This is a genomic window from Flavobacterium sp. P3_A6 (assembly GCF_056403035.1).
Genome location: NZ_JBFUGG010000007.1, coordinates 172559 through 218938, shown reverse-complemented (window position 1 = coordinate 218938; position 46380 = coordinate 172559). Strand labels below are relative to the sequence as shown.

Genomic DNA, 46380 nt, shown 5'->3' with positions numbered 1-46380 from the left:
TTTTGCAGAGTTATATCGGTTTTAGCCGGATTTTGGAGGTTTCTTTATGAATCCTGCACACTTTACCGCTCTTGAAAAACTACACCTTATATACAAAGGAGGAATCTCTCTTATGAAATACCGAGACCCTAGCCCTGATAGAAGTGGAAATCCTTTCCCTGCGGGCCGGGGTTCGGAACGCAAAATTGAAACGAAGAGCAGGTGGAAGCCACTGATTATCATTAAAACAAAAAAGAGAAACAATCATCTTAATAATCATCTTAATAATCATCTCGAATCTTTACAAACTATGCCTGCAGTTTTTATTACTCCTTAAAAAAAGCGAACTTTGCATCCTAAATATTACATTAATGACACTTCATATTGAAACCCCAGCTTTACTGTTTTCTGCTACTTCCTTAATATTATTAGCTTATACCAATCGGTTTTTGACACTTGCCACCATTATTCGCGGTCTAAAAAAAGCTTATAAAGAAAAAGAGAATCGGATGATTTTACTGGAAATAAAAAACCTTAACCTACGGCTGACTCTTATTCGTTTTATGCAAATGGCAGGCGTACTGAGTTTATTCCTATCTGTTTTCACAATGCTTGTGTTATTTTTAGATTATCAATTGACTGGAATTTACTTATTTGGTTTTAGTTTGCTTGCCTTGTTAATCTCTTTGGCTCTGTGTTTTTGGGAGATTAATATTTCGGTTGATGCACTGCGTTTGCATTTGAGCGATTTGACTCATAAAGAACTTGAAAAAGAGCAACATTCTACTGTTGAATCAAAATAATTTTTTATAATCTCATCTCAATAATGTTTAAAAACAATACACTTAAAGGAGTTTTCTTGGTAGCAATTGGGGCAACTAGCTACGGGATGCTGGCTACATTTGTAAAAATGGCTTACACAGAAGGATATACCACTGCCGAAGTTACCATCTCCCAATTTATTTTAGGCATTGCTGGAATCCTTATTATTAATGGATTTCAAAAAGCTAAAAGTGAAAATGAGGTTATAAAAGCTACACCAAAAAACATATTTCAATTAATGCTTGCTGGAACATCTACGGGCTTGACAAGCGTATTTTATTATCTAGCCGTAAAACACATTCCAGTTTCTATTGCTATCATATTATTAATGCAAACGGTTTGGATTGGTTTATTATTAGAAATGATTTTAGAAAAAAAAATCCCTTCAGTACAAAAAATTATAGCTGCGCTTGTGGTACTAGCAGGAACCCTTTTGGCAACAAATGTCTTTCAAAATGAAATTCGGCTGGACTGGCAGGGGATTCTTTTAGGAATGCTGGCAGCATGTTCTTTCACAACTACTATGTTTACTGCTAATCGGGTGGCACTAGGAATATCATCGGCGCAACGCAGTTTGTACATGCTTTTGGGCGGTGCCATAATTGTTTTTATCTTTGCGGTTGCCACTCTAAACACAGCTTTTCATTTTGAAATATTCTTAAAATGGGGAATTATACTATCACTGTTTGGCACTATTATTCCGCCAATGTTAATGAATGCTGGTTTCCCTCTTACCGGCATAGGACTGGGGAGCATCATTTCGGCATTAGAACTTCCTGTTTCTGTTTTAATGGCTTACTTTCTTCTTCATGAAAATGTCGTCTTAATACAATGGATTGGAATACTCCTTATTATACTAGCCATAGTAATAATGAATGTAAACTTTAAAAAACAGCAATACCACTGATTATCAGCATTAAAAAATTAGTCTTATAATAATTATACGTTATTTTTTTATAAATTCGTAAACCATACAATTCTTACTAAATCACAACGGCATTGTATAGGATTACTATTTGATTCATTTTAACTAATAATCTATTAACTAAATTTTTTTATCATGAAAAAACTTTTTGCAGAATTTTTCGGAACGTATTGGTTGGTTTTTGGAGGTTGTGGCAGTGCATTATTTGCCGCAGGCATACCTGATTTAGGAATTGGATTCGTGGGAGTTTCATTAGCTTTTGGACTAACAGTTTTAACTATGGCCTATGCTGTTGGGCATATCTCTGGAGGGCATTTTAATCCCGCAGTATCTTTTGGATTATGGGCAGGCGGGAAATTTTCGATCAAAGATTTACTGCCTTATATTATAGCTCAATGCATAGGAGCTATAGCTGCAGCAGGAACATTGTTTACAATCGCTTCTGGAAAAGCTGGATTTATGATTGACAACACAAAAGCTGGCGCTTTTGCTTCTAATGGATATGGTGCTTTTTCTCCAGATGGGTACTCTTTACAGTCGGCATTTATTGCTGAATTTGTTTTAACCTTGTTTTTCCTTTTGATAATACTTGGCGCCACAGATAAATTTGCCAATGGAAAATTTGCCGGAATTGCTATTGGACTAGGCTTAACATTAATTCACTTGATTAGTATTCCTATTACAAATACATCAGTAAACCCTGCAAGATCTCTATCACAAGCCATTTTTGTAGGCGGCGAACCATTATCACAGCTTTGGTTGTTTTGGGTGGCTCCCATTTTGGGTGCAGTTGCAGCTGGTTTTATTTACAAAACTTTATTGCAAGACCATTCTGAAGCTTAAATTTTGCAACATAAAATAAATTATAAAGAGAAAACGAAATCGAGTATTTTGTTTTTCTCTTTATTTTTGCAATATGAATTCACTTTTTAAATCCGAGCCCATAATTTTTGATTTACCCGATGCCGAAATCATCTACTTCCCTGTTTTTCTTTCAAAAGAGGAAGCCAATTCTCTTTTCTTGGAATTACTTGAAAACACTCCTTGGCAACAGGATGAAATTACAGTTTATGGAAAAAAACATTTACAGCCGCGGTTAACTGTTTTATATGGAAATGAAGGAAAGCCCTACTCCTATTCCAACATCACCATGCAGCCCCATAACTGGACATTGACTCTCCAAAAAATCAAATCCTTGGTCGAAAGTGTTTCCGGAACTAATTTCACAACCGTTTTATTAAATTACTATAGAGACGGTAATGACAGCAACGGCTGGCATGCTGATAATGAAAAAGAATTAGGCATAAATCCAGTAATTGCATCACTAAGCTTAGGCGCTGAACGGAACTTTCAGCTAAAACATAATACAGATACCTCGCAAAAAAAGAATATCATTTTAGAAAACGGCAGTTTACTATTAATGAAAGGCACAACACAGCATTTCTGGAAACATCAAGTTCCTAAGACAGCAAAAAATATTGGTTCTCGAATAAACCTTACTTTTAGAGTAATTCAATAAAGGAATTCTCAATATTCCTTATTAAAAATATCACTAATTTAAAAGAGTTAAAAAATTGATTTTTTTTTAACTTAAAATAAAAAGTAATTATAATTTTTATTAATATTGGTATAAGATTTAAAATCAATTTTATTAATCATTAAAACAAACTGAATTAATTTTCACGTGATGAAAAAGAGTAGCCGCAAAGAATTAAACTGGGAACAAACAGAAAGACTGATTACATTGGCCCAAGAAGAAAGAAATCCATTTGAAATTATTCAAAAAGAATTTGGATTAGCTGAGAAGGAGGTTCTTGAAATTATGAAAAAGAAAATGCCAACTGAAAAATACGAAATGTGGAAAAAGAAAGCAATTGCAAGCAAACCTAAACCGAAGCCTTTAAAAATCGATGATTTTGATGAAGACTTAGATGGAAAATATTACATAAAAAATAAATTAGACTAACCAACATTCAAACTCCTGTATATCAGGAGTTTTTTATTTAAAAAATCCATCTCAAAGAATAAACTAAAAATACTTTTCGTTTTTTTGTAACTTAAACGACTTTATTATCTTCTTTTTGTAACTTTTTTGGAGTTCGAAATACTAACCCATAAACAAACATAAATAAAATGAAAAAAATAATCTTTGCTCTTGCTTTCTCTTCTTTAATTTGGACGAGTAAAGCAAACACACCAAAAAACACAGATCCAAAAAAAGAAGAAATCGAGGTCAACATCAATCTTACCGATGTAAAAGACGATCAGGTTTTGGTTACTGTAAAAGCTCCAAAAATTAAAACAGAAGATATCACTTATAGTCTTCCAAAGACTGTCCCAGGAACTTACTCAGTTGATGATTACGGAAAATATGTTGCCGATTTTAAAGCCTATGACAAAAAAGGCAATTTATTGACTGTTTCAAAAACAGATGACAACACTTGGTTAATAAAAAATGCAAAATCATTAATAAAAATTACTTACTTGGTAAACGATACATTCGATACTGAAAAAGGAAGAGGTTTTGGACAAGACGATGTTTTCTCACCAGCAGGCACTAACATTGATGCAGATAAAAATTTCATGTTAAACTTACATGGTTTTGTGGGTTATTTTCAAGACAAAAAAGAAATGCCGTACAAAGTTACCATACCTCATCCTGCAGCACTTTTTGGTGCAACATCAATGATTGATAAAGACGGAACATCTACATCAGATGTTTTCGAGATGCCTCTTTATTCAGAGTTATTAGAAAACCCAATTATGTATTCTAAACCAGACTACACCACTTTTACAATAGACGGAATGGATATTGAAATTGCAGTTTATTCACCATCTGGAAAATTTACGGCAGAAAGCATTACTCCTGAAATGAAAACAATGATGACTGCACAAAAAACATTTTTAGGCAAAGTCAATTCTACAAAAAAATATACAGTTATCCTGTATCTTTCTACTATGTCACCTACTGATGCCAAAGGTTTTGGAGCATTAGAACATCCTACGGCAACCACTGTTGTAATGCCCGAAATGATGCCAAAAGACGAATTGGTAAAACAAATGAAAGACGTAGTTTCTCATGAATTCTTTCATATCGTAACTCCTTTGACCATTCACTCAAAAGAAATTCAGTATTTTGATTATAATGCTCCAAAAATGTCTCAGCATTTATGGATGTATGAAGGAGTAACTGAATATTTTGCCAATTTATTCCAAATCAATCAAGGATTAATTGATGAAAACGAGTTTTATTCCCGCATAGGCGAAAAAATACAAAGTGCCAATGCAATGAATGACACTATGCCTTTCACTACAATGAGCGCAAACGTTTTGACTGAACCGTATAAAGATCAATATCTAAATGTATATCAAAAAGGAGCATTAATTGGCATGTGTCTGGATATTCAAATTAGAGAAAGCAGTAATGGAAAAAAAGGAATATTGAATTTAATGCATCAACTATCTAATGAATATGGAATATCAAAACCATTTAATGATGCTGATTTATTTACAAAAATAACTTCATTAACTTCTCCAGAAGTAGGTGAATTTTTAACCAAATACGTTTCTGGTACAACTCCAATCCCATACTATGATTATTTAGCAAAAGTAGGCATAACAAAAGTTACCAAAAAAACGCCAGAAGGTATATTTTTAAAAGGACAAGTCCCATACATTGGCGTAAACAAAGAAAATAAAGAAATTTTTGTTGCTCCAAACAAAGAATTACATGTTTTCTATACTGCATTAGGCCTAAAAGGTGGAGATATCATCCTTTCCATCAATGACAAACCTTATTCTCTTGACAATATTTATGAAATGATTAGCGATAGTCAAAAATGGAAAGAAAATGATCCAATTTCAATCAAAATCAAACGTGATGGAAAAGAACAAATAATAAAAGGAAACGTAAAATTTCCTTATGTAGATTCAGAAGGTCCTGAAGCTACAGATGCATCAAAAGCCACTTTAAGAACAGCTTGGCTGAAAGGATAATCTTAATAACCTCTATAAAATCCCAATCTAGTTTTTTAGATTGGGATTTTTTTTTGAAATTCACTCCCATTAAACCATTCATTTCAACAATTTTCTTTATTTTGCGCAAAAATAAACAAAACTAAAATTGCCATTCTTCAATACTGCAGAATCGTGTTTTATGTTCCCAAAAAACCAATTTACTTACACATGAAAAATTCTATTATTGCTTTTGTTTCCCTTCTTCTTTTGGTTGCGTGTAACAAAAATGAATCTAAAACAAATCTGCATATCACAGGAAACATCAAAGGACTAAAAGAAGGAACTTTATACATTCAAAAATATAATGATTCTGCTCTAATTGCTATCGACACTATCAAGATTGACGGACAATCAACATTTGAAAGCAATCTTGATTTAAAGTCACCAGAAATGCTGTATTTATATCTTGACAGAGGCGTAACCAATTCTCTTGACAACAACATCATGTTTTTTGCAGAAGCTGGCACAATAAATATCGACACCAACTTAGATTCATTCATCTCAAGCGCAAAAATTACTGGTTCTAAAAATCAAGAATTGTATGAGGAATACAAAAAAATAAACTCTCGCTTCAATGATGAAAATCTAACTCTGATAGAGAAAAAATTCAAAGCCTTAAAGAACAATAACACTGAAGCATTAGACAGCATTACCGCAGCCCAAGACAACAACATCAAGCGCAAATATCTTTATGCTACCAATTTTGCAGTAAACAATAAAGATCACGAAGTATCACCATATATTGCTTTGGCTGAAATTTACGACATCAATATTAAGTACTTGGATACCATTCAAAAATCAATGACACCAAAAGTTGCCAACTCTCTTTATGGCAAAAAATTGACTAAATATGTGAATGACATCAAGAAAAGCGAAACAAAATAATTTAACATTTTTTACATATCCAAACCGCCTTATCAAGGCGGTTTTTTTATACATATAAGTATTTGGGCGAGACCGTAACCCCATAAAAAGGCTAACTCACCATTCTGGTTATTCGCCCTTTTATGAAGTTACGGTCGGGCTATCCAGGCTACTTCGGTAGCTTCTTCCTATCCCTCTCGCGAGCCAATAGGAATTAACAGCAATATCGATTTCTTCTTGTTCAGATTATTCAATCTTTTTGCCTATCCCCAACTTTTGCACCTGATCCCATTTTTTGGCACCCAAATCACAAACCACCCCAAAAACAAAAAAACCACCTAACAAAAGTTAGATGGTTTTCATAAAGAGCCGGCGGAGGGACTCGAACCCACGACCTGCTGATTACAAATCAGCTGCTCTAGCCAACTGAGCTACGCTGGCAGACTCAATATGTTTTGTAATGCGTCAACAACTCAAATAAAAAACCATCTAAATGAATAGATGGTTTTTTGAGCCGGCGGAGGGACTCGAACCCACGACCTGCTGATTACAAATCAGCTGCTCTAGCCAACTGAGCTACGCTGGCGACTCATTACGGGTGCAAAGATAAGCTTGAATTTTGTTTTTCCAAAAAAAAATCAAACTTTTTTTGCCCTTTTTTTACTGCAAATCGTTGATTTTACCAATCAATTGATTAGCAGTTTGTTCCAATTCTACATTTATTTGTTTGAAATGTGCTTTTTTGTTTTCAACATTTTTAGCGTTCACTTTAGTGATCAAAACATCAAAAGCAGCAATAGCTTCGTCAATCAATGCATTCGTTTCATCAGTAGGTTTTCCTGTTGTAGAAATTTCAAACAAGTAAACTGCTTCAATAATATCACCTAAAACGTAGTTGATGTCTTTCTTTAAATTCTTAACGTTTGCCATTTTATTTTTTATTTAATTTGCGTTTGCAAAAGTACACATAATCTTTCTATTCCCAACTATGAAATGTAAATTTCTAAAATTGAAGCTTTTCCCTTAAGATTATATGATTTCATCGCCGCTGGAACAAGCACTGTATCTCCTTTTATATATTGATAAATTACACCATCATATTCTAATTCAAAAGATCCTTCAATACACATATACACTACAAAAGACAATCCAGAATTTTCAACCGCTTTCACATTTTCCAATGGAATAAAGTTGGTCGTAAAGTAAGGACAATCAACCACTGTGTTTGACTGATTAACTTCTTTAGTATATTCTTTAAAAGTATTTACTTTTTTATAATTAATAGCATCCAATGCTAAATCTACATGAAGTTCTCTTGTATTTCCTTTAGCATCTTTTCGGTCAAAATCATACAAACGGTATGTAATATCCGAAGTCTGCTGTATTTCGGCAACAACTAATCCTGCGCCAATAGCATGAACCGTTCCAGTTTCTAAGAAAAAAACATCTCCCGGTTTTGCTTTAACATCATCAAGTATATCGGTGAGCGTTTTATTATTCAAATGCTCTATATATTCCTCCGGACTTGAATCTTCTTTGAAGCCAACAATAATTCTAGCACCGGCATCAGCTTGAGTAACATACCACATTTCGGTTTTACCAAAAGAATTGTGGCGCTTCCTAGCCAATTCATCATTAGGATGCACTTGAATCGATAAATCTTCACGAGCGTCCAAGTATTTAAAAAGCAATGGAAATTGTTTCCCAAATCTTTCATGAACTGCTGTTCCCAGAATTTCATCTGGATACTCATTAATTAACTCTGTTAAAAGTTTTCCTTTGTACTCACCGTTAGCTACTACGCTTACATCTCCTTCTACGGTAGACAATTCCCAGCTTTCTCCTGTAATGCTCGAAGTAATTGGTTTATTAAGAATAGTTTTTAACTTTTCTCCTCCCCAAATTCTTTCTTTCAGAATAGCATTAAACTGCAATGGATAATTTTTTGAACTCATGTTTTTTATTTACAAATTTCTATACTTTTACTATCAAAAGGTAATATTATTTTTTCCTTTTATGATTCTATTTCTTTAATTGCTTCAAGTGCTTTTGAAATATGATTTTTTGCTTTCATATTGTCAAATACCATTATTATTGTTCCGGTTTTGTCGGCAACATAAGTTACTCTGCCAGGCAGTAATCCAAACAAATTAGAAGGCACTCCAAAAAGAGTTCTAATTTTCCTGTCTGAATCGGATAAAAGAATAAAAGGCAATTTAAATTGACTGGTAAACTTTTGATGTGACTCAATACTATCACTGCTGATTCCTATCACTTCGGCGCCTAAATCTTTAAAATCTTCGTACTGATCTCTAAAACTGCAGGCTTGGGTTGTGCATCCTGGAGTATTGTCTTTTGGATAGAAATAAATAACCAATGACTTTTTGCCAATTAGATCTAGACTGTTAAAATCAATCCCATTAGTATCTTTGGCTGTGAAATTTGGAATTTTGTCGCCTTCTTTCAGTCCCATTATTCTCCTTTATAAGTTACAAAATTCCGGGGCGTTTCATAAAGAACCACTTCCAGATCTAATTCTGGTTTTACTTTTTTACGTATTTTATTCCAAATCACCACTACAATATTTTCTGCCGTAGGATTCAAGTCTTGAAATTCAAGCACGTCCAGATTCAAGTTTTTATGATCGAATTGATTCTCGACTTCTTCTTTTATAATATCAGTCAAGAATTTCACATCCATAACATACCCTGTTTCTTTATCAATCTCTCCGGTAACACTTACTATTAATTCGTAGTTGTGTCCGTGAAAATTAGGATTGTTGCATTTGCCAAAAACAGCATCGTTTTGTTCAAAGGTCCAATCTTTTCGATACAAACGATGAGCTGCGTTAAAATGGGCTTTTCTCGATATGGTTACTCTCATAGGTCGGTGTAGAATTAAATTTGGTAAACGCAAGATTAGTTCCTTTGCTCTAATGCATGTTCTTCTAAAAAATGATAAAATTCATCAAAAATGATCTTGAACCAAACGGTATAATTTTCAGAATTCAAGAGCATATCATTTTGTATATCTTCAATTTTCATCCATTTCCAATCCTCTACTTCTTCGGCATTAATCTCAGGCTCCCCATCATAATAACCAATCATTACATGGTCTAGTTCGTGTTCTGTCAAACCGTTATCAAAAGGCGCTTTATAAATGAAATGAAAAAGTTCTTTCAATTCGGTACTAAACCCCATTTCTTCATACAGTCTGCGGTTACCGGCCTGGATATTTGTTTCGCCCTCCCTTTGATGGCTACAGCAAGTATTGGTCCACAACAAAGGAGAATGATACTTTTGATGTGCTCTTTGCTGCAGCATAATCTCATTTTGATTATTTAAAACAAAAACTGAAAAAGCACGATGCAAAATAGCTTTTTCATGTGCTTCCAATTTTGGCATTAAGCCAATTTGCTCATCCAATTCATTTACTAATATTACTTTTTCTTCTTCCATATTCTGTATTGATGGGACAAAAGTACAAAAAAGATACCTTTATAAAGGCTTAAAGATTCTTTTGCTTTTTTGTTAAAATTATTTTCTTGGTTCACTTCAGAATGATAAACATAGAAATCCTAACCTCTATGTTTTGTATATTTGATAAGTTGAATTTAGCTTATGATTTATAGAAAAGCTATTCGTTTTATTACTTCTAAAACCAAAAAAATATTTTTAACGTATATCTTAATAGTTAAAAATTATATAAATAGAATGTAAATTGTAAAATAGGAGACATTTCGATTTACATTCGTCAATTACTTTTGAAGTATAAAAAACAAACACTATAAAATCGTCATGATTCCAAAATCATAAATTGAAATTGAAGAATGACGATATCATTTATTATTAAAAAACAAATATTAGCTTCTAATGAAAACAAGAACATCTTTTTTTTACACTTTACTACTACTGTCGCTATTTATTTTTCAAGCTTGTGGGCAGAGTAAAGAAACAAAGAGTAACACTATGACTTCAGTTGAAACTTACCAAAGTAAACCTGAAAATCCATACTACTCTCATACCGACACTACAAAACTGAATTTAACAGATGCTGAATGGAAAAAAATCCTGCCTGAAGACGTTTATTTAGTTTCTCGCAAAGCAGATACTGAAAGACCTTTTACAGGCAAGTATTGGAATACCGATGTAAAAGGAACTTATTATTGTGCAGCTTGCGGAAACCTTCTTTTCCGTTCCGGAGCCAAGTTTGCCAGCAGTTGTGGCTGGCCAAGTTTCTTTGAACAGGAAAACAAAAAAAGCATCGTATTCAAAGACGATAATTCTATAGGAATGGAACGAATAGAAGCGCTTTGTGGCAGATGCGGCGGTCATTTAGGCCATTTATTTGACGACGGCCCAGCTCCAACTGGCAAAAGATACTGCATGAATTCTATCGCACTTGATTTTGTTCCTGATACTAAATAAAATTTAAAAACGATTCTCATGAAAACGAAAACAATTATTTTAGCGTGCATGTTATTTATTGGAACGCTATTTTCTCAAAACAACACTAAAACTAAAAAAATGACACAATCTAATTTTGAAACCATAACTCTTGGCGGAGGCTGCTACTGGTGCGTAGAAGCTGTTTATGAAAACCTGAAAGGCGTAAAATCAGTCGTTTCTGGATTTTCGGGAGGAAAAACACTCAATCCCAGTTATGAAGAAGTTTGCTCTGGCACCACTGGTCATGCTGAAGTTGTTCAAATCACTTTTGATAAAAATGTGACTAGTCTTGATGAAATTTTCAAAGTGTTTTTCACGGTACATGACCCAACAACACTCAATCGGCAAGGTGCTGATAAAGGAACACAGTACCGTTCTGTGATTTTTTATAACAATGAAGAACAAAAAAAAGAAGCGCAATCTATTATTGCTGAATTAAAAAATGCAAAAGTCTATGAAAATCCTATTGTTACAACCATAGAACCTTTTACAAAATTTTACAAAGCTGAAGATTACCATCAAAATTATTATGCCAATAACAAAAATCAGCCTTATTGCCAAATGGTCATACAGCCCAAGCTGGAAAAATTTGAAAAAGTATTCAAAGACAAATTGAAAACGAAAAAATAATTTTCAACCTTACTAAAGCCGAAATCCATTTTCGGCTTTATAATTTATCAAACATTAAATTCTTTTTCAAATGAATACACAAAAGCCTTGGAATACTTCAAAAGGTTTGCCTGAAGATTTAATTTTAATCCAAGAAATACTCTTTGATAATTACAATTTCGAAATCACACAACCCGTTCCTGAAGATGAAAGCGCTGAATATGGAGCCTGTCGTTTCGTTCTAAATAATTCGAATATACTGTTTCGAACTGCCAAAATCACACCCACCAAAACAGGTCAATTTGTTACGCTGTGGAAAAGAATAAATCAAGATCCCATTCAGCCTTTTGACTCCACAGACCCAATTGATTTATTCCTTATTAGCGTTCGAAAAGACAATCACTTTGGACTGTTTATTTTTCCTAAATCCGTTCTTATAGCCAAAGAAATCATTTCGGATAAAAAAGAAGGAAAACGTGCTATTCGTGTTTATCCGCCTTGGGATATAACTACCAGCAAACAAGCTCAAAAAACACAAAACTGGCAATTGGATTATTTCTTAGAAATAGCAGCCAACCAATCAACAGATTTAAACCGTGCAAAATCACTCTTCGTTATAAAAGACTAAAAAACTTGTGATTGACAAAATTCAGTATACTTTTTCTTATCTTTATAAGCTACATCATGCTAAATTTTAGTATTTTACTCTTTAACTCCTGAAAAATATGGACAAACACACACACAAATTACAAACCTTTTTCTTACCGTTTCTATTCATTCTTGGCCTAAATTTAACTCAGGCTCAAGAAAAAAAAGTAGCTCCCACTTCGCAGGAATTATACAATGAAATTGCTGCAATGGATACCATTCTTTTTGATGCATTCAATGCCAAAGATATGGCAAAATTTAAACCTCTATTTGATGAAAATTTAGAATGGTACCAAGATAATGGAGGCTTGCTTTCCTATGAAACCGTTTTTACTAATTTCGAAAAAATGTTTAAAAACGAAAACAAACTCACTCGCCAATTGGTCAAAGGAAGTCTTGAAATACATCCCATAAAAGATTTTGGAGCGATAGAAACAGGAGTTCATCAATTTCGGCATATCGAAAACGGGAAAGAAGAAATAGGAACTTTTAAATTTATGGCTATTTGGAAAAAAGTGAATAACCAATGGAAAATTTCAAGAATGATAAGCTACGATCACTGATTGCTAAAAAATCATCTGGGCGTGCCCCCGTTAAGAAAAAAGGCTAACTAATCTACAACGGTGAGTTGGCCTTTTTTCTTAACGGGGTCGGGCTATCCGCGCTACTTCGGTAGCTAGCTTCTATCCCTCACGCACTGTATAAGAAGCTTTATTTTTTCAATACCTCAGCAATTTTCAAAGCACATTTTTCACCATCAATCGCTGCAGAAATAATTCCTCCTGCATAACCAGCTCCCTCTCCACAAGGATATAAACCTTTTATCTGCAAATGTTCATAAGAAACTGCATCTCTAGGAATACGGACTGGTGATGAAGTCCTAGATTCTGGAGCATGTAAAATGGCTTCGTTTGTCAAATAGCCACGCATAGATTTACCAAATTCCTTGAATCCTTCTCTTAAAATTTGAGAAAGAAATCCCGGAAAAACCTGTCCCATTTCTACCGAAGTGGTTCCAGGCACATAAGAAGTTTTCGGAATACTGGAAGAAACTTTATTTTGAGTAAAATCGACCATTCGTTGTGCAGGAACTTTTTGGGTCTGACCTGCTAAATGCCAAGCTTTTTGTTCAATGCTTTTTTGAAATTCCATTCCAGCCAAAGCGCCAAACTTGGAAAAAGACTTAAAATCTTCCAATTTCAATTCAATTACAATTCCAGAATTTGCTGTTACTTGATCTCGTTTCGACGGCGACCAACCATTGGTCACAACTTCTCCTGGACTCGTGGCACAAGGTGCAATCACTCCTCCCGGACACATACAAAACGAATACATACCGCGACCATTCACCTGTTTCACAATCGAATAAGGCGCTGGTGGCAAATGCTCTCCACGATAATCACAACTGTATTGAATACTGTCAATCAATGACTGCGGATGCTCGGCTCTTACACCCAAGGCAAAAGGCTTAGCCTCGATAAGCACTTTCTTTTTGTCCAATAATTCAAATATATCCCGAGCCGAGTGTCCTGTTGCCAGAATTAATTTATTGGCTAAAATCGTATCACCCCTTTGAGTTACAATCCCTTCAACCTCATTATTTTTTATCAAAATATCGGTCAAACGGGTTTCAAACAAAACCCGTCCGCCACATTCGATGATTTTCTCTCGAATATCTTGAATAATTTGGGGTAATTTATTGGTTCCAATGTGCGGATGCGCATCTACTAGTATATCGCTTGTCGCACCAAAAGCTACAAGAAGTTCCAATATTCGGGTAACATCACCGCGTTTTTTTGAACGTGTGTATAATTTTCCGTCCGAATAAGTTCCGGCTCCTCCTTCGCCAAAACAATAATTGGAATCTTCATCAACAATATGGTCTCTATTGATGGCTTTCAAATCGCGACGACGGCCACGGACATCTTTTCCGCGTTCGACAACTATTGGTTTTAAACCCAATTCTATCAATTGCAAAGCGGCAAAAAGTCCCGCAGGTCCTGCTCCAACGACAATTACTTCTTGGGCAGCAGAAATATTTTTATAATCTGGAAGTTCTATTTTTTGCTCCTGAAAAAGTTCTTCTTTTAAATAAATCAAAACTTTCAAATTGATTTTGATTGCTTTTTGACGGGCATCAATAGAGCGTTTCAAAACAACAACATGCTGCATCTCATTTGCCGAAACTTTTATTTGTTTTGACAAATAATCTTTCAGCAACAAATCGTTGGAGGCAATTTCTGGAGAAACTTGTAATAGGAGTTCTTTTGGCATGTTTTCTAAATACTTCGATTTTTAGACTATTAAAAATAAAACAATCTGATTGCAAAAGTAGTATTTTGAATCCAATTCTAATTGATCGAACAATAATCCAATGCAAAATCATATTTATTTACAACAAGTCTGTGTAACTTTACACTCTTAAATCAAATCAAATTCGTAACAATATAATGTCCAGAAAAATAAAACTAATATGGGATTTTCGCGGTTCAGCCTCAGCAAAAACAGCCGAACACCATGAAATTCATTTGAAAGAATACATCGCTATTGAGAAATTACTGTTAAACATTACCGGTTTTCAAATCTTGGATGAAATGTATGCAATCGCATATATGGTGGTAATGGAAGAAAATATGATTCAAGTCCGTGATGCTTTAAAACCGCATCGAGGGGAAATTTATACTGAGAATTAAATTCAAAAAAAATCCAAATTCCAATATTCTCGTTTGAGTTTTGGAATTTGGAATATATTATTTGAAATTTATTTTTAATTCGCTACTTCACTAATGAATTTAATGCGCATCAACCGCAATTCATCTATATCATAATCTCCGTCAAATTCTTTGAGGGCTTTTTCTATATTATCCGATTCTGAATCCATAAAATACTCTTGAATTTCTTCTTGCTGGTCATCGTCCAGCATTTCGTCAATCCAATATTTAATATTCAATTTGGTTCCAGAATAAACAATTTGTTCCATTTCTTTTATTAAATCGTCCATTTTTAACCCTTTTGCGGAAGCGATATCAGTTAAAGCCAGTTTTCTATCGATATTTTGAATGATATACAGCTTATTGACAGAGTTAACTCCAGTAGATTTGACAACCAAATCATCAGGGCGTATAATATCATTTTCCTCTACATAACGGTTTATTAATTCAATAAATTCCTTGCCATATTTCTTAGCTTTTCCTTCCCCAACTCCATGAATATTAATTAATTCTGCTTGAGAAATTGGATATTTCAAAGCCATATCTTCCAAAGAAGGATCTTGAAAAACCACAAATGGAGGAACTCCAAGTTTTTTGGCCACTTTTTTTCGTAATTCCCGCAGCATTGACATTAATAATTCATCGGCAGTTCCTGACGATTTTGCTGCAGTTACGATAGCTTCATCTTCAGATTCATTGTATTCATGATCTTCGGACATCAAAAAAGATTCTGGGTTTTTCATAAAAGCCAAACCCTCTTTTGTGATTTCTATAATACCATATGTTTCAATATCTTTTGACAGTAAGCCTGCAACCAGAACTTGTCTTAATAGTGCCATCCAGTATTTTTCGTCATGATTGGATCCTGATCCAAAAAATGACTGCGAATCTGTTTTATGTGCGTTGATAACTGCATTTACACGACCAATTAATGTAAAAACAATTTCTTTTGATTTATAAATATGCTTGGTTTTTTTAACGACTTCCAACAGTTTCAGCACTTCGTCTTTGGCTTCCACTTTTGTTTTTGGATTGCGGACATTATCATCCATATCTGCCCCTTCGCCTGTTTCGCTGTCAAATTCTTCACCAAAATAATGAAGCAAAAACTTTCGTCTGGACATCGAAGTTTCGGCATAAGCCACAACTTCCTGCAATAAGGCAAAACCTATTTCCTGTTCAGCAACTGGTTTTCCCGAAAGAAATTTTTCTAATTTCTCTACATCTTTATAAGAGTAGTAAGCAAGACAGTGTCCTTCGCCTCCATCTCTACCGGCACGACCCGTTTCTTGGTAATAGCTTTCTAATGATTTTGGAATATCATGATGAATTACAAAACGCACATCGGGTTTATCGATTCCCATACCGAAAGCAATTGTAGCAACAACAACCTCTACATCTTCCATTAAAAACATATCTTGATGTTTTGCTCTTGTTTTTGCATCCAGACCTGCATGATACGGAACGGCGCTTATTCCGTTTACTTGCAAAACTTCGGCTATTGATTCTACTTTTTTACGGCTCAAACAGTAAATAATGCCAGATTTTCCTTTATGCTGTTTTATAAACCGAATGATATCGGATTCAATATTTTTTGTTTTGGTACGAACTTCATAAAACAAATTGGCTCTATTAAATGAAGCTTTAAAAGTTGTAGCATTAGCCATCTCCAAGTTCTTCAGGATATCCTCTTGCACTTTTGGAGTTGCTGTAGCAGTAAGACCTATAATAGGAACTTCTGCTAATTGCTTAATGATATTTTTTAGATTGCGGTATTCTGGCCTAAAGTCATGACCCCATTCTGAAATGCAATGCGCTTCATCAATCGCTACAAATGAGATAGGCACCGTTTGAAGAAAAGCAACATACTCCTCTTTAGTTAAGGATTCTGGCGCTACATACAATAGTTTGGTTATACCCGCTGAAATATCAGATTTAACTTGTGCAATTTCAGTCTTGGTAAGTGAAGAATTTAGAACATGGGCAATCCCATTTTCGGAAGAAAGGCTTCTAATAGCATCTACCTGATTCTTCATTAATGCTATCAAAGGAGATACAACAATTGCAGTTCCTTCTTGAACTAAAGCGGGTAATTGGTAACAGAGTGATTTTCCTCCTCCTGTAGGCATAATTACAAATGTATTTTGCTTATTAAGCAAACTTTTTATAACATTTTCCTGCAGGCCTTTGAACTTACTAAAGCCAAAATACTTCTTTAATTCTTTGTCTATGTCAATTTCGTTTGAATTCATTCTTTAATATGTGGTATTTTATATAAATTTGCGGCACATAAAGATACAACTTTCTTTTACACTTACAAATTTTAAATTATCTGTTTTGATTACAAAAGAAAACATATTAGCTAACGCTAAGAAAACAATTGAATCAGAAAGCCAATCTATTGCTAAATTAATTGATTTCATTGACGACACATTTGCGGAAGCTGTACAGTGTATCTACAATTCCAAAGGAAGATTAGTAGTAACAGGAATTGGCAAAAGTGCTATTATCGCTCAAAAAATGGTAGCATCATTTAATTCGACAGGCACTCCTTCATTATTTCTACATGCTTCTGAAGCCATACACGGCGATTTAGGAATGCTGCAAAAAGAGGATGTTGTAATTTGCATATCCAAAAGCGGCAATAGTCCAGAAATCAAAGCATTAGTTCCTCTATTGACTCGTTTTGGCAACAAATTAATTGGTATGACAGGAAATATGACTTCCTTTTTAGCCAAGGGTTCTCATTACGTTTTAAACACAACCGTTGATAAAGAAGCTTGTCCATTAAACCTAGCTCCTACTAATAGTACTACAGCACAATTAGTTATGGGAGACGCCATAGTTGTTTGCCTTATGGAAATGAGAAATTTCAAGGCAGAAGATTTTGCTGTATATCATCCTGGCGGTGCCTTGGGCAAAAAATTACTGCTTCGCGTGAAAGATATGCTGGAACATACCTTAAAACCTGAAGTAAGCCCAGATACTCCTGTTAAAAAAGCAATTTTCGAAATTTCAGAAAAACGTTTAGGAGTAACTGCCGTTGTAGAAAACAATAAGGTAGTCGGAATAATTACTGACGGAGATATCCGAAGAATGCTAAACGACAGAGATACTTTTGCAGAACTGACCGCGAAGGATATTATGACCAAAAATCCAAAAACAGTACAATCAACTAATATGGTTGTAGATGCCTTTAATATTATGGAGGATTTCTCCATCACTCAATTAATCGTTGTCGACAATGGAGAATATAAAGGCGTATTGCATTTACACGATATTTTAAAAGAAGGAATTGTATAATGGCAAAGAAAAATTTGGGCGAAATGTCCTTTTTAGACCATCTGGAAGAATTAAGATGGCTTTTAGTTAGAAGTACAACGGCTGTAATTATTATGGCTTTTGTAACTTATTTCATAAGTGATTACTTGTTTGACACCATTATATTTGGCCCTACAAGACCAACTTTTTTCACCTATCGCTATTTTTGCGAATTATCGCATCAATTGGGTTTTGCAGATAGCATCTGCATAACCGAAATGCCTTTTATCATTCAGAATACTGAAATGGAAGGACAGGTTAATATTTTTGTCTGGATGTGTATTTTAGCTGGTTTCATTTTAAGTTTTCCCTATATTTTATGGGAAGTTTGGAAATTCATTAGTCCAGCTTTGTATGAAAAAGAAAAGAAAAATGCCAGAGTCTTTATATTTACGTCGTCATTACTTTTCTTTTTAGGCGTTTTATTTGGCTATTATGTTGTTATTCCAATGTCAGTAAATTTCGTGGCCACTTTTACGGTAAGTGATGTTGTCAAAAACCAATTTACTCTGGACTCCTATATTGGCATGGTAAAAACCAGTATTTTGGCCAGTGGCTTATTCTTTGAACTTCCTATAATTATTTATTTCTTGACAAAATTAGATTTAGTAACTCCAGAATTTTTAAGAAAATATTGGAAATATGCAGTTGTAATAATCTTGATTGTAGCCGCAATTGTAACTCCTCCAGATGTAGTGAGCCAAACTATTGTTGCTATTCCAATGTTGCTTATTTATGAAGTAAGCATCTTGATTTCAAAAATTGTAGTATTAAATAAAAAGAAAGCAAATGTCTGATATCGTACAGGAATTCAATGACTATCGTTCTAAAATGAACGAAAAATTATTGGCCGACAATAATAAAATAGTTAAACGCATTTTCAATCTTGACACCAATGCTTATGCTCCCGGAGCCTTAGATGTAAAAACCAAAGAACTGCTTGGACTAGTAGCCTCGGCTGTTTTACGCTGTGATGACTGCGTAAAATATCACTTGGAAACCAGCTATAAGGAGGGTGTCACCAAAGAAGAAATGATGGAAGCTATGGGAATTGCAACACTTGTAGGAGGTACAATTGTAGTGCCTCATTTACGCAGAGCTTATGAATTTTGGGAAGCCTTGGAGGAAACAGAAACTAAATAATTGTTAATAGGTTTATTTGTTGATTCGTTTCTTCGTTTATTTATAACGAAGAAACGAATCAAACGTTTAAACGATTAAACTAAAAAGATGAAATTAAGAGCAGAAAATTTAATAAAAACTTACAAAGGCCGAAGTGTTGTAAAAGGGATTTCGGTAGAAGTAAATCAAGGTGAAATTGTGGGACTTCTAGGGCCTAATGGTGCTGGAAAGACAACTTCTTTTTATATGATTGTAGGTTTAGTAAAACCAAATTCTGGGAATATTTATCTCGATGATTTGAATATTACTGATTACCCAATGTACAAAAGAGCCCAGCAGGGAATTGGTTATTTGGCACAAGAAGCTTCTGTTTTTAGAAAATTAAGTATTKAAGATAATATTTTGAGTGTTCTACAATTGACCAAACTTTCCAAAGAAGAGCAAGTCGCCAAAATGGAAAGTCTGATTGCTGAATTTAGTTTGGAACATATTCGAACGAATCGTGGAGATTTACTTTCGGGTGGAGAACGCCGCCGTACTGAAATTGCTCGTTGTTTGGCTACAGATCCTAAATTCATTTTACTTGATGAACCTTTTGCTGGAGTTGATCCTGTTGCCGTAGAGGACATTCAAAGAATTGTAGCGCAATTAAAAAACAAAAACATCGGAATTCTAATAACCGACCACAACGTGCAGGAAACTCTTGCTATCACAGACAAAACCTATCTAATGTTTGAAGGAGGAATTCTAAAAGCGGGTGTTCCTGAAGAATTGGTTGAAGATGAAATGGTACGCCGCGTATATCTAGGTCAGAATTTCGAATTAAGAAAAAAGAAACTAGAGTTTTAATTTAGTTTTTGATGTTTAGATTTCATTTTCAGCAACAAACTATAAACAAAACAAAAGATGTCATTAAACGAAGAGCCTTCAAAAGAAACTTCGGACAGATGGAAAAATGACCCCAACAATTGGATTTGGGGAATTTTTTACTATAACAAAGAAGATCACCGCATTTTTTCTCCTAAAAAAACTGAAGAAATGGGTAGCACTATAAATTTTGCAAACCCAAAATCGGTATTGGCTTTACTAATTGCTTTGAGTTTTTTTGGAATGGTTATTTTTTTTATTTTGAATAAAAAATGAATTAGACCAATTTCGATTATAATGGAAAAAGACACTATATCCCCTTTTATCCCTGATTACTTCGCCAGTTCGCTTCACTCCATGTACAGTGGAAATCCTTTTTCATTTTTTCTTCAAAAATAAAAAGATTGTAAAAGATAGCAGGAATCCATATTTTCAAAAATGCCTTAAATTTCTGCTTCTAAAACTAAATTCAAAACTACTACTCCACCGTAATATATTGTAACTGCTGTAAGTCGCCATTATAGACATTAACATCGACATTATTATCGATTCCAGGAACGGTGGCTTTCTCTGTAAATTGCCAAAAAAGCCAATCGTCTTGAATTTCTTCCCGATAAAAGTTATAATTGGCTATCCAAAAAAGATAATCACTAAACTCTTCTTTCAAGAAATCATCATAGTATTTTTCGCCAGTATAAATTATTGGCCGTACTCCATAATGCGATTCTACGGCTTTCAGCCAGCGTCTTAAACCAATTTTCAAACGTTCAATAGACTGTTCTTTGGGCAGTTTTTCGATATCCAAAACAGGCGGCAGATCACCTTTTTTCAGTTTTACTGTTTTTATAAAAAGTTCGGCTTGCTCAAGAGAGTTTTCATTTGGACGATAATAATGATAGGCACCACGTATCATTTTATTTTTTTTGGCGCCAAGCCAATTTCTTTTAAATTGATTATCTATTCTGTCATTTCCAACGGTCGCCCGAATAAAAACATAACGCAGAGGATATTTCTCTTCAATAGTATCCACATACGACCAGCTGATTTCCCCTTGATATTCAGAAACATCTATACCAATAACTTTACCATCATTTTTTTCTAAAACCTTTAGATTTCTGGCTTCAGAAAAGACATCTTCATGTTCCCTGATTTGAGATTTAAAACCTAAATAATGAGCAATACCAGAGCGGTAATGATAGGCTATTGACAGGATAAAAAAAACTGCAATTCCAATAAAAAAGATATCAATCCACTTTCCTGAAAACCAGTTTTTTTTCTTTTTTGATTTACGCCTTGGCATAGTGCTACTGCTTTTTCTCATCCAAAAAAATTACTTCTTTTGAAATTTATTGTTAATCACGGAAAGTAAAACGTAAAAAACAATAACTAATGTAACTCCTAAATATTGAAGAAACAACAACAATAAAACAGAGATTGCTAAGAAAATAATCTGAAGTGCATTATCCTTAAAATTAAACTTTTTGATTTTAAGAGAAAATAAAGGAATTTCGGCATTCAGAATATAGGCACTAAATAATGATATCAATAATAAAACCCATTTCTCCGTCAAAATTTCAAGAACCATCAATGACTCTCCAGAACAATATTCTTTGACCAGAGAAAGACTCAATATAAAAAGAGCATTGGCCGGAGTTGGCAATCCTATAAACGAATCGGTTTGACGAGTGTCAATGTTGAATTTTGCCAAACGCATACATGATCCCAAAGTAATGATGAAACCCAAATAAGGAAAAAACTGCAAATATCCCTCATTCATATATACCGAACTGCTTTGCATCATTTTGAACATTACAAATCCAGGAACAACACCACTTGTTACCATGTCAGCAAGAGAATCCAACTGTAATCCTAACGGACCAGACACTTTGAACAGACGGGCAAAAAAGCCATCAAAAAAATCTAAAAAAATTCCGAGGCAAACAAAAAAGAATGCCATTTCAAATTGGTCTTTACTTACAAATATCAAAGCGATGCAACCACAAAAAAGGTTCAGCAAAGTAATTGTATTAGGGATGTGTTTTTTGATATTCATAGTATTTTAATTGAACAATAAGCATGGCAAATTTAATACAATAAGTGAAAGTGATGCCCTATTTTACTAATAGATTTTAGATTCTTTTGGACAAAAAATATTAATTAATTGAATTGAAGCAGTTACATCATCAAAAAACTTTATTTTTGATAAATATTAAAGAACGTTTTAGCCTACAAATAATATCCATTGAAAAAAACACAGCTTTTTACATTCCTTTTCATAGCGAATAGTCTCTACTGTCAAACTGTCCGAAAATACTCCAATGAGTTTATGAATATTGGTGTAGACGCAGCAGCTTTGGGGATGTCAAATGCAGTTGTTGCTTCAACAGCAGATGTTAATTCCTGTTACTGGAATCCTGCTGGGTTATTGCATTTAGAAGAAAACCAAATCTCTTTAATGCATTCTAATTACTTCGCCAATATTGCTAAATATGATTATGCCGCTTATGCCAGCCCCATTGATGACCGAAGTGCTTGGGGAATTTCATTAATCCGTTTTGGTGTTGATGACATTATGAATACAACAGATTTAATTGATAATGAAGGCAATATTGATTACAACAGAATCAAACTTTTTTCAACGGCTGATTACGGTTTTACTTTTTCGTATGCAGTAAAATTACCAGTGCCAGGTTTTCAATATGGAGTAAATGCTAAAATTATCCGACGAATAATTGGTGACTTTGCAACTTCTTGGGGATTTGGATTTGATTTTGGACTGCAATTTGAAAAAAATGATTGGCAGTTTGGATTGATGCTTCGGGACATCACCACTACTTACAATATTTGGAACATCAATGAAGAAGCTTATCAAAAAATAGCTGATGCTATTCCTGGCCAGAATCAGGAAGCACCTGAAAGCACAGAGATTACGCTTCCAAAAGCTCAACTGGGTGTTGCTAGAAAAATATTTTTACATGACGATTATAGTCTTTTGACTACTGCCAGCATGAATATGCAGTTTACACAAACTAATGACCTTATTTCCAGCAAATTTATCAGTATCGATCCTGCTATAGGTTTGGAATTTGGTTATACTGATCTTGCCTTTTTAAGAGCAGGAGTTGGGAATTTCCAACAGGTAACACAATTGGACAATGGAAAAAAAATAGGATTTCAGCCCAACATTGGTTTAGGATTTAAATACAAAGGAATTGCAATTGATTATGCATTAACTTCTTTGGGTAATCAAAGTACAGCGTTGTATTCCAACGTATTTTCATTAAAAATTGATTTATCCCTTTTTAGGAACTAACTTTGATTATTCAAAAACACATCTTAATTTTATATCTAAAAAAATAGCAAAATGAAAACTGCCTTATTAAAAAAAATATTCGTTTGCATTCTTTTATTGAATTCGATTTATAATTCATTTGCTCAAAATGTTTTATTATCAAAAAACGCTACAATTAGCATAATGACTTGTGGCACGGGAAATGAACTTTATTCCTTATTTGGCCATACGGCCATAAGAGTTCATGATATTGAAAACAATCTGGATGTTGTCTATAATTATGGTGCCTTTGATTTTGACACTCCTAATTTTGCAATGCAATTTACCAAGGGTGATTTGAATTATTTTATAGTAAACAACCGCTATATTGATTTTATTAATCTGTACAATTATGAAAAAAGAGATGTTTACGAACAGGAATTAAACATTCCGTTAGAACTTAAACAAGAATTATTTGAAAATTTAGCCCAGTCCATGTTATCTGATGAGCGCTTATATCAATATAAATTCATTGATAACAATTGCACTTCTAAAGTTGTAGCCGTTATTAATAAAACATTAAAAGCAAAAATAATCACCAAAAAGGTGGATACTGACCAAACGTACAGATCTATTTTATTCCCTTATTTCAACAATCATTTTTATGAAAAACTGGGGACAAGTATTGTTTTTGGAACAAAAGTAGATCAAATGGGGACAAAAATATTTTTGCCTTTTGAACTTCAAAAAAGCTTGAAACTCATTCAATATCAAAACCAGCCTTTATGCAAAAAGAACAAAACAATATTAAATTTTGAAGAAGAAACTCCAACTTCATGGTGGAATAACAGTTATACGTATCTTTTTATTTTAGGTTTTATAACTCTGATAAACAAGAAAAGTATTGATTATGTTTATCTGTCGATAATATCCTTAGTAGGTTTATTATTTGTTTTTTTAGGATTTTATTCTTCTCATCAAGAATTGGGATACAACTACAACATTCTATTATTCAGTCCTCTTCTTTTGATTGTATTGTACTTTGCCAAAACAAAAAACTCAAAATGGACATACAAATTCGCTGTTTTCAATATTCTGATGATGATTACATATTTCTTTGTGATTCTCACAAAAGTTCATTTACTCATCGTTTTGCCAATACTTATAACCAATTTATTTGTTTTAACGCGATTAGCCATTAGAAACAAAAAGCGTATTCCAATAATTATTTAAATTTATTGGCCTCTATAAAACAAAACAGTTGAAATGGTTTTGAAAGCAATATTTAAATCTAAATAAATGCTTCTGTGTTTGATGTAATATAAGTCGTATTGCAGTTTTATTAAGCTGTCTTCTAAATTTAAGCCATAGGGATAATTAATTTGAGCCCAACCTGTAAGTCCTGGTTTTATAATATGACGTGTTTCATAGAATGGCATAATTTGAGCAATTTCATTCACAAATACAGGCCGTTCCGGTCTTGGACCAATCACTGCCATATCCCCTTTTAGAATATTAATAAACTGAGGAAACTCATCTATTCTGGTTTTTCTTAAAAATTTTCCAAATTTAGTTACCCTAGAATCATTGACTTTAGCAAAAACGGCTCCAGTTTTTTCGGCATTCTTAACCATAGTCCTGAATTTAATTATTCTAAAAACAACACCATCTTTACCTACTCTTTTTTGAGTATAAAACAAGCTTCCTTTATTCCAAAAAGCATTACCAATAAGAATTATCGGAATCAAAACAAGCCCAAAACTTAATCCGATAAATGATAAAAGAATTTCAAAAAAACGATTAATAATTAGGTACAGTTTGTTTTGATTGCTGCGGCTAAATGGGAAAAAACGATAAAAATCTCTAGAAATATATTGAACAGGGATACGCTGTGTTTTGTTTTCATATACTTGTGTATATTCTCTAATACTTTTACCCGATTCCAACAACTTAATTAATTGATGATATAAATCCGCAGTAATTCCCTCGGTTTTTTGAGAAGCCACCACTATTTCAGAAATACCATTTTTTGCAACAAATGAAATTAGCTCCTCTATTTCAATATGTCTCACATATTGAAATTCAAAATCGGAAGTTGAATCACTATCAAGATTTATATATCCGATAATTTTATAATGAGGATCGACACTTTCTAATCCTGAAACAAGTTCTTCCACTTGATCTTTATCACATACTAAAACTGCATTTTGAACAAACCTGTTGGAAGCTAAAAAATGAAGATAAATCATTCTCCAAGCATATAAAGCTATAAAAAAGGTAATGTAAAAAAACACTAACTGCAAACGGTTTTTGGGTAATTCAGGAGAGAAAATGGGCGTCAATAAATAAGATAGCACTGTAGAAGTAGTAGTTAAAATCGTGCTTCGCAATACTTGAAAATTATTGCTTGCTACTTGAAGATTATACATTTCAAAAATGCCTCCAAATAAATTAATGTAAATACCCAAAAAAATAACCCAATAGTAATTAGTTACTGTAAATTGAAAATAATTGAAATTGAAAATAAATCCTAAACAATATAGGCCTAATAATACAAAAACCACATCAAAAATTCGCAAAAGCAGTTTACGCTCAGATATTTCGAAATGCATTTTTTTTGAATTACTCATTGTCAACAGACTTATATTTAGCCACAAGATAGCTATTATTTAAAAAACAAATCTTTTTTATTTTAAAATAGTCAGCCATTTAAGCTTAACTTCTTGCCATTCAAATTGTTTTATCTTTTTCCTTGAATTATTGGTAATTTCCCTAAATAATTCAGGATCTTCTATCAATCTAACGATAGCCTCTACCATTTTATTAACATCTTTATCTGGAACTAATAAAGATTCTTTTTCGTTTTCTAATAAAAATGGAATCCCTCCAACACCTGTAGAAACAACAGCCAGACCTAATGACATAGCTTCAATCACACTCACGGGCATATTATCAAAGTGAGTTGTATTTATAAAAATAGAATAATTTTTAGAGATATTAATCCAATCCTGCTTGGGCAATTTTCCTGTAAAAAGAACCTCAGTATTAAGATCTTCAGCTATTTGTTTGGATTCTGATAAACTGCCGTCTTTTTCGGGTCCAACCATGCACAGAGCAGCCTCTGGGTATTTCTTCYTTATGGATGCAAACACTTCAACTGCCATTATAGGATTATATATTTTGGCAAAAGAGCGAACCCATAATAAACAAGGAACTGCTTTCTCCCGTTCTAAAAAAGGATACTTTTCCAGTTCAATTGCATTGGGGATATGAATTACATTATCATATCCTTCAGCTTTGAATTCGTTAATTAAAAAAAGAGAGGGAGCTACATTTTGAAAAGAATGCTTAAAGATCATTCCACATATTTTCGGATTCTTTTTCAATCGAAAAGGCAAATTACCGCCATGCAAAATAGGAATGTACTTGATTTGTAATAAGCGACATAACTGAGAGGTTGTAAAAGCATACCAAAAATTGACAGTACTATAGGTATCAATAAGAACATAATCTACTTTTCTGTATTTAATCACACTCCACAACATAGCAATTAGCCTTAACCTTTGATTTTTTTCAGAAGAACTATACCGCAATCTAAAACCTTCTTGCTCCAATAGTAGCCCAAGAGTTTCAATAGTGGTAGGAGTAATTCCATGCTTGGATAATTTATTTCCTATGTACAGCAGGTTCTTCAACAGTATAAACTTTTAACAATGAAAGTGCATAAACAAAAGCGGGAGCCGCTAATCTCATGGCAGCATGATTAATAGTTAGCAGCCAAAAAACTAAAAAGGAGAGAGCCAAAATATTTTGACGATTACCCATAAATAAAAACAAAGGAGTACAGAATAAAATAATTAAATCAATCAATCCAAGAGAACCGTGTTCAGCCAGCATTCTGGTAATTTCATTATGAGAAGCAGCCACAATTCCTATCTCCTTTTCTCTAATTTCCTTATTTCTTCCCACACCAACCCCTAAAATAGGATTGTCCCAAAACATCTGCATTTCTGACGTAATAAGGGTTTCTCTACCCGATAATTGACTTTTCTTTTCACGCCCTCTTGCATCTTGATTGGCATATCGTTTATTAATCAACCCCCCAGTTTGTACCGAACTGTATCCCCAAACGCCCAACCCAGCCAAAAAGGATAGTATAATAATAAATCCTATTTTGGCTTTTGTTTTAATATTAGCTTGATAATACATTACTACTAAAAACAGAAAAACCATAATTACTGCAGTAAAAATACCTCCTCTTGAAAACGTCACGACTCCTCTAAAAGCAAAAACTATAACAAAACTACCATTTATAATCTGCAATAATCTGCTTTTGGAATTCAGAACCAACTGAACAAAAAATATAAAAACTCCCAATCCTAATATAGTAGAAACTTGATTGGGTCCAAATCCTCCTGATGTTTCAAAATTGGATTGAGTTCCAGTCACTACTGCTTTTATACTTGGTGTATATAAAAACAAATAAACAACTACAGCAATTAAGGGTAAAGAAAATCCTGTGATCACAATCAATAATCTATTAAAAGATATTTTTCTTTGATAACAATAGATAGCACTAAATCCCAAACAAACTGGACCCGATAAATTAAATGCAATTGCCTTCCTAACATCCGTATCCAAATCTAAAGTAAGCGTAGCTAAAATAATTCCAGGAATCAGTAATAGTAAAAAAAGCCAATACAACAAGGCATTTTTGGAAAATCCAGAATAAACCATTCCTAAAAACATAAAAATAAGAATAGAGTATTTGCCGAATTCGCTCAAAAGTATGCCATCTGTCATTCTCAAAAGAACCTCAACACTTACAACATAAGCAGACATTACCAGAACTTCATTATTTCTGTTTTTGCTCCTGATAATATAATAAATACCAAAGGTCAATATCGCAATTGTATAGATTTTTGAAACAAAAGGTAACGCAAATACTAATACACCCAGAAAAGCATGAAACAGTATCAAGTAGATATATGACAATTCTTCTTTCTTCATTTTAAAACATTTGCAACCAATTTACATATTTTTCCATAACACATTCTGCAGTATAATTCGCTTCAATAGTATCAAAAAGAGCCTCTCCAAAATCAAATCGTAACTTATCATCGGTAATTAAATTGACTAATGACTGATAAAATAAATTCGAATCATTGGGATCTACAATGAAACCATTTTTTTTATTTTGAATAATCATCGGTATCTCTCCAACTTTGGTCACAACTACTGCTTTTTTATACCAACCATACTCCAAAAGAGCAACTGGTAAACCTTCTGATTTCGAAGTCAAAATAGCAATATCAGTTTGAGACAAAATAGTTGACACATCTTGTTTTGAGCCATAAAGAAATACATTTTCTTCTAAATGATACTGTTTGATCAATTCTTTAATTTGATTGGAATACACATCTTCAAAATCTTTTCCTACCAAATGAAAAGTCCAATCAGAATGAGATTCTTTTAGTTTTTTTGCAACTTCTATTAATAAAAAATGATTTTTATCTTCTCTAAGGTTAGCCAAAGATACTATTCGTTTTCCATTCCCTTTCAAAATAGTTTCTGACATCAAGTGGTTTGATTCACATGGAAAATTAGGCAAATAAATAACGTTATTAGATTTCAACTTGTTTACAATCCATAATTTGAGCTTCTGATTAACTGCAATAACGCCACTAAAGAAAGGGATTACCATCTTAAAAAATAGCACTCTTTTTTTTGACAACACCTCATTATTACCATAATGGTAATGCCAAACAATTTTTACCGAAGGATATATCAATTTTAATAAAAAAGCAAAGAAAAAAGAAGTACTATGGGCATGAATATGAGTTACCTTGTTTTTTAAAACAAAAGAACATAATCTAAAAAGAGATCTAAAATCAAGTTGTTTTTTTTTATTCAAAAACAAATACGAAACATTCGAATTAATTTGATTTAACAATACTCCTTCTTTTCGAGTAGTAACCAAACCCGAAAATTTAACTTTATCAACCAAAGCATTAGCATAATTAACGGCCATACGTTCAGCTCCGCCAGCTTCTAAAGAATCTATCAGTTGTACTATTCTCATGGCAATAGCATTTTTCGTATTTCATTTTCAAATACATCAAGCGTATATTTTGCTGACCAATCAAAAGCCTTTTGGCTTTTAGCGGTAAATTCTAATTCGTTATTTAAAAGAGTTTCTAATTGTTGAATATCTTGGCCCAAATTCATTTCCAACAACAGCCCTCTATTCCCAAAATCCAACATAAAAGGCACACAGGAAACTGGTGTGGCAATAGGAACGCAGCCCCAAAACATACCTTCCGCCAATGCTTTTGGCCAGCCTTCACTTTTGGAGGGTAAAATTACAAAATGGCTGTTTTGATATCCTTCTTTTACAAAATCCTTAGATTGATTTCCTTTCAACTCGATAATTCTTTCTAAATTAAAATCTAAAATATAACGTTCTAAAAGCGCTCTTTCAACTCCTTCTCCATACAAATCCAAATGAACTGAATATCCTTTTTCAAACAGTTCTTCTACCAATTGAATCGTATATAGTGCATTTTTACCTTTTACCAATGTACCTACAAAAACAAAACGAATCAATGGAGTCAATGTTTTTTTTTGGAACATTTTTTTTTCTGATTCTGAATAGGTAGCCGTAAAAAAAGGAACTATATTTTTAGACTGATTTTTCCATTCACCATAAACCAATACTTTCATATTTCGGGTTAAAAAAGTGTTGTTCAAAATCCATTTTTGTAAACGGTAACTCCAAGGCTGTTTCGCTTTGGGATCCCAATTCCCCGCATATTTTGCTGTTTTGGGTTTGCTGGGAAATAAAATTTGAACCAAACAACCTAGTAATCCTATATTTCCTGGACAACGCAGATGAATATGATCAGCTTGGCGCATGGCTTTGAAAATAATTAAAATATTAAAAAAGCCATAAAAAAATGCCTTAATAATATTGACTGAATTATTTAAATTAAAATCGATTAATTTAAAATGTTTTTTTATTTCAAATGTAATCTCATCAATTAATAATCCATTCTGGCTTTTCCAAACAGGACAGCAAAAAGAAATTTCGGCAACATATTTTTCCCAAACAACCAATTCCTTTACATATGGGCTGTAGGCAAAACATTTTTCTCCCTTAAAAATAAATGGAGCTGCTGAAACAATTAGTAATTTCATCAAATATATCCTTTAGAACCCTTTTGAGAAACAATTACAGCTGGAACGCCTATTACTACCGAACCAGCCGGAATAGATTTATTTATCAAAGTGCAAGCTCCTATTAAAACATTATCCCCAATTGTAATTTTACCAGATACCACTGCATTCACACCAATATACACTTCATCGCCCAAAATAGGGCTTCCTCGTTTTTCACCTCGTCCCGAAACACCAATAGTCACTCCCTGAGAAATGTTACAATTGTTGCCTATAATAGAATTTGCATTGATAATAATACCTCCAAAATGACCAATATAAAATGAATGTCCTATGATTGAAGATGCCGGGATTGATATTCCAGCCGTAATTTCAATTATTTTCTGCCAAAAAAGCATTAACAATAAACCTAAAAATCTAAATGGTTGCCATTTTATTGTTTTATAAATAAAATGTGCAAGCCTATATTGAAAAATAGCCCAAAATCCTTGAGTTAAAAATACAATTCCAAAAAAATTACCTCCGTATTTTTGATGCTTCTTGTAATCAGACTGGATAAGTTTGAATAAATTCATTTAAATTATTTTTTTTCCATTAGCATAGTCAAATGCATACAACTAAATAACACAGAATCGGATTTTTTTGAATTGTCCCAATCTTCTTTATGCCATTTTTGGCCAATTTTATTTTTTTTATCGCCTGTCATTGGAAGCATAGAAATCAATGCCATCCATTTTGATTTACCGAGAAGCCCCCGTCTTTCAATAATAGTAAAAGCAGACTGAAACTGATAAAACGTTTTTTTTGTAAATGGCCATTCCCATGCAGCATCTGACTGAAAAGGACGATACAACCTTCTAATAATTTTTATAGGCAAACTAGTTTCCAACGGGTCATAACTAATGATTTTTCCATCGGGAACTAATTTCTCATTGAGCTTATCAATCAATACTTGTGTGTTTTCAAAATGATGCAAAACTCCATAAGCATAAATTAAATCAAAATTATCTGAAGTAAATTCATCAGAAAGAAAATCAATCGCCTCAGCTTGTGCATGATGTAAATGTTTAATTCTTTCGTTTAATTTATTAATTGCAATATCGCTTAAGTCAATACCTAAATACTCTTTTGAGTTTTCTGCCAAATAAATTGACCAATAATTTCCAGAAAAACATCCTAGATCAAGTACTTTTTTAGAAGACAAATCTCCAAACCATTGTTTATGCAATAAATAGGTTTGGTCTTGAATACCACTATTTTTTTTGACTCTGTTTAAAATTCCATTCCTAAATTTGGACCAAATACGAGTTGCCAAATTTCTCTTTTTCGTGTTGTAAAATTCTTTTTGCTTCAGGTTCGTTTCTAAAATTATCTCTTTGGATTTCATTTTTAATTTATTAAATAGTAAACTACACCAACATTCAACTTTTTAAAATAATTATTTGTATTTAATCAATCTAAGAATAAATTTCAAAAAATATAATTTAAAACTTCTCTATTCTCTTCAAGTAACCAACTATAAATTTATTTCGCTTTGTTAATTCTCATATTCATTTTCAATAAAATATTTACTACATTACATCTTGATAAAAATCTACATTCTGGCAAACGATATACTGCAAACCATATTTCGTAAGCACAAACTTCCTAGCAGCTTTACCTATTTCTTTTGCTTTTTCTTTATTAGAAAAAACCCAGATAATTTTTTCAGCAATATCATTTGGATTATAGGGATCACATAATAATCCAGTTTCATAATTATCTATAGTTTCAGGTCCTGGCCCTAATTTTGTAAAAACAACTGTTTTTTCCATAGCCATAGCTTCTGGAGCCACTAAGCCCTGAGTTTCCATATGAGATGGAAACACACAGACTCCAGCATCAGCATACGCAAAAGGAATATCCTTGTAGGCGATAGCTCCATGAAAATTAATATCTTTTGCGACAGCACCTAATTGAGGTAACTCTTTCTCTTTCAGCATTTGTATATAAGACCTTTTATCAGGGAAAAACCAGTCTCTGCCATAAATTTCCAGAGTTGCATCAGGATACTGCATTTTTACAATTGGGAAAGCTTGTATTAGCTGGCGTATCCCTTTTTTTTCACAAACCGTACCAGCAAAAACAATTTTTACATCATCAATTATTCTTCCTGTGGATGCAAAAAAATCAGTATTAATTGGATAATTAATATAACTTATTGACTTGTTATTATAACTCAAATATTTTTGTGTATGATCTTTTACATACTCAGAAACAGCTATGAAAGCATCTGCCTTTTTAAAAGACCTTTTTTCTTGAAACCCTTTCCATTTATCAATTTTTCTATTTTCGCTTTCAGCAAAAAAATGATGTCCGCCATGAAGCCTAATAATGTATTTAATATTCGATATTTTTGAAATAAAAGCAAGACCAAGCTCAGAAGCTTCAACAATATTTATAGGATTGTCTCTATGGATTTTTTTAATTTTTCTATTGATTGCTTTAAAATTAAAATACCAAGAAAGACCTTTTATGTTGCTTCTTTTCAAACGATAAACAATAACATTATCTAGTATTTCAGTTTCATTATCCAAAGTATAATTTATTCCAATTACTGATACTTTAATCCCTTGCTTAACCAATTCTACAGCTAATGTTTTTACAAAACTACCTATTCCACCATGTGGAAAACCTTCTTTTGGATATTCATTTGTTAAAAAACAGATGTGCATTATTTAATTACTTTTAATTATTTCACGTATATTCTCTGAAGCCTTTTTATAATCTTCTAGCACAATTTCTTTCCATTGGATCATATCCAAACTGCAATTCTTTTTAAATGTTAGCTTCTCTACAATTTCCTCTTTACTGTTTAGCCAAATAACAGTATGAATATTAGGAATACTTCTAAAATGCTGGAACTGATAAATCGTTTTTACTGACCAATCCTTAACCTTTTTATTTTCCTGATCATAGTTAATAAATACACATGGCTTATTAAACATAGCAAAATCAAAAGCCATTGTTGACCCAACATTCACTACTATATCTGAATAAAAAGCAGTACTAATCAACAATTTCACATCATCAACTGACGGATAAACAGCACTCCATTCTTTCGAAGAATTAAAGTGCCATAAAGGAATAGCCTCTTTTATTAAATCCTTATGTTCATTTAATACCGTTTCAAATCTTCCCGAAAAATCCACTGGACATCTTCTCAATAAAATTTGATATTCATCCTGTAGCTTCGCTTTCATAATTTCTTCAGCAATATCCTTTAAATAGCTTGGATCATCGGGAGATGTTAAAGTATCGTCACCCGAAAAACAAATGATTTTTTTATTTGGATCTAAACCATATTTTTGATAAAAAATTTCTTCATCAATTATATTGTTTTTATCTTCATAAAACTCAAATTGAGGACTACCTGTGATATGAATACTTTTTGGCAAAATTTCTGGATAATATAGTTCCATTTCCTTTTTCATATAGGTTGACCATACCAAATAATTATCTGCCCTAAGAGCCATACGAGCCTTGGGCAAATTATCCCAAGAGTAAATTACAGTTGTGGTCTTAATTCCCAAATCTATTGCCGCTGCAAAGATAGTTGCTGCTTTTAAAGATCTTTGATGTGAGCAAAAAACAACTCTTGGCTGTGTTTTTTTTAAAACTTCTTTCACCTCATCATAAAAAGAATTTTGACGAATGACTCTTTGATATTTCCGTTCAAGTTTTAAAATCTTAGAATAATCCTTGAAGAAAGGAGCTGTACTTTCAATTAATTTATAAAATATCTTTTTAAAAAATGTTTTCTGATTCCAATTCCAATATGCCAATACCACTTTATTATCAACTTTTTCAGCATTATGATAAAGCCTGGAAAGACAAATCAATTCTCTTAAAAATTTCTCTTTAACAGACTCATTATAGACTGGTATCGTAATTGAATCACTAATTGAAGTGTTTTGCTTAATTGCTGCTATAGTTTCTGGATCAAAATTATGGAACAAAACTAAATCGTCATTTATCTCTTTAAATACATCTGAATACAAATAATTCCTAACTCCTACTCCATCTGGAAACAGTAATAAAATTTTATTTTTAAACCCCTTCATTATATTGTTATTTTTTAAAAAAATCATTAATTATTTTTGCAGTAAATAATCTGGCTCCCTGATCATTCATGTGTCCGCAAGACGAAAAATATTTGTCTTCTATCACCGCATTTTCATAATTATGAATTTCAGGATACGCCTTTTTTACTTTGTCAAAATAATTCATCCCAATTACATTTTCACACATTGGCGTCATTACGGCAATAAAGTTAATCTTATTGGCTTTACAAATGTTTTTAATTTCATCATAATATTTATTATGTGGCAAAAGATTAAGAGCAACAATATTGTTTTTCATGCTCCCTTTTTTGTGTTTGATTAACGGATAATATCCGAAATTGTCTAACGAACTGGTTTTCTCACCTTTTACAATTTTATAAATCTCTCTAAAACCTATTTTACCATCATATTTTATATATCTGTAAAATGGAATATAAAATAGCTCATCGAAATCCTTTTCATCTTGAAAATGTTTTTTTATGACATCCGAGTTATGAATATAGGGCAGAAATTTAGCAGAAACCCCCTCAGATTCTTTATCATTAGAAAGATTTAAATCTGCCTCTAAAATAATATTTTTGATTATATATTTTCTTTCAATCATCAATTTAAGCAGTAATGAGGCCTCAAATAAATGGCCACCACTCATTCCATAATTAAAAACATTAAGTCCTTTATTTTTAAACATTTGCGAAACAAAATGATTATTAGCACGAGAGGATCCTAATACGACTACATCATATTTTTCAGCCTTCGAATTTATAACAGTTTCTATTTTTCCCCGTTTTTTAGACTGCATAAAAACAATCGTATACAATGCGTCGAGTACACCAGTTATTAAAACTATTAAAAGGATAATCTTAGTTACATAAATTAAAAATTTCTTCATTAAAACTGAAAATATATAAATTCTTTATAATCTGAATAAGTTCCAAAAGCTATTATTACCAGAATTGCCGACGTTAATTTCAGCATATTCCTTTTTCCTGATAAAGGTTCTGTCTTACTGCGATTATTCCATTCAACCACAACAAAGAGGCCAACCATTATGAGTAATTCATAACTGTAACGTTCATTTACTAAATATTGAAAATCAAAATCTCTGTTTGCAACAATACGTTTTAAATACAATACTGCATCCGTTATAGTTTTTGACCTAAAAAATACCCAAGCGATACAAGTCAGCAAAAAAGTACTCAGAATACTCAAAATTACTTTTACAGAATCAAAATTAAATTTCAAATGTATGGCATCCATATTATTTCGGTTACTGTTAGATAAAAGCAAAGGCAAAAAGTAAACTGCATTTAAAAATCCCCAAAAAACATAAGTCCAGTTAGCACCATGCCAAAAACCGCTAACTACAAAAATGATAAAAGTATTTCTGATTTTCATCCAAATACCTCCTTTGCTTCCGCCTAAAGGGATATATAAATAATCACGAAACCAAGACGAAAGTGAAATGTGCCAACGTCGCCAAAACTCGGCAATATCACGTGAAAAATATGGATAATTAAAATTGCGTAATAAATCCAATCCAAACAATTTTGACATTCCCAATGCCATATCCGAATATCCTGAAAAATCCCCATAAATTTGAAAAGCAAAATAAACGGCTCCTAAAATAAGTGACATGGAATTCATGGAAGCATAGTTGTCAAAAATAGCATTAGCATACGTTGCGCAGGTATCGGCAATAACCACTTTTTTAACCAATCCCCAAATTATCTGGCAAATTCCTTCCTTGGCTTTCTCTAAATCAAATTCTCGTTTGACTTTTATTTCAGGCAGTAAATGAGTTGCTCTTTCTATAGGTCCAGCAACCAAGAGCGGGAAATAACTAACAAATAAAGAATAATCGACAAAATTATATTCGGCTTTGATGCGTTTATAATAAATATCAATTACATAAGATAACCCGTGAAAAGTGTAAAATGAAATTCCAACAGGCAAGACAACATCCAATAAAATAGGGCTTGCTTTAAACCCAACTGAAGTCAGCATTTGTGCAAACGAAGCTAAGAAAAAATTGTAATATTTGAAAATACCCAGAAATCCCAAATTGACAATAATACTAAGCCAAAACCAGAACTTTCGCCCATTGTCATCATTACTTTTTTCAATTCGAATACCAGTATAATAGTCTAAAAATGTAGAGAAAATCAACAAAAATAAGAACCGCCAATCCCAGCAGGAATAAAAATAATAACTCGCAACTATAAGTAAAAGATTCTGACTGCTTTTCGTTTTATTAAAAACAAACCAGTATAGCAAAAAAACGATGGGCAGAAAAATAGTAAACGATAGAGAATTGAAAAACATAACTTATTTAAAAAATTGCATTCTATTTTAAATTCGCAAAAAAAGGGATTATTCTTTGGAAATACTTATTTTAATCTTTTTCCAAATACTTACTGAAGTTTCTTTTAAAAAAGGGTAATTCTTCATCGATCTCTAAACTGTTTTTGATGATTCATTTGCCAAAATACTTCTTTATCAAGTGATTTTAAAAACAATACTGCACTATTTCCCTGTCCAAAATCAGCATCTACTTGTTGTACTTTGTGAGAATCAATAGTTTTTAAAGCTTTAGAAATACTTTTTCCATCATAATCTACATTGACAATATCAGCATTCATTGCTCTATTTAGTTGTCGAGTACCAATATTAATAATCGGAACACCGTAGTAAGGAGCCTCACGTATCCCGGCACTGCTATTACCTATAATGAATTGGCAATTTCTTAATAATATCAAAAAATATTCAAAACGCAATGATGGAAAAATTCGGAATCTAGGATTGCCTTTTAATCGTTCATACGCTTTTAAAATCGTTTTGCTTCCTAAGTCATTATTAGGAAATACAACTATATAATTATGATTATCTTCTAATAATGCATCGACAAAACTAATAGCATATTCTTCCATTGATTTAATTTCAGTAGTTACTGGATGGAACATAACAATTCCAAACAAATCAAAATCAATTTGATAATACTCTTTTACAACAGTTAAATCAGGAAGTTTATCCGAAAACATAACATCAATATCCGGCGATCCAATCGTGAAAATTGATTCTGATATCTCTCCCATTTGTTTCAGTCGATTGGCCGCTTCCGCATTGGAAACAAAATGAATATGACTCAGTTTACTCACGCTGTGACGAATCAATTCATCAACAGTTCCTGATATTTCACCACCCTCAATATGGGCTACCAAAATATTATTTAAAGACCCAACAATGGCTCCCGCCAAAGTTTCTACACGATCACCATGTACAAGGATTAAATCCGGTTTCACAATTTTCACATAACTGGAAAGTCCTTCAATCGTTTTGGCTAATGTCAAATCCATCGTGGTTTCATGGGTATGATTTTTAAAAGTATGAATATTTTTATACCCGCAACGCTGAATTTCCAACAAGGTATAGCCATATTCTTCCTGTAAATGCATTCCAGTTACAGCTACAAAAACCTCAAATTGGGTTTGTTGCTCCAAAATCGAAATCAGTGATTTTATTTTACCAAAATCAGCACGTGTTCCTGTTAAGAAAAGGATTTTTTTTATTCTATTCAAAATCCGAAAACTCTAATTGTTCATCATTCTTAATATCTCTAAGGGCTGTTTTGCCAATTAGTCCATTAAAATGTTCAGCTAAAATTTCACCTGTACCTGGACGCTTCACCCAAATATTTTCTTTAGATAATAATTCTCCTGTTTTAATTGGTTTTATTGAACAAACAGTGGCAAAAGCAAAATCAATAGTCACTTGCTCTTCTCGTGCTGGTTCCTTGACACCTCCTCGCATCTGCCAAATTTCATTTGAACTTAGTATTAATTCCTTTGTAGTTTGCTCATCCATACTGCATACAATATCTGGTCCTTTACGCTGCATAATGTCTGTAAAATGCCGCTCTAATATACTCGCTCCCAAAGCTACCGCTCCTAAACACGCATTATTATTTAAAGTGTGGTCGGACAATCCAAATACTTTATCTGGAAAAGCCTGATGCATTTGTACCATTGCGCCAAACCGCACTAAATGAATAGGAGTTGGGTATAAATTAGTAGTATGCAAGAGTGCAACAGGAACATTACTCTTATCGAAAATTGCCACTGCTTTTTGAACACTTTCGATTGTATTCATACCAGTACTAAGAATAACAGGTTTGCCAAAAGAAGCAATATGCTCTAATAACGGATAATTATTACATTCTCCCGAACCTATTTTATAAGCTGGAATATTAAACTTTTTTAATCTTTCAGCAGCTGCTCGAGAAAAAGGTGTCGAAACAAAAATCATTCCTTTACTTTCAACATAATTTTTTAATTCTAATTCGTCCACTTCATTTAGCGAACAGCGCTCCATGATTTCATAAATAGAAACATCTGCATTACCAGGAATCACTTTTTTGGCAGCTCCCGACATTTCATCTTCAACAATATGGGTTTGATGTTTTACTACCTCAACTCCTGCTCGATGTGCTGCATCAACCATCTCTTTGGCCACCTGTAAAGAACCTTCGTGGTTAATTCCTATTTCGGCAATAACTAAAGGTGGAAAATCTGGTCCAATTTTTCTTCCTGAAATTTCTATATATGGGTTCATAAAATGAGTTATGAGTTATGAGTTATAAGCTTTTTGAAAAGATACTCAGCATATTCTAAATCTTCCTGATTATCGATATCAACTCCTGCAAAAATATGATTTACTTTGAATGGAAAAGCTTCTTCTGAAATAATTTTATCCTCTAATATTAATTTAGCTTTACTTATATATAGCAATCCATTTTCATAATAAAGTGGCTCTAAATCCTGACTTCGCTGTCCTATTTTATAATTGAAAGGAATGTATTTTTCGTTTTCAATTTTCCCAAACTTTTGATGATTTTGAGTTACAGAAAACAAACTATCCCATTTTTTCTCTCTATACACTTCAAACGCCTCTTTTAATAAATTTTCGGGACGAAGCGGATTGGTTGCCTGCAATAAAACGACATTTTCAATTTCCTCATTAATCGTTTCTAAAACATGTCTCAAAGCCGAAACTGTAGGTTCAAAATCTCCCGAAAGAAAAGCGGGTCTATCAATAACTTTTGCTCCAAATTGCAATGCTATTTTTTTTATTTCTGCATCATCTGTCGAAACGTAAATGTCATCGATAATTTTATTATTTGCCTTGGCATATAATATGGAATGTGCTATTAAAGGAATCCCTCCCAGCCATTTTATATTTTTTCTTGGAAGCCTTTTAGAACCACTACGAGCTGGGATAATGGCGATTGTTTTATTCATAAATACTTTTCTTATTTTGAAAATCTGTAAAGAATAAAGGTTTAATTTTTTCCAGTTCTTGCTCAGAAAGATTCCACCACTGAAGTTCTTCAATTTCATTAATAATTGTATCGCTAAATCTTTTTCTGATTGGTTTTGCAGGAACTCCTGCTACTATTGTATAAGGGGCAACATCTTTTGTAACAACTGATCCAGCCGCTAATATAGCTCCATTACCGATTGTAACATTACCAACAATTATTACATTATGCCCAATCCATACATCGTGACCAATTTTGATTTGCTTTTCTTCCTTTAACTGAATTAGTTCACCCTGAAACAAATTATAGTTTATATAAGTAGTCAGGTAATTTATTGGATGATTTGTAGCATGGATTGCAACATCTGCACCTATTTGGCAATATTTTCCAATTGCTATATTTCCGCTTAAAATATTATTATATCCTAGCGTTGTTGCATAGCCAATTTTGATAATCCCAGAAAAATTACATCTGTCAGGTACGGCATTTTTTCCCTCAAAGACTACATTTTGTAAACCTCTTGAAAATCCTGACACGGTTACTTTTTCATATACTGTAGCTGTATTCAAAAAATAATACAAAATTTTTCTAATAAGTAATCGTAATTTCATATCAGTAGTTTTTTGAGGCTTCTCTATTAAGGCCTTTATATTGTAGAAACGAACTCCAAATAGCTTTGTTGGTCAAAATTCTCATAAAAATTTTCCCTTTAATAAAGTTACAAAACCTTGAAGTATACAATTCTTTTAACGGCGGAGCATTCACAACTATACTACTTTCGTCTTTTAAAACATTTAATATCTCTTCCATCCATGGTTCAGCGCTATTACCCATATGGTAGGCAAAATTATCTTCTGTAGAAAGTCTCCAATAACCTTGATCAGCAACTGGTTTATCTAAAATATCATCACTTCCCCCGCCTAAAACAAAATCAGAATATTTTTCTTCTAACTTATTAAATATACATCCTTTGTATGTCACAATATAATGACCTGCTCCGACTACTGCTTTAATATCATTTTTTGTTATTGTCAAATACTTATCAAGGTGAAAAGAATTATAGAAATCTGAATTACCAATGCTTTTTGCAAAGTCTTGTAAAGCAAGTGGATTTAACACTTTTGTGAAAGACATTTTTTTAAAAAAAATACAATCAAAAAAAAGATTATACGTATAAAATTTCAAACTTTTTGACGTTGGTGTTGGACAAATTGCACCAGTTTTTGGAAATGCTTCAAACACTTTATAGGTTTCTTTTTGCCAATTATTTAAAAATAATACATCTGCATCTGCAGTAGTTACCAAAGCGAATTTATGCCCCGTTATCCCCTTCAACATAGCATTAACATAGCCAATATTAGTCGAATGAGTTAGTTCTTGTATTTTATTTTCCTTAAGCAGTTTTTGTAAATAATCAACAACAATTTCACAACTGCCATTGTTTACAACAGAAATATATGTCCCGTCATGGCTGGTTTTAAAGAGGGACTCAAGACTATATTTTAAAATCTTAAAACTATCTTTAAAATAACCATCATGATTTGGAATGTAGACAGGCATAATCACTTGATGAAAGAAATCATCAACTTTTTTTACTTTGTCTTTTCCTGGATTAAAACCTACTCGCATTTTTATTTCTTAAATAAAAAAACATAAACTAATAACTTACAATTACTTACTTTAAGAAACCAAAAAAAATCTAATGTAAATAAATTTTTAATCATTTTAAAAAACCCTTTATTGATCATTTTAATCTGCATTCTGCTTAAACTGGTTAAAAGTAACTTATATTCTTTCTTATTAATTCTTTTAATGGATAATTGATTTTGTAAAATGCATTTCATAAATAGAGGTAAATAAAAATAATCCGGATTATCTTTCGATATATTTTTAGCATGAACCCTGTATTGCACTAATGGTTCATCTAGATAAAAAAACTTACCTGCAAAAGAGCAACGTGTCCAATACTCAATATCCTCCAATGCAGGTGGAATAATTTCATTGAAAAAACCAACACTTTTAATAATCTCCAATCTAACCAAAGGGATAGGCATCATTACTGTCCAATTGCCCATCATTCTCATTGCGACATCCCCATGTTTTACTTCTGGTGTTCCTGGACGTCCAACAATTGCATTTTGCAATATTCCGTTTTCGTCTATAATTTCACAACATCCATGTACTAAACCAAAATCAGGATTATTTTCTAAAATTGCTACCTGTTTTTCTAATTTATCCGGAAGCCACAAATCATCATCATCTACAAAAGCAATATATTTTCCTTTAGCCTGACGAATTCCTATATTTCTAGGTTTCGCTGGACCTCCAGAGTTTTCAATTTTAATATATTTTACTTTATAAAATGTTTGACATAAAAATAAGTTTTCATCATTTGGAGTTCCGTCATCGACAACAATTATTTCAAAATCCTTAAAAGTTTGATTTAAGACACTCTGAAGTGTTAATTTTAAATAATCTGTTCTTTTATATGTTGGAATAATAACACTAACTAATGGATTCGCCATACTTTCTTAATTCTATTGCTGATGCGTCTTAAAATTCCACGAAGTGTTTCTAGTTTTGCCTGATTAAGTTCGCTCTGCAAACTGAGCATTTTTTTGTAATCTTCAAAATACAATCCGTAATACTCTTGAAACATACTTTCGTTTTCTAAAAGCTGTTTTTCTTTATGTATCAAGTCATTACTTACCCCCGTTAAATCAAAAATAGTTAATGGATAATTAATATGCTTAAAAACAAACTGATTACTCAAAAAACATTTGATATAAAAAGCTCTATCTGCAACTATTTTATATCGCTCATCGTATAAACCCATTTTATCAAAAACTACTCTATTAAAAAATGTGCTTTGGTGTGGCAAAGAGGTACGAACAAAAAACAATGGAGTTAGACTATCCGGATATACTTTACCTCCTGTTTTAAATTTATAATCTCCATAAATAATATGACCGCCAAAATTGATATGATTTATAAAATCATTAACTGCAGTCATACCATTTAGGACATCACCGCTATTCAGAAATAAAAGATATTCTCCTTTAGAAGCTTTTATGCCTTTGTTCATGGCATGATAAATACCGGTATCTGGTTCACTACTATAATAATCAATGTTGGCTCGGTATCGTTCAGCTATAATTTTGCTGCCATCATTAGAATCACCGTCAATAATCAAATACTCAAAATTTTGATACGTTTGAGCAATAACAGATTGTATCGTTCTTTCTAAACCTTTGGCATCGTTATAATTTATTGTAATGATTGATAATTTGGGCTGCATCATTTTATTTATTCAAATACCAATTATTCATCTTTTTGCTTCATTTCTATAAATACTGTCTACTTTCATTATAATGCTTCAACCTTTATAATTCAAGATCATTTATTTTACTTAATCAGAAAAATCTTAAATTAATTCATCAATTTTATTTAAAAAGATATCAATGTTTAATTTTCTTTCGAATGCTGTTTTTGCATTATCACTATAACAATGATAATTTGAAGTAATTTTTTCGATTGCTAAAGGTATATCTAAAGGACTATCTACAATTACACCTAAGTCATTCTCCAGCACCAACTCGCTCAGCCCTTCTGTATTTGAAACTATTATAGGCAAGCCATATTTTAAATACTGATATAATTTACCAGAAGCAGCTCCAATTGAATTATAATTTTCATCAGTATTATTTGTATTATATATGACTAGCCCTATTTGCGCTGAATTAAATACTGTATGTAATTCAGAAAACAATACTGGATCCAACGACAAACAGATATTTTCTTTACCTGCTGCTCTAACCTCATCTAAGTATGGGTTCTCATTAGCATTTTTTAGTCTATTATGAAAAATAATTTTTGTTTTATTCTTAAAATTATAATTACCAACAGCTTGAGCAATTTCAAAACTGCATACTTCATCACAAATCATACCAGCAGAAAGGATAATTAAAGTTTCAGGATCTAAATTGAACTTATTGTAGAAAAAATCACTTTTTTTAATTTTTTCTTTTTCTAAATTCATTCTAATAGAATTTGGTAACAATATATATTTATCATCTGAAATATTATTAATTCTCTTATAAATTTGCCATCTAAAATGATCCTGTATCAGAGTAAATGAAACCTTCTGAATTAAATAATTTCTTTCATTCTTCTTAAGAATCATATTTAACCAATCACTGCTCTTTTTACGATCATATAATATCTCTAGCGATAAGTTTATTATCTTTTTTGATTTCATTTTACTTTTCTGATAAGCAAAAAGACCAATAGTATCCACACAAAATGTCACATCAAAAAAATCCTCTTTACTTTTTCGTATGTGATTTGAAAAATTAACTATGTAAGTATAAGGTTCTAGTTTTTGTAGACTGTTCTTTATAAAATTAATGAATTTTGAAGAAAACAAATTAATGCTCATTAATTTGTTTAAAATAAAAACCAATTTGTAAATTAACTTTATTCTAATGCTTGGCCTTTTTGATTTAATCCTTTCAAAAGTTACTTTACTCTTATCAAATGTTTCTATTATCGACAGGTCATATTCATCATCATCTCTTAAATAAACAAAAATATGATTCTCTTTTTCTGAAAAATATTCTATTAATGATAATAATGTTGGCGCAACACCTAACCATCCATCCCAGAAAATTATTGCTATTTTTTTTGACATTTATTCCTTAATCATCACATTTATCACATTAGTAATCTCTTCATTAGTCAGCCCTAATCCACTTGGAATATAAAAACCATTTCTCGCCAATTTTTCAGCGACAGGATAGCTTTCGTTTTTAAATAAACCCATCTTTTGAAAAACTGGTTGTTCGTGCATGCACCAAAAAAAAGGACGTGTACCTATTTTTGCATCGTTTAATTTTTTCACTATTACTTCCTGCTGCGCTTCAGTATCGGCAACTAACCCAAAAACCCAATAAATATTTTTAGCATATTCTGTATTTTCTAATGGCAGTTGAAATCCATTAAGCTTTTTCAAACCTTCATTGTATAAATTACCAATTTCTCTTTTTCTTTGAATGTGAAACTCCATTTTTTCCAATTGAGCCACACCCAAAGCTGCCTGAAGGTTGGTCATTCTATAATTCCAACCCAATTCATTATGTATAAATCGTCTGCCTTGTGGCTCAAATGCTAAATTTCGGAGTTTTTTACATTTTTCGGCAAGATCAGCATCATTACAAACCATCATACCGCCTTCTCCAGTTGTAATGTGTTTATTAGGATAAAAACTAAAAATACTGATATCCCCAAAACTGCCACACATTTTTCCCTTGTAGGTTTGTCCGTGCATTTCAGCTGCATCTTCAATCAATTTCAAATCATACTTTTTACACAAAGCCAAAACTGGATCCATATCTACAGGCAATCCATATATATGAATAACAATTATGGCTTTTGTTTTAGGAGTAATTTTTGTCTCAATTTGGGTTACATCCATATTCCACGTAATAGAATCACTGTCTATCAAAACTGGTACAGCTCCTGCGGTAACTACTGATTGAGCCGGCGAAATAATAGTAAAAGCTGGCATAATAACTTCATCTTCTTTGCCTAAACCCAAAGCTTTCACAGCAATATCTAAAGCGGCAGAACCATTAGAAACGGCTATTCCATGATTTCGATTAACATATTGTGCAAATTCTGTTTCAAATCGCGTCACAAAGGATCCTTCTGATGATATCCAACCAGTTTCAATACACTCTGTAATATATTTCAATTCATTCCCTGATAAAAGTGGGGTATTTACAGGTATCATAATTTATATTTTTTTTAATACGAAACAAACCCCCCAAGTATCCTGAGAAGGAGTATTTCCGGTTAAAAATTCTTCTGCCAACAGCACTTCAAACCCTGTAGATACAGCTAACATTTTAATTTCAGGAATAGAAAAATGCCTCATCAGGTGTTCTTCTTTAATACTTTCTGTAGTATGAGTTATCTTATCTTTGATTATTACTTCAAAATTAACGGCTACGATATTTTTATCAGATTCCATTTTAGATTCCGCCAATCTAACTACCTCTATTTCATCGTTTTCCAAACGCTTAATTCTGGTTTCTGGTTTTAGGTGATAAACGGCTGAAGAATACCAAATATCAAAAATAAAAACACCTCCATCATTCAGCTGCTTATTTGTCGTTTTAAAAC

The 46380-nt window shown here is 32.5% G+C and carries 49 protein-coding genes and 2 tRNA genes (1 of these 51 running past the window's edge); 19 read left to right on the top strand and 32 right to left on the bottom strand.

All coding sequences use genetic code 11. From position 1 onward, the window contains the following. Nucleotides 1–350: 350 nt before the first annotated feature. The 7 genes from AC1DVP_RS09865 to AC1DVP_RS09835 all read left to right on the top strand — a co-directional run bounded on the left by AC1DVP_RS09865 (nucleotide 351) and on the right by AC1DVP_RS09835 (nucleotide 6628). On the top strand, nucleotides 351–782 hold the full coding sequence (locus AC1DVP_RS09865; RefSeq protein WP_100433445.1) for a DUF2721 domain-containing protein: 432 nt from the start codon (nucleotides 351–353) through the stop codon (nucleotides 780–782). Nucleotides 783–805: 23 nt separating this feature from the next. Then, entirely contained in the window at nucleotides 806–1708 is a 903-nt protein-coding gene (locus AC1DVP_RS09860; protein WP_477183303.1) for an EamA family transporter, read from the top strand. A gap of 153 nt (nucleotides 1709–1861) precedes the next feature. Further along, a complete protein-coding gene (gene aqpZ, locus AC1DVP_RS09855; RefSeq protein ID WP_477183302.1) occupies nucleotides 1862–2569 on the top strand; it encodes an aquaporin Z in 708 nt (235 codons plus the stop codon). Nucleotides 2570–2642: 73 nt separating this feature from the next. Then, nucleotides 2643–3245 (top strand): alpha-ketoglutarate-dependent dioxygenase AlkB family protein, encoded by a 603-nt coding sequence (locus tag AC1DVP_RS09850; RefSeq protein WP_477183301.1) that lies wholly within the window; start codon nucleotides 2643–2645, stop codon nucleotides 3243–3245. 168 nt (nucleotides 3246–3413) lie between these two features. Beyond that, on the top strand, nucleotides 3414–3692 hold the full coding sequence (locus tag AC1DVP_RS09845; protein WP_194644167.1) for a DUF2805 domain-containing protein: 279 nt from the start codon (nucleotides 3414–3416) through the stop codon (nucleotides 3690–3692). Between the two features lie 167 nt (nucleotides 3693–3859). Then, nucleotides 3860–5722 (top strand): M61 family metallopeptidase, encoded by a 1863-nt coding sequence (locus AC1DVP_RS09840; protein ID WP_477183300.1) that lies wholly within the window; start codon nucleotides 3860–3862, stop codon nucleotides 5720–5722. A 189-nt stretch (nucleotides 5723–5911) separates the two neighbouring features. Further along, nucleotides 5912–6628: a DUF4369 domain-containing protein gene (locus AC1DVP_RS09835; RefSeq protein ID WP_477183299.1), complete on the top strand. Its 717-nt coding sequence runs from the start codon at nucleotides 5912–5914 to the stop codon at nucleotides 6626–6628. Between the two features lie 346 nt (nucleotides 6629–6974). On the opposite strand, the gene AC1DVP_RS09830 is transcribed toward AC1DVP_RS09835, so the two are convergent. The 7 genes from AC1DVP_RS09830 to idi all read right to left on the bottom strand — a co-directional run bounded on the left by AC1DVP_RS09830 (nucleotide 6975) and on the right by idi (nucleotide 10065). Further along, nucleotides 6975–7048, bottom strand: a tRNA-Thr gene (locus AC1DVP_RS09830). 71 nt (nucleotides 7049–7119) lie between these two features. Continuing rightward, nucleotides 7120–7193 (bottom strand) — tRNA-Thr (locus AC1DVP_RS09825). Between the two features lie 74 nt (nucleotides 7194–7267). After that, a complete protein-coding gene (locus AC1DVP_RS09820) occupies nucleotides 7268–7537 on the bottom strand; it encodes a hypothetical protein (protein ID WP_077373985.1) in 270 nt (89 codons plus the stop codon). A gap of 56 nt (nucleotides 7538–7593) precedes the next feature. Beyond that, on the bottom strand, nucleotides 7594–8562 hold the full coding sequence (locus AC1DVP_RS09815; RefSeq protein ID WP_477183298.1) for a type I phosphomannose isomerase catalytic subunit: 969 nt from the start codon (nucleotides 8560–8562) through the stop codon (nucleotides 7594–7596). A gap of 59 nt (nucleotides 8563–8621) precedes the next feature. Beyond that, nucleotides 8622–9080, bottom strand: a complete 459-nt coding sequence (locus tag AC1DVP_RS09810) for a peroxiredoxin (protein ID WP_477183297.1) — start codon at nucleotides 9078–9080, stop codon at nucleotides 8622–8624. Then, complete coding sequence (locus tag AC1DVP_RS09805) at nucleotides 9080–9490, bottom strand: 6-pyruvoyl trahydropterin synthase family protein (protein ID WP_477183296.1); 411 nt, start codon at nucleotides 9488–9490, stop codon at nucleotides 9080–9082. Before AC1DVP_RS09805 ends, AC1DVP_RS09810 begins: the two co-directional genes overlap by 1 nt. 35 nt (nucleotides 9491–9525) lie before the next feature. Beyond that, nucleotides 9526–10065: an isopentenyl-diphosphate Delta-isomerase gene (gene idi, locus AC1DVP_RS09800; RefSeq protein WP_477183295.1), complete on the bottom strand. Its 540-nt coding sequence runs from the start codon at nucleotides 10063–10065 to the stop codon at nucleotides 9526–9528. A gap of 414 nt (nucleotides 10066–10479) precedes the next feature. Here idi and msrB point away from each other — a divergent pair, with 414 nt between their 5' ends. From msrB to AC1DVP_RS09780, 4 genes are all read left to right on the top strand, one after another. After that, a complete protein-coding gene (gene msrB / locus AC1DVP_RS09795) occupies nucleotides 10480–11034 on the top strand; it encodes a peptide-methionine (R)-S-oxide reductase MsrB (protein WP_477183294.1) in 555 nt (184 codons plus the stop codon). 18 nt (nucleotides 11035–11052) lie between these two features. Then, entirely contained in the window at nucleotides 11053–11685 is a 633-nt protein-coding gene (msrA, locus tag AC1DVP_RS09790; RefSeq protein ID WP_477183293.1) for a peptide-methionine (S)-S-oxide reductase MsrA, read from the top strand. A gap of 70 nt (nucleotides 11686–11755) precedes the next feature. Continuing rightward, a complete protein-coding gene (locus AC1DVP_RS09785; protein ID WP_477183292.1) occupies nucleotides 11756–12292 on the top strand; it encodes a MepB family protein in 537 nt (178 codons plus the stop codon). Nucleotides 12293–12389: 97 nt separating this feature from the next. After that, on the top strand, nucleotides 12390–12875 hold the full coding sequence (locus AC1DVP_RS09780) for a nuclear transport factor 2 family protein (protein WP_477183291.1): 486 nt from the start codon (nucleotides 12390–12392) through the stop codon (nucleotides 12873–12875). 148 nt (nucleotides 12876–13023) lie between these two features. Here the strand turns inward: AC1DVP_RS09780 and AC1DVP_RS09775 are convergent, their stop codons facing one another. Beyond that, entirely contained in the window at nucleotides 13024–14586 is a 1563-nt protein-coding gene (locus AC1DVP_RS09775; protein WP_477183290.1) for an NAD(P)/FAD-dependent oxidoreductase, read from the bottom strand. 176 nt (nucleotides 14587–14762) lie between these two features. On the opposite strand from AC1DVP_RS09775, the gene AC1DVP_RS09770 reads away from it, so the two are divergent. After that, entirely contained in the window at nucleotides 14763–15005 is a 243-nt protein-coding gene (locus tag AC1DVP_RS09770; RefSeq protein WP_477183289.1) for a hypothetical protein, read from the top strand. Nucleotides 15006–15079: 74 nt separating this feature from the next. Here AC1DVP_RS09770 and recQ read toward each other — a convergent pair whose 3' ends face one another. After that, nucleotides 15080–17275: a DNA helicase RecQ gene (gene recQ, locus AC1DVP_RS09765; RefSeq protein ID WP_477183288.1), complete on the bottom strand. Its 2196-nt coding sequence runs from the start codon at nucleotides 17273–17275 to the stop codon at nucleotides 15080–15082. Nucleotides 17276–17360: 85 nt separating this feature from the next. Between recQ and AC1DVP_RS09760 the strand changes: the two genes are divergently transcribed. From AC1DVP_RS09760 to AC1DVP_RS09740, 5 genes are all read left to right on the top strand, one after another. Further along, nucleotides 17361–18326, top strand: a complete 966-nt coding sequence (locus AC1DVP_RS09760) for a KpsF/GutQ family sugar-phosphate isomerase (RefSeq protein WP_477183287.1) — start codon at nucleotides 17361–17363, stop codon at nucleotides 18324–18326. After that, nucleotides 18326–19141, top strand: coding sequence for a twin-arginine translocase subunit TatC (gene tatC, locus AC1DVP_RS09755; RefSeq protein ID WP_477183286.1), 816 nt, complete (start codon nucleotides 18326–18328; stop codon nucleotides 19139–19141). The genes AC1DVP_RS09760 and tatC overlap by 1 nt, the downstream gene beginning before the upstream one ends. Next, the gene (locus AC1DVP_RS09750; protein WP_445550377.1) at nucleotides 19134–19487 is read left to right on the top strand and encodes a carboxymuconolactone decarboxylase family protein; all 354 of its coding nucleotides are present in this window, start codon (nucleotides 19134–19136) and stop codon (nucleotides 19485–19487) included. The genes tatC and AC1DVP_RS09750 overlap by 8 nt, the downstream gene beginning before the upstream one ends. Nucleotides 19488–19574: 87 nt before the next feature. After that, the gene (gene lptB / locus AC1DVP_RS09745) at nucleotides 19575–20315 is read left to right on the top strand and encodes an LPS export ABC transporter ATP-binding protein (RefSeq protein ID WP_477183285.1); all 741 of its coding nucleotides are present in this window, start codon (nucleotides 19575–19577) and stop codon (nucleotides 20313–20315) included. A gap of 57 nt (nucleotides 20316–20372) precedes the next feature. Then, on the top strand, nucleotides 20373–20609 hold the full coding sequence (locus tag AC1DVP_RS09740) for a DUF5808 domain-containing protein (RefSeq protein WP_477183284.1): 237 nt from the start codon (nucleotides 20373–20375) through the stop codon (nucleotides 20607–20609). A 202-nt stretch (nucleotides 20610–20811) separates the two neighbouring features. Here the strand turns inward: AC1DVP_RS09740 and AC1DVP_RS09735 are convergent, their stop codons facing one another. Further along, a complete protein-coding gene (locus AC1DVP_RS09735) occupies nucleotides 20812–21654 on the bottom strand; it encodes a glycoside hydrolase family 25 protein (RefSeq protein ID WP_477183283.1) in 843 nt (280 codons plus the stop codon). 9 nt (nucleotides 21655–21663) lie between these two features. Then, nucleotides 21664–22386: a CDP-alcohol phosphatidyltransferase family protein gene (locus AC1DVP_RS09730; RefSeq protein ID WP_477183282.1), complete on the bottom strand. Its 723-nt coding sequence runs from the start codon at nucleotides 22384–22386 to the stop codon at nucleotides 21664–21666. A 189-nt stretch (nucleotides 22387–22575) separates the two neighbouring features. On the opposite strand from AC1DVP_RS09730, the gene AC1DVP_RS09725 reads away from it, so the two are divergent. After that, on the top strand, nucleotides 22576–23646 hold the full coding sequence (locus tag AC1DVP_RS09725) for a putative type IX sorting system protein PorV2 (RefSeq protein WP_477183281.1): 1071 nt from the start codon (nucleotides 22576–22578) through the stop codon (nucleotides 23644–23646). A gap of 51 nt (nucleotides 23647–23697) precedes the next feature. Continuing rightward, nucleotides 23698–24837, top strand: a complete 1140-nt coding sequence (locus AC1DVP_RS09720; RefSeq protein ID WP_477183280.1) for a lipoprotein N-acyltransferase Lnb domain-containing protein — start codon at nucleotides 23698–23700, stop codon at nucleotides 24835–24837. A 2-nt stretch (nucleotides 24838–24839) separates the two neighbouring features. Here AC1DVP_RS09720 and AC1DVP_RS09715 read toward each other — a convergent pair whose 3' ends face one another. The 21 genes from AC1DVP_RS09715 to AC1DVP_RS09615 all read right to left on the bottom strand — a co-directional run. Beyond that, nucleotides 24840–26234 carry an exopolysaccharide biosynthesis polyprenyl glycosylphosphotransferase gene (locus tag AC1DVP_RS09715; protein WP_477183279.1) on the bottom strand — a complete coding sequence of 465 codons (1395 nt, stop codon included), beginning with the start codon at nucleotides 26232–26234 and terminating at the stop codon, nucleotides 24840–24842. A gap of 57 nt (nucleotides 26235–26291) precedes the next feature. Next, the gene (locus AC1DVP_RS09710; RefSeq protein WP_477183278.1) at nucleotides 26292–27299 is read right to left on the bottom strand and encodes a glycosyltransferase family 4 protein; all 1008 of its coding nucleotides are present in this window, start codon (nucleotides 27297–27299) and stop codon (nucleotides 26292–26294) included. After that, complete coding sequence (locus AC1DVP_RS09705) at nucleotides 27271–28614, bottom strand: O-antigen ligase family protein (protein ID WP_477183277.1); 1344 nt, start codon at nucleotides 28612–28614, stop codon at nucleotides 27271–27273. Before AC1DVP_RS09705 ends, AC1DVP_RS09710 begins: the two co-directional genes overlap by 29 nt. Before the next feature lies 1 nt (nucleotide 28615). Continuing rightward, nucleotides 28616–29686 (bottom strand): glycosyltransferase, encoded by a 1071-nt coding sequence (locus AC1DVP_RS09700; protein ID WP_477183276.1) that lies wholly within the window; start codon nucleotides 29684–29686, stop codon nucleotides 28616–28618. Next, on the bottom strand, nucleotides 29683–30801 hold the full coding sequence (locus tag AC1DVP_RS09695; protein ID WP_477183275.1) for a glycosyltransferase: 1119 nt from the start codon (nucleotides 30799–30801) through the stop codon (nucleotides 29683–29685). Before AC1DVP_RS09695 ends, AC1DVP_RS09700 begins: the two co-directional genes overlap by 4 nt. Next, entirely contained in the window at nucleotides 30801–31355 is a 555-nt protein-coding gene (locus AC1DVP_RS09690) for a serine O-acetyltransferase (RefSeq protein WP_477183274.1), read from the bottom strand. Before AC1DVP_RS09690 ends, AC1DVP_RS09695 begins: the two co-directional genes overlap by 1 nt. Nucleotides 31356–31360: 5 nt before the next feature. After that, complete coding sequence (locus tag AC1DVP_RS09685; RefSeq protein WP_477183273.1) at nucleotides 31361–32167, bottom strand: class I SAM-dependent methyltransferase; 807 nt, start codon at nucleotides 32165–32167, stop codon at nucleotides 31361–31363. Between the two features lie 184 nt (nucleotides 32168–32351). Then, complete coding sequence (locus tag AC1DVP_RS09680) at nucleotides 32352–33494, bottom strand: glycosyltransferase family 4 protein (protein WP_477183272.1); 1143 nt, start codon at nucleotides 33492–33494, stop codon at nucleotides 32352–32354. 3 nt (nucleotides 33495–33497) lie between these two features. Beyond that, nucleotides 33498–34910 carry a CDP-glycerol glycerophosphotransferase family protein gene (locus AC1DVP_RS09675; RefSeq protein WP_477183271.1) on the bottom strand — a complete coding sequence of 471 codons (1413 nt, stop codon included), beginning with the start codon at nucleotides 34908–34910 and terminating at the stop codon, nucleotides 33498–33500. Beyond that, nucleotides 34891–35772, bottom strand: a complete 882-nt coding sequence (locus tag AC1DVP_RS09670) for a hypothetical protein (RefSeq protein WP_477183270.1) — start codon at nucleotides 35770–35772, stop codon at nucleotides 34891–34893. The genes AC1DVP_RS09675 and AC1DVP_RS09670 overlap by 20 nt, the downstream gene beginning before the upstream one ends. Continuing rightward, complete coding sequence (locus AC1DVP_RS09665; protein ID WP_477183269.1) at nucleotides 35772–37205, bottom strand: MBOAT family O-acyltransferase; 1434 nt, start codon at nucleotides 37203–37205, stop codon at nucleotides 35772–35774. The genes AC1DVP_RS09670 and AC1DVP_RS09665 overlap by 1 nt, the downstream gene beginning before the upstream one ends. Before the next feature lie 122 nt (nucleotides 37206–37327). Then, nucleotides 37328–38449 (bottom strand): UDP-N-acetylglucosamine 2-epimerase, encoded by a 1122-nt coding sequence (gene neuC, locus AC1DVP_RS09660; RefSeq protein WP_477183306.1) that lies wholly within the window; start codon nucleotides 38447–38449, stop codon nucleotides 37328–37330. Between the two features lies 1 nt (nucleotide 38450). Then, a complete protein-coding gene (locus AC1DVP_RS09655; protein ID WP_477183268.1) occupies nucleotides 38451–39491 on the bottom strand; it encodes an N-acetylneuraminate synthase family protein in 1041 nt (346 codons plus the stop codon). A gap of 8 nt (nucleotides 39492–39499) precedes the next feature. Next, a complete protein-coding gene (locus AC1DVP_RS09650) occupies nucleotides 39500–40177 on the bottom strand; it encodes an acylneuraminate cytidylyltransferase family protein (RefSeq protein WP_477183267.1) in 678 nt (225 codons plus the stop codon). Then, nucleotides 40170–40808 (bottom strand): CatB-related O-acetyltransferase, encoded by a 639-nt coding sequence (locus AC1DVP_RS09645; protein WP_477183266.1) that lies wholly within the window; start codon nucleotides 40806–40808, stop codon nucleotides 40170–40172. The genes AC1DVP_RS09650 and AC1DVP_RS09645 overlap by 8 nt, the downstream gene beginning before the upstream one ends. 1 nt (nucleotide 40809) lies before the next feature. Beyond that, nucleotides 40810–41826 carry a glycosyltransferase gene (locus AC1DVP_RS09640; RefSeq protein WP_477183265.1) on the bottom strand — a complete coding sequence of 339 codons (1017 nt, stop codon included), beginning with the start codon at nucleotides 41824–41826 and terminating at the stop codon, nucleotides 40810–40812. Nucleotides 41827–41828: 2 nt separating this feature from the next. Beyond that, nucleotides 41829–42722: a glycosyltransferase family 2 protein gene (locus AC1DVP_RS09635; RefSeq protein ID WP_477183264.1), complete on the bottom strand. Its 894-nt coding sequence runs from the start codon at nucleotides 42720–42722 to the stop codon at nucleotides 41829–41831. Next, nucleotides 42707–43498 (bottom strand): glycosyltransferase family 2 protein, encoded by a 792-nt coding sequence (locus AC1DVP_RS09630; protein ID WP_477183263.1) that lies wholly within the window; start codon nucleotides 43496–43498, stop codon nucleotides 42707–42709. Before AC1DVP_RS09630 ends, AC1DVP_RS09635 begins: the two co-directional genes overlap by 16 nt. A gap of 123 nt (nucleotides 43499–43621) precedes the next feature. Continuing rightward, on the bottom strand, nucleotides 43622–44887 hold the full coding sequence (locus tag AC1DVP_RS09625) for a glycosyltransferase (RefSeq protein ID WP_477183262.1): 1266 nt from the start codon (nucleotides 44885–44887) through the stop codon (nucleotides 43622–43624). Next, nucleotides 44888–45988, bottom strand: a complete 1101-nt coding sequence (locus AC1DVP_RS09620; RefSeq protein WP_477183261.1) for a DegT/DnrJ/EryC1/StrS family aminotransferase — start codon at nucleotides 45986–45988, stop codon at nucleotides 44888–44890. Nucleotides 45989–45991: 3 nt separating this feature from the next. Beyond that, a protein-coding gene (locus AC1DVP_RS09615) for a class I SAM-dependent DNA methyltransferase (RefSeq protein WP_477183260.1) crosses the window boundary here: on the bottom strand, nucleotides 45992–46380 show its 3' portion. The gene runs 361 nt beyond the window's last position; only the last 389 of its 750 coding nucleotides appear in the window; the start codon falls outside the window, past its right edge — the gene reads right to left on this strand; it ends in the stop codon at nucleotides 45992–45994.

Bases quoted from the DNA above. Each gene is read 5' to 3' on its own strand.
- AC1DVP_RS09865 (WP_100433445.1), top strand. From the start codon at position 351: ATGACACTTCATATTGAAACCCCAGCTTTACTGTTTTCTGCTACTTCC.
- AC1DVP_RS09860 (WP_477183303.1), top strand. From the start codon at position 806: ATGTTTAAAAACAATACACTTAAAGGAGTTTTCTTGGTAGCAATTGGG.
- aqpZ (WP_477183302.1), top strand. From the start codon at position 1,862: ATGAAAAAACTTTTTGCAGAATTTTTCGGAACGTATTGGTTGGTTTTT.
- AC1DVP_RS09850 (WP_477183301.1), top strand. From the start codon at position 2,643: ATGAATTCACTTTTTAAATCCGAGCCCATAATTTTTGATTTACCCGAT.
- AC1DVP_RS09845 (WP_194644167.1), top strand. From the start codon at position 3,414: ATGAAAAAGAGTAGCCGCAAAGAATTAAACTGGGAACAAACAGAAAGA.
- AC1DVP_RS09840 (WP_477183300.1), top strand. From the start codon at position 3,860: ATGAAAAAAATAATCTTTGCTCTTGCTTTCTCTTCTTTAATTTGGACG.
- AC1DVP_RS09835 (WP_477183299.1), top strand. From the start codon at position 5,912: ATGAAAAATTCTATTATTGCTTTTGTTTCCCTTCTTCTTTTGGTTGCG.
- AC1DVP_RS09820 (WP_077373985.1), bottom strand. From the start codon at position 7,537: ATGGCAAACGTTAAGAATTTAAAGAAAGACATCAACTACGTTTTAGGT.
- AC1DVP_RS09815 (WP_477183298.1), bottom strand. From the start codon at position 8,562: ATGAGTTCAAAAAATTATCCATTGCAGTTTAATGCTATTCTGAAAGAA.
- AC1DVP_RS09810 (WP_477183297.1), bottom strand. From the start codon at position 9,080: ATGGGACTGAAAGAAGGCGACAAAATTCCAAATTTCACAGCCAAAGAT.
- AC1DVP_RS09805 (WP_477183296.1), bottom strand. From the start codon at position 9,490: ATGAGAGTAACCATATCGAGAAAAGCCCATTTTAACGCAGCTCATCGT.
- idi (WP_477183295.1), bottom strand. From the start codon at position 10,065: ATGGAAGAAGAAAAAGTAATATTAGTAAATGAATTGGATGAGCAAATT.
- msrB (WP_477183294.1), top strand. From the start codon at position 10,480: ATGAAAACAAGAACATCTTTTTTTTACACTTTACTACTACTGTCGCTA.
- msrA (WP_477183293.1), top strand. From the start codon at position 11,053: ATGAAAACGAAAACAATTATTTTAGCGTGCATGTTATTTATTGGAACG.
- AC1DVP_RS09785 (WP_477183292.1), top strand. From the start codon at position 11,756: ATGAATACACAAAAGCCTTGGAATACTTCAAAAGGTTTGCCTGAAGAT.
- AC1DVP_RS09780 (WP_477183291.1), top strand. From the start codon at position 12,390: ATGGACAAACACACACACAAATTACAAACCTTTTTCTTACCGTTTCTA.
- AC1DVP_RS09775 (WP_477183290.1), bottom strand. From the start codon at position 14,586: ATGCCAAAAGAACTCCTATTACAAGTTTCTCCAGAAATTGCCTCCAAC.
- AC1DVP_RS09770 (WP_477183289.1), top strand. From the start codon at position 14,763: ATGTCCAGAAAAATAAAACTAATATGGGATTTTCGCGGTTCAGCCTCA.
- recQ (WP_477183288.1), bottom strand. From the start codon at position 17,275: ATGAATTCAAACGAAATTGACATAGACAAAGAATTAAAGAAGTATTTT.
- tatC (WP_477183286.1), top strand. From the start codon at position 18,326: ATGGCAAAGAAAAATTTGGGCGAAATGTCCTTTTTAGACCATCTGGAA.
- AC1DVP_RS09750 (WP_445550377.1), top strand. From the start codon at position 19,134: ATGTCTGATATCGTACAGGAATTCAATGACTATCGTTCTAAAATGAAC.
- AC1DVP_RS09740 (WP_477183284.1), top strand. From the start codon at position 20,373: ATGTCATTAAACGAAGAGCCTTCAAAAGAAACTTCGGACAGATGGAAA.
- AC1DVP_RS09735 (WP_477183283.1), bottom strand. From the start codon at position 21,654: ATGAGAAAAAGCAGTAGCACTATGCCAAGGCGTAAATCAAAAAAGAAA.
- AC1DVP_RS09730 (WP_477183282.1), bottom strand. From the start codon at position 22,386: ATGAATATCAAAAAACACATCCCTAATACAATTACTTTGCTGAACCTT.
- AC1DVP_RS09720 (WP_477183280.1), top strand. From the start codon at position 23,698: ATGAAAACTGCCTTATTAAAAAAAATATTCGTTTGCATTCTTTTATTG.
- AC1DVP_RS09715 (WP_477183279.1), bottom strand. From the start codon at position 26,234: ATGAGTAATTCAAAAAAAATGCATTTCGAAATATCTGAGCGTAAACTG.
- AC1DVP_RS09705 (WP_477183277.1), bottom strand. From the start codon at position 28,614: ATGAAGAAAGAAGAATTGTCATATATCTACTTGATACTGTTTCATGCT.
- AC1DVP_RS09700 (WP_477183276.1), bottom strand. From the start codon at position 29,686: ATGAGAATAGTACAACTGATAGATTCTTTAGAAGCTGGCGGAGCTGAA.
- AC1DVP_RS09695 (WP_477183275.1), bottom strand. From the start codon at position 30,801: ATGAAATTACTAATTGTTTCAGCAGCTCCATTTATTTTTAAGGGAGAA.
- AC1DVP_RS09690 (WP_477183274.1), bottom strand. From the start codon at position 31,355: ATGAATTTATTCAAACTTATCCAGTCTGATTACAAGAAGCATCAAAAA.
- AC1DVP_RS09685 (WP_477183273.1), bottom strand. From the start codon at position 32,167: ATGAAATCCAAAGAGATAATTTTAGAAACGAACCTGAAGCAAAAAGAA.
- AC1DVP_RS09680 (WP_477183272.1), bottom strand. From the start codon at position 33,494: ATGCACATCTGTTTTTTAACAAATGAATATCCAAAAGAAGGTTTTCCA.
- AC1DVP_RS09675 (WP_477183271.1), bottom strand. From the start codon at position 34,910: ATGATTTTTTTAAAAAATAACAATATAATGAAGGGGTTTAAAAATAAA.
- AC1DVP_RS09670 (WP_477183270.1), bottom strand. From the start codon at position 35,772: ATGAAGAAATTTTTAATTTATGTAACTAAGATTATCCTTTTAATAGTT.
- AC1DVP_RS09665 (WP_477183269.1), bottom strand. From the start codon at position 37,205: ATGTTTTTCAATTCTCTATCGTTTACTATTTTTCTGCCCATCGTTTTT.
- AC1DVP_RS09655 (WP_477183268.1), bottom strand. From the start codon at position 39,491: ATGAACCCATATATAGAAATTTCAGGAAGAAAAATTGGACCAGATTTT.
- AC1DVP_RS09650 (WP_477183267.1), bottom strand. From the start codon at position 40,177: ATGAATAAAACAATCGCCATTATCCCAGCTCGTAGTGGTTCTAAAAGG.
- AC1DVP_RS09645 (WP_477183266.1), bottom strand. From the start codon at position 40,808: ATGAAATTACGATTACTTATTAGAAAAATTTTGTATTATTTTTTGAAT.
- AC1DVP_RS09640 (WP_477183265.1), bottom strand. From the start codon at position 41,826: ATGCGAGTAGGTTTTAATCCAGGAAAAGACAAAGTAAAAAAAGTTGAT.
- AC1DVP_RS09635 (WP_477183264.1), bottom strand. From the start codon at position 42,722: ATGGCGAATCCATTAGTTAGTGTTATTATTCCAACATATAAAAGAACA.
- AC1DVP_RS09630 (WP_477183263.1), bottom strand. From the start codon at position 43,498: ATGATGCAGCCCAAATTATCAATCATTACAATAAATTATAACGATGCC.
- AC1DVP_RS09625 (WP_477183262.1), bottom strand. From the start codon at position 44,887: ATGTCAAAAAAAATAGCAATAATTTTCTGGGATGGATGGTTAGGTGTT.
- AC1DVP_RS09620 (WP_477183261.1), bottom strand. From the start codon at position 45,988: ATGATACCTGTAAATACCCCACTTTTATCAGGGAATGAATTGAAATAT.